The organism is Burkholderia seminalis, from assembly GCF_001718535.1.
GTDB classification, from domain to species: Bacteria; Pseudomonadota; Gammaproteobacteria; order Burkholderiales; family Burkholderiaceae; genus Burkholderia; species Burkholderia seminalis.
On record NZ_CP013399.1, the window covers coordinates 630,189 to 687,859 of the forward strand.

Annotated in this window: 42 protein-coding genes, 2 tRNA genes, 3 rRNA genes and 2 pseudogenes (2 of these 49 cut by a window edge); 17 read left to right on the forward strand and 32 right to left on the reverse strand. The window is 66.0% G+C overall.

The annotated features are described in order from the left end of the window. The 7 genes from deoA to WJ12_RS18680 all read right to left on the reverse strand — a co-directional run. Positions 1-948: the 5' portion of a thymidine phosphorylase gene (gene deoA / locus WJ12_RS18650; RefSeq protein WP_059557982.1), read on the reverse strand. The gene continues 369 nt to the left of window position 1, outside the view; 948 of the gene's 1,317 nt are visible here — the first part of the coding sequence; it begins with the start codon at positions 946-948; its stop codon lies beyond the left edge, outside the window. Between the two features lie 39 nt (positions 949-987). Next, the gene (locus WJ12_RS18655) at positions 988-2,262 is read right to left on the reverse strand and encodes a NupC/NupG family nucleoside CNT transporter (protein ID WP_034190666.1); all 1,275 of its coding nucleotides are present in this window, start codon (positions 2,260-2,262) and stop codon (positions 988-990) included. A gap of 255 nt (positions 2,263-2,517) precedes the next feature. Further along, complete coding sequence (gene hydA, locus WJ12_RS18660; RefSeq protein ID WP_034190667.1) at positions 2,518-3,975, reverse strand: dihydropyrimidinase; 1,458 nt, start codon at positions 3,973-3,975, stop codon at positions 2,518-2,520. 52 nt (positions 3,976-4,027) lie between these two features. After that, positions 4,028-5,536 (reverse strand): NCS1 family nucleobase:cation symporter-1, encoded by a 1,509-nt coding sequence (locus WJ12_RS18665; RefSeq protein ID WP_059557984.1) that lies wholly within the window; start codon positions 5,534-5,536, stop codon positions 4,028-4,030. Positions 5,537-5,637: 101 nt separating this feature from the next. Next, on the reverse strand, positions 5,638-6,948 hold the full coding sequence (preA, locus tag WJ12_RS18670) for an NAD-dependent dihydropyrimidine dehydrogenase subunit PreA (RefSeq protein WP_034190669.1): 1,311 nt from the start codon (positions 6,946-6,948) through the stop codon (positions 5,638-5,640). 54 nt (positions 6,949-7,002) lie between these two features. Next, the gene (locus WJ12_RS18675; RefSeq protein WP_034190670.1) at positions 7,003-8,340 is read right to left on the reverse strand and encodes an NAD(P)-dependent oxidoreductase; all 1,338 of its coding nucleotides are present in this window, start codon (positions 8,338-8,340) and stop codon (positions 7,003-7,005) included. Positions 8,341-8,467: 127 nt separating this feature from the next. Next, positions 8,468-9,748 carry a Zn-dependent hydrolase gene (locus tag WJ12_RS18680; protein WP_059557986.1) on the reverse strand — a complete coding sequence of 427 codons (1,281 nt, stop codon included), beginning with the start codon at positions 9,746-9,748 and terminating at the stop codon, positions 8,468-8,470. A 319-nt stretch (positions 9,749-10,067) separates the two neighbouring features. Here WJ12_RS18680 and WJ12_RS18685 point away from each other — a divergent pair, with 319 nt between their 5' ends. Further along, positions 10,068-10,766, forward strand: a complete 699-nt coding sequence (locus WJ12_RS18685) for a TetR/AcrR family transcriptional regulator (protein ID WP_034190672.1) — start codon at positions 10,068-10,070, stop codon at positions 10,764-10,766. An 81-nt stretch (positions 10,767-10,847) separates the two neighbouring features. Here the strand turns inward: WJ12_RS18685 and WJ12_RS18690 are convergent, their stop codons facing one another. Genes WJ12_RS18690 through WJ12_RS18700 form a run of 3 tightly spaced genes read right to left on the reverse strand, consistent with a single transcriptional unit; the run spans position 10,848 to position 14,505 of the window. Further along, positions 10,848-12,038: an acetyl-CoA C-acyltransferase gene (locus tag WJ12_RS18690; protein ID WP_059557987.1), complete on the reverse strand. Its 1,191-nt coding sequence runs from the start codon at positions 12,036-12,038 to the stop codon at positions 10,848-10,850. 18 nt (positions 12,039-12,056) lie between these two features. Next, positions 12,057-12,824 carry a 3-hydroxyacyl-CoA dehydrogenase gene (locus WJ12_RS18695; RefSeq protein WP_034190674.1) on the reverse strand — a complete coding sequence of 256 codons (768 nt, stop codon included), beginning with the start codon at positions 12,822-12,824 and terminating at the stop codon, positions 12,057-12,059. A gap of 13 nt (positions 12,825-12,837) precedes the next feature. After that, positions 12,838-14,505, reverse strand: a complete 1,668-nt coding sequence (locus tag WJ12_RS18700; protein WP_059558020.1) for an acyl-CoA synthetase — start codon at positions 14,503-14,505, stop codon at positions 12,838-12,840. 145 nt (positions 14,506-14,650) lie between these two features. Here WJ12_RS18700 and WJ12_RS18705 point away from each other — a divergent pair, with 145 nt between their 5' ends. Further along, positions 14,651-15,655 carry an AraC family transcriptional regulator gene (locus tag WJ12_RS18705; protein ID WP_049029564.1) on the forward strand — a complete coding sequence of 335 codons (1,005 nt, stop codon included), beginning with the start codon at positions 14,651-14,653 and terminating at the stop codon, positions 15,653-15,655. 107 nt (positions 15,656-15,762) lie between these two features. Here WJ12_RS18705 and WJ12_RS18710 read toward each other — a convergent pair whose 3' ends face one another. Both WJ12_RS18710 and WJ12_RS18715 read right to left on the reverse strand, forming a co-directional pair. Then, a complete protein-coding gene (locus tag WJ12_RS18710) occupies positions 15,763-17,154 on the reverse strand; it encodes an aspartate aminotransferase family protein (RefSeq protein ID WP_059557989.1) in 1,392 nt (463 codons plus the stop codon). Between the two features lie 80 nt (positions 17,155-17,234). Further along, positions 17,235-18,740, reverse strand: coding sequence for an aldehyde dehydrogenase (locus WJ12_RS18715; RefSeq protein WP_059557991.1), 1,506 nt, complete (start codon positions 18,738-18,740; stop codon positions 17,235-17,237). 387 nt (positions 18,741-19,127) lie between these two features. Here WJ12_RS18715 and WJ12_RS18720 point away from each other — a divergent pair, with 387 nt between their 5' ends. Both WJ12_RS18720 and WJ12_RS18725 read left to right on the forward strand, forming a co-directional pair. After that, entirely contained in the window at positions 19,128-19,727 is a 600-nt protein-coding gene (locus WJ12_RS18720; RefSeq protein WP_059557993.1) for a hypothetical protein, read from the forward strand. 56 nt (positions 19,728-19,783) lie between these two features. Continuing rightward, on the forward strand, positions 19,784-20,155 hold the full coding sequence (locus WJ12_RS18725; protein WP_059557995.1) for a nuclear transport factor 2 family protein: 372 nt from the start codon (positions 19,784-19,786) through the stop codon (positions 20,153-20,155). Between the two features lie 94 nt (positions 20,156-20,249). Here WJ12_RS18725 and WJ12_RS18730 read toward each other — a convergent pair whose 3' ends face one another. Then, complete coding sequence (locus WJ12_RS18730) at positions 20,250-22,079, reverse strand: methyl-accepting chemotaxis protein (protein ID WP_059557998.1); 1,830 nt, start codon at positions 22,077-22,079, stop codon at positions 20,250-20,252. A gap of 274 nt (positions 22,080-22,353) precedes the next feature. Here WJ12_RS18730 and WJ12_RS18735 point away from each other — a divergent pair, with 274 nt between their 5' ends. From WJ12_RS18735 to WJ12_RS18745, 4 genes and pseudogenes are all read left to right on the forward strand, one after another. Continuing rightward, entirely contained in the window at positions 22,354-22,935 is a 582-nt protein-coding gene (locus tag WJ12_RS18735; RefSeq protein ID WP_080287930.1) for an RNA polymerase sigma factor, read from the forward strand. A gap of 12 nt (positions 22,936-22,947) precedes the next feature. Next, the gene (locus tag WJ12_RS18740; protein ID WP_034190681.1) at positions 22,948-23,256 is read left to right on the forward strand and encodes a hypothetical protein; all 309 of its coding nucleotides are present in this window, start codon (positions 22,948-22,950) and stop codon (positions 23,254-23,256) included. Positions 23,257-23,258: 2 nt separating this feature from the next. Then, positions 23,259-23,546 (forward strand): annotated as a pseudogene (locus WJ12_RS34975) (4Fe-4S dicluster domain-containing protein); the annotation flags it as partial. 112 nt (positions 23,547-23,658) lie between these two features. Then, positions 23,659-24,375 carry an O-methyltransferase gene (locus tag WJ12_RS18745; protein WP_059558022.1) on the forward strand — a complete coding sequence of 239 codons (717 nt, stop codon included), beginning with the start codon at positions 23,659-23,661 and terminating at the stop codon, positions 24,373-24,375. Positions 24,376-24,492: 117 nt separating this feature from the next. On the opposite strand, the gene rrf is transcribed toward WJ12_RS18745, so the two are convergent. From rrf to WJ12_RS18770, 5 genes are all read right to left on the reverse strand, one after another. Continuing rightward, positions 24,493-24,605: ribosomal RNA gene (gene rrf / locus WJ12_RS18750) — 5S ribosomal RNA — on the reverse strand. A 121-nt stretch (positions 24,606-24,726) separates the two neighbouring features. Next, positions 24,727-27,608 (reverse strand): 23S ribosomal RNA (locus tag WJ12_RS18755). A gap of 289 nt (positions 27,609-27,897) precedes the next feature. Further along, positions 27,898-27,973, reverse strand: a tRNA-Ala gene (locus WJ12_RS18760). Positions 27,974-28,012: 39 nt separating this feature from the next. After that, positions 28,013-28,089 (reverse strand) — tRNA-Ile (locus WJ12_RS18765). Positions 28,090-28,152: 63 nt separating this feature from the next. Then, positions 28,153-29,685: ribosomal RNA gene (locus WJ12_RS18770) — 16S ribosomal RNA — on the reverse strand. The 16S, 23S and 5S rRNA genes sit together here with 2 tRNA genes alongside, the layout of an rRNA operon. A gap of 608 nt (positions 29,686-30,293) precedes the next feature. Between WJ12_RS18770 and WJ12_RS18775 the strand changes: the two genes are divergently transcribed. Next, the gene (locus WJ12_RS18775) at positions 30,294-30,764 is read left to right on the forward strand and encodes a hypothetical protein (protein WP_059557392.1); all 471 of its coding nucleotides are present in this window, start codon (positions 30,294-30,296) and stop codon (positions 30,762-30,764) included. Positions 30,765-30,937: 173 nt separating this feature from the next. On the opposite strand, the gene WJ12_RS18780 is transcribed toward WJ12_RS18775, so the two are convergent. From WJ12_RS18780 to WJ12_RS18805, 6 genes are all read right to left on the reverse strand, one after another. After that, a complete protein-coding gene (locus WJ12_RS18780; protein ID WP_059557390.1) occupies positions 30,938-31,624 on the reverse strand; it encodes a DUF429 domain-containing protein in 687 nt (228 codons plus the stop codon). 9 nt (positions 31,625-31,633) lie between these two features. Beyond that, complete coding sequence (locus WJ12_RS18785; RefSeq protein WP_034191123.1) at positions 31,634-32,158, reverse strand: HD domain-containing protein; 525 nt, start codon at positions 32,156-32,158, stop codon at positions 31,634-31,636. A 122-nt stretch (positions 32,159-32,280) separates the two neighbouring features. Beyond that, positions 32,281-35,751: an ATP-binding protein gene (locus tag WJ12_RS18790; protein WP_059557388.1), complete on the reverse strand. Its 3,471-nt coding sequence runs from the start codon at positions 35,749-35,751 to the stop codon at positions 32,281-32,283. A gap of 3 nt (positions 35,752-35,754) precedes the next feature. Continuing rightward, positions 35,755-37,005, reverse strand: a complete 1,251-nt coding sequence (locus tag WJ12_RS18795; protein ID WP_059557386.1) for a metallophosphoesterase family protein — start codon at positions 37,003-37,005, stop codon at positions 35,755-35,757. A 445-nt stretch (positions 37,006-37,450) separates the two neighbouring features. Beyond that, positions 37,451-38,221, reverse strand: a complete 771-nt coding sequence (locus WJ12_RS18800; RefSeq protein WP_059557384.1) for a hypothetical protein — start codon at positions 38,219-38,221, stop codon at positions 37,451-37,453. 250 nt (positions 38,222-38,471) lie between these two features. Then, complete coding sequence (locus WJ12_RS18805) at positions 38,472-39,014, reverse strand: hypothetical protein (protein WP_034191119.1); 543 nt, start codon at positions 39,012-39,014, stop codon at positions 38,472-38,474. Between the two features lie 196 nt (positions 39,015-39,210). Here WJ12_RS18805 and WJ12_RS35975 point away from each other — a divergent pair, with 196 nt between their 5' ends. Beyond that, a complete protein-coding gene (locus WJ12_RS35975) occupies positions 39,211-39,369 on the forward strand; it encodes a hypothetical protein (RefSeq protein WP_156444763.1) in 159 nt (52 codons plus the stop codon). A 52-nt stretch (positions 39,370-39,421) separates the two neighbouring features. Here the strand turns inward: WJ12_RS35975 and WJ12_RS18810 are convergent, their stop codons facing one another. After that, the gene (locus WJ12_RS18810; RefSeq protein ID WP_059557382.1) at positions 39,422-41,407 is read right to left on the reverse strand and encodes a gamma-glutamyltransferase family protein; all 1,986 of its coding nucleotides are present in this window, start codon (positions 41,405-41,407) and stop codon (positions 39,422-39,424) included. A gap of 205 nt (positions 41,408-41,612) precedes the next feature. Beyond that, on the reverse strand, positions 41,613-42,569 hold the full coding sequence (locus tag WJ12_RS18815) for a LysR family transcriptional regulator (protein WP_059557380.1): 957 nt from the start codon (positions 42,567-42,569) through the stop codon (positions 41,613-41,615). Positions 42,570-42,671: 102 nt separating this feature from the next. Between WJ12_RS18815 and WJ12_RS18820 the strand changes: the two genes are divergently transcribed. The 4 genes and pseudogenes from WJ12_RS18820 (at position 42,672) to WJ12_RS18830 (ending at position 46,645) form a co-directional block, all read left to right on the forward strand. Beyond that, positions 42,672-43,796 (forward strand): aryl-sulfate sulfotransferase, encoded by a 1,125-nt coding sequence (locus tag WJ12_RS18820; RefSeq protein WP_069245767.1) that lies wholly within the window; start codon positions 42,672-42,674, stop codon positions 43,794-43,796. A 58-nt stretch (positions 43,797-43,854) separates the two neighbouring features. Further along, a complete protein-coding gene (locus WJ12_RS18825; RefSeq protein WP_069245768.1) occupies positions 43,855-45,210 on the forward strand; it encodes a uracil-xanthine permease family protein in 1,356 nt (451 codons plus the stop codon). Positions 45,211-45,331: 121 nt separating this feature from the next. Further along, a pseudogene (locus WJ12_RS34980) lies at positions 45,332-45,647 on the forward strand (DUF2165 family protein); the annotation flags it as partial. 59 nt (positions 45,648-45,706) lie between these two features. Next, on the forward strand, positions 45,707-46,645 hold the full coding sequence (locus WJ12_RS18830) for a tyrosine-type recombinase/integrase (RefSeq protein ID WP_069245805.1): 939 nt from the start codon (positions 45,707-45,709) through the stop codon (positions 46,643-46,645). Positions 46,646-46,682: 37 nt separating this feature from the next. Here the strand turns inward: WJ12_RS18830 and WJ12_RS18835 are convergent, their stop codons facing one another. From WJ12_RS18835 to WJ12_RS18845, 3 genes are all read right to left on the reverse strand, one after another. Next, complete coding sequence (locus WJ12_RS18835; RefSeq protein WP_069245769.1) at positions 46,683-47,162, reverse strand: RES family NAD+ phosphorylase; 480 nt, start codon at positions 47,160-47,162, stop codon at positions 46,683-46,685. Beyond that, positions 47,159-47,614 (reverse strand): type II RES/Xre toxin-antitoxin system antitoxin, encoded by a 456-nt coding sequence (parS, locus tag WJ12_RS18840; protein WP_031403156.1) that lies wholly within the window; start codon positions 47,612-47,614, stop codon positions 47,159-47,161. Before parS ends, WJ12_RS18835 begins: the two co-directional genes overlap by 4 nt. A 640-nt stretch (positions 47,615-48,254) precedes the next feature. Beyond that, positions 48,255-48,896: an HD domain-containing protein gene (locus tag WJ12_RS18845; protein ID WP_069245770.1), complete on the reverse strand. Its 642-nt coding sequence runs from the start codon at positions 48,894-48,896 to the stop codon at positions 48,255-48,257. A 218-nt stretch (positions 48,897-49,114) separates the two neighbouring features. Here WJ12_RS18845 and WJ12_RS18850 point away from each other — a divergent pair, with 218 nt between their 5' ends. From WJ12_RS18850 to WJ12_RS18860, 3 genes are all read left to right on the forward strand, one after another. Next, complete coding sequence (locus tag WJ12_RS18850; protein ID WP_034191111.1) at positions 49,115-50,080, forward strand: GlxA family transcriptional regulator; 966 nt, start codon at positions 49,115-49,117, stop codon at positions 50,078-50,080. A gap of 316 nt (positions 50,081-50,396) precedes the next feature. Further along, on the forward strand, positions 50,397-50,708 hold the full coding sequence (locus WJ12_RS18855) for a DUF4148 domain-containing protein (protein ID WP_034191126.1): 312 nt from the start codon (positions 50,397-50,399) through the stop codon (positions 50,706-50,708). 288 nt (positions 50,709-50,996) lie between these two features. Beyond that, positions 50,997-51,710, forward strand: a complete 714-nt coding sequence (locus WJ12_RS18860; RefSeq protein WP_034191110.1) for a dienelactone hydrolase family protein — start codon at positions 50,997-50,999, stop codon at positions 51,708-51,710. A 133-nt stretch (positions 51,711-51,843) separates the two neighbouring features. On the opposite strand, the gene WJ12_RS18865 is transcribed toward WJ12_RS18860, so the two are convergent. The 3 genes in view from WJ12_RS18865 to WJ12_RS18875 are tightly spaced (at most 15 nt apart) and all read right to left on the reverse strand, a layout consistent with a single transcriptional unit that may run on beyond the window. After that, positions 51,844-53,352 (reverse strand): efflux transporter outer membrane subunit, encoded by a 1,509-nt coding sequence (locus WJ12_RS18865; RefSeq protein ID WP_069245771.1) that lies wholly within the window; start codon positions 53,350-53,352, stop codon positions 51,844-51,846. A 2-nt stretch (positions 53,353-53,354) separates the two neighbouring features. Continuing rightward, complete coding sequence (locus tag WJ12_RS18870) at positions 53,355-56,546, reverse strand: efflux RND transporter permease subunit (protein WP_034191224.1); 3,192 nt, start codon at positions 56,544-56,546, stop codon at positions 53,355-53,357. 15 nt (positions 56,547-56,561) lie between these two features. Then, positions 56,562-57,671: the 3' portion of an efflux RND transporter periplasmic adaptor subunit gene (locus WJ12_RS18875; RefSeq protein WP_069245772.1), read on the reverse strand. Its footprint extends 129 nt past the window's final position; only the last 1,110 of its 1,239 coding nucleotides appear in the window; its start codon lies off the right edge, out of view — the gene reads right to left on this strand; it ends in the stop codon at positions 56,562-56,564.

Genomic DNA, 57,671 nt, shown 5'->3' on the forward strand with positions numbered 1-57,671 from the left:
CATTCTCGCGAAGCGTTCGGTCGCCGCACCCGAATCGAGCGCCTCCTGCAGCTTCGCGCGCGCCGCCGCGACGTCGCGCGCCAGCCCGCCCGTGACGAGCAGCTCCGCCGACAGCGCCATCGTGACGTCATGCAGGCGCGCCGGGCGCGACTTGCCCGTCAGGTAGTCGATCGCGCAGGCGACTTCGAGCGCATTGCCCGCGCACGGCGCGAGCGACTGGTTCATGTCGGTGAGGATCGCGGTCGTCTTCATGCCGGCGCCGTTGCCGACGTCGACGATGCTGCGCGCCAGTTCCGCCGATTTCTCCGCGGTCGGCATGAAGGCGCCGGAGCCGACCTTCACGTCCATCACGAGCCCGTCGAGCCCCGCCGCGAGTTTCTTCGACAGGATCGACGCGGTGATCATCGCGACCGACTCGACGGTCGCCGTCACGTCGCGAATCGCATAGATGCGCTTGTCGGCCGGCGCGAGCCGGGCGGTCTGCCCGATGATCGCGACGCCGACCTCGCGCACCGTGCGACGAAACGCATCCGTCGCGGGCATCACGTCGTAGCCGGGAATCGCGCTGAGCTTGTCGAGCGTGCCGCCCGTATGGCCGAGCCCGCGCCCGGAGATCATCGGCACGTAGCCGCCGCACGCGGCCACCATCGGCCCGAGCATCAGCGACACCACATCGCCGACGCCGCCGGTCGAATGCTTGTCGATCACCGGCCCGTCGAGATCGAGCGCGCGCCAGTCGAGCACGTCGCCCGAGTCGCGCTGCGCGAGCGTCAGCGCAACGCGCTCCTCGGTGCTCAGGTCGTTGAAATACACGGCCATCGCGAACGCGGCCACCTGGCCCTCGGTCACGCTGCCGTCGGTCACGCCGCGCACGAACGCGGCAATCCCGTCGCGATCGAGCGGTTGCCCGTCGCGCTTCCTGCGAATGAATTCCTGCGGTAGAAACATCGTTGCCTCTCTTCGAACGGTCGGAGTCTACTGCACGATTCAATGCAGCGAAAAGAACAGCCCGGCAATCGCGGCGCTCATCAGGTTCGACAGCGTGGCCGCCGTCAGCGCGCGCAGGCCGTACCGCGCGACTTCCGAGCGGCGCTCCGGCGCGACCGCGCTGAAGCCGCCCGCGAGAATCGCGATCGACGAGAAGTTCGCGAAGCCGCACAGCGCGAACGACACGATCGCGAGCGTCTTCGGGTCGAGCACCTGCAGGCCGGCCGCCGCGACGTGCTCGCCGCCCTTCAGGTAGGGCGACAGGTCGCCGTACGCGACGAACTCGTTGAAGATCAGCTTCTCGCCGATGAAGTTGCCGGCGAGCGTCGCATCGTGCCACGGCACGCCGATGATCCACGCCAGCGGCGCGAACAGGTGGCCGATGATGCCCACCAGCGTGACCTGCGGAAAGCCCGCGAACGCGGCCGCGCCGCCGACGATCAGGTTCATCAGCGCGATCAGCCCGACGAACGCGATCAGCATCGCGCCGACGTTGATCGCGATGCGCAGCCCGACCGACGCGCCGGATGCCGCGGCCTCGATCACGTTCGCGGCGCGCTTGTCGTCGAAATCGAGACCGTCGACCACGACGCGGCTCGGTTCGACGGTCGGAAACAGCAGCTTGCCGAACAGCAGGCCGCCGGGCACGGCCATGAACGACGCGGCGAGCAGGTATTCCATCTTCACGCCGAGGCCGGCATAGCCGACCAGCACCGAGCCCGCGACCGACGCCATGCCGCTCGCCATCACCGTGAAGATCTCGGCGCTCGTCATGTTCCGCACGAACGGCTTCACGAGCGCGGGCATCTCGCTCTGCCCGAGGAAGATCGTCGCGACGGCCGAACATGCCTCGATGCGGCTCACGCCGAGCACTTTCGCGAGCCCCGCGCCGAGGATCGCGACGATCCACTTCATCACGCCGATGTAGTACAGCACCGAGATCAGCGCGGTGACGAAGATGATCATCGGCAGCACGCGCAAGCCGAACACGAATCCGCCGTCGCCGAACAGCTGGAACATCCGCGCGTCGACCAGCCCGCCGAACACGAACGCGATGCCGTGATTGCCCATGTCGAGCACGCGATTGACGCCGTTCGCGGCCCCGGCCAGCGCCGCGCGGCCCGACGGCACGAACAGCACCAGCGCGCCGATCGCGAACTGCGTGAGCAGCGCGGCGATCATCGTCCGGCCGCTCACCGCCCGACGATTGTTCGACAGCAGATAGGCAACCAGCAACAGGAACAGCATACCGAGGAGACTGCGCAGAATATCCACCTTGTGCTCCTTTCTCACTATTTGAACTGTCCGGCGAGCGGCCCTGGCTCGCGGCCCCTGCATGGGGTGGGTGGATGTTACTCGCTCGATACGCGCGCCTGCAACGCCGACAAAATCACCGTGACCAGCCGCATCGATCGTTTCCCGTTTCGCATCTATCCGACTTGATCAGTTGTTCTATCTACCTGGCGGAAAACGCACGCGGGGCATGCCGCTCTCCGCTCGAACGGACATGCCCCGCATGACACGCGTCGTTCAACCCGCGCGCTCGACCGGATGCGGTTCGCGCAACCGGTTCGCGATCCGCGCGGCCTCGTAGTAGCCGGCCGCCGGCGGACGCTCCAGGTAGCGGCCCGCGCCGCGCACCGCGCGCAGCTCGCCGTCGGCCCACGCGAGCGCGCCGCGCGTGAGCGTGTGCGTCGCGACGCCCTGCACCGTCATCCCCTCGAACACGTTGAAGTCGACCTGCTGGTGATGGGTCTTCACCGAGATCGTCTTCGTCGCGGCCGGATCCCACACGACGAGGTCGGCATCGGCGCCGACCTGCACCGCGCCCTTGCGCGGATACAGGTTGAAGATCTGCGCGGCGTTCGTCGACGTGATCCGCACGAACTCGTTCGGCGTGATGCGGCCATGATTCACGCCGTGATGCCACAGCACCGACATGCGATCCTCGACACCGCCGCAACCGTTCGGGATCTTCGTGAAATCGTTGCGGCCCATCGCCTTCTGCGATGCGCAGAACACGCAGTGATCGGTCGCCGTCGTATGCAGCTGCCCCGACTGCAGCCCGCGCCACAGCGCCTCGCGATGCTCGGCCGAGCGGAACGGCGGGCTCATCACGTGCGCGGCCGCACGCGTCCAGTCCGGGTCGCGATAGACGGCCTCGTCGATCACCAGGTGGCCCGGCAGCACTTCGCCGAACACGCGCAGCCCTTCGCCGCGCGCGCGCGTGATCACGTCGACCGCGTCCTTGGCCGACACATGCACGATGTACACGGGCACGCCGAGCACCTGCGCGATGCGGATCGCGCGGTTCGCGGCCTCGCCTTCGACCTCCGGCGGCCGCGACAGCGGATGCGCCTCCGGCCCCGTCATGCCGCGCGCGAGCAGCGCCTGCTGCAGCCGGAACACGAGCTCGCCGTTCTCCGCGTGCACGGTCGGCAGCGCGCCGAGTTCGAGCGAACGCGTGAAGCTGTTCACGAGAATCTCGTCGTCGGCCATGATCGCGTTCTTGTACGCCATGAAGTGCTTGAAACTCGACACGCCATGCTCGCGCACGAGCGTGCCCATGTCGCGGTGCACGCTCTCGTCCCACCACGTCACGGCCACGTGGAAACCGTAGTCGGCCGCCGATTTCTCGGCCCAGCCGCGCCACTCGCGGAACGCGTCCATCAGCGGCTGCTTCGGGCTCGGGATCACGAAGTCGATGATGCTCGTCGTGCCGCCCGACAGCCCGGCGGCCGTGCCCGAGTAGAAATCGTCGCTCGCGGTCGTGCCCATGAACGGCAGTTCCATGTGCGTATGCGGATCGATGCCGCCCGGCATCACGTACTGGTCGTGCGCGTCGACGACGCTCGCGCCGGCCGGCGCGTCGATCTGCTCGGCGATCTGCAGGATCGTGCCGCCGTCCTGCGGATCCGCGCAAAGCACGTCCGCGCGATAGGAGCGGTCCGCATCGACCACGGTGCCGCCGCGAATCAGGATTGCCATGTGGTTGCCTCCTCGTTGACTGTCGGGTGCCGCTCGACACGCATGTCGCGCGTCATGCGCTCGCGATCTGCGCGTGCTGTCCGGCGCGCCACTTCATCCAGGTGCCGTACACGCCGGACGCCAGCACGAGGCCGACGAACCACGCGTACGTGTAGAGCGTGTTAAAGAACGCCGGCACGTTCGGGAACGACGCCGGAAAGGCGGTATGCAGGAAGCCGGGCAGGTTCGGCAGCACGCCGACCGTGAGCGCGGCGAGCGCGGCCGGGTTCCAGCCGCGCGCGTAGCTAAAGCCGCCGCGTTCGTCGAACAGCGCGCGCGTATCCAGCTGCGTGCCGCGGATCAGGAAGTAGTCGACCATCATGATGCCGGCGACCGGCCCGAGCAGCGCCGAGTACCCGACGAGCCAGGTGAAGATGTAGCCGTCCGTCGTCGCGAGGATCTTCCACGGCATCATCACGATCGCGATCGTCGCGGTGATCATCCCGCCGGTACGGTACGAGATCGCCTTCGGCCACAGGCTCGAGAAGTCGTACGCCGGGCCGACGAGATTCGCGGCGAGGTTGCAGCACATCGTGTCGAGCGTGAGGATCACGAGCGCGATGCCGACGCCGATGCCCGTCATGCGGCTCGTCAGGTCGATCGGATCCCAGATCGCGTTGCCGTAGATCACGACGGTCGCCGACGTCACGACGACCGACACCACCGACAGCAGCGCCATCGGCAGCGGCAGCCCGATCGACTGCCCGATCATCTGGTCGCGCTGCGACTGCGCGAAGCGCGTGAAATCGGGGATATTCAGCGCGAGCGTCGCCCAGAAGCCGACCATCGCCGTCAGGCCCGGCCAGAACGTCGCCCAGAACAGCCCGGCCTTCTTGCCGCCGGCCGCGAACTGCGACGGCGCCGACAGCATCGAGCCGAACCCGCCGGCCTTCGACGTCGCCCACCACACGAGCGCCACGCACATCACGACCTTGATCGGCGCGGACCAGCTCTCGAGCCAGCGGATCGAATCGGTCCCGTGCCAGATGAAGTACAGCTGCAGCACCCAGAACACGAGGAAGCACGCGAGCTGCCCGAACGAGATGCCGACGAGCGGCAGCGCCGCGCCGTGCAGTGCGTTGCCGGTCAGGATGTTCAGCAGCGTGTAGATCGCGCTGCCGCCGAGCCAGGTCTGAATGCCGTACCAGCCGCACGCGACGATCGCGCGCAACAGCGCCGGCAGCTTCGCGCCCTGCGTGCCGAACGACGCGCGCACGAGCACCGCGTACGGAATGCCGTGCTTCGCGCCCGCATGGCCGATCAGGAGCATCGGCGCGAGCACGATCAGGTTGCCGAGCAGCACCGTCATCACCGCCTGCCACGGCGACATCCCTTCCTGGATCAGCCCGGCCGCGAGCATGTACGACGCGATGTTCATCACCATCCCGACCCACAGCGCCGCGAAGTGATACCACTTCCACGTGCGCTGCGCCGGCGTCGTCGGCGCGAGGTCGTCGTTGTACAGGCTGCCGCCCCGCGCCGCGGCGCTGTCGGGATCGGCGGGATTCGCTGCGGATGTCATCGATCGCACTCCACGAAAAACGTCAGCGCCGGCATCGTGCGATGCCGGCCCAGGGGTCACGAAAAGCGGCGGCGCGGACATTGCGCGCCGCCGGACGCCGGTCAGGCCGCCTTCGCATGCTTCTCGGGTGGCGCCGCGGTGCCCGCACCGGCTTCGGCACTCGCCGGATTGTTCGGATGCGTGGTCCAGTTCGCGTAGTCGCCCGAATCGACACGCTCCATCGTGATACATTGCTCGACCGGACACACGTGCATGCAAAGATTGCACCCGACGCACTCCGAGTCGACCACTTCGAAGTGCCGCACGCCGTCCTTCGTCGCCGTGATCGCCTGGTGCGACGTGTCCTCGCACGCGATATGGCACAGCCCGCACTGGATGCAGCGGTCCTGGTCGATGCGTGCCTTGATGTCGTACTTCAGGTTCAGGTATTTCCAGTCGGTCACGTTCGGCACCGCGCGGCCGCGAATATCGTCGAGCGTCGCGTAGCCCTTCTCGTCCATCCAGTTCGACAGCCCGTCGGCGAGATCCGACACGATCCGGAATCCGTAATGCATCGCCGCGGTGCACACCTGCACGCTGCCGGCGCCGAGCACCATGAACTCGGCCGCGTCGCGCCATGACGAGATGCCGCCGATGCCCGAGATCGGCAGGTTCGGCGTTTCGGGGTCGCGTGCGATCTCGGCCACCATGTTCAGTGCGATCGGCTTCACGGCCGGCCCGCAATAGCCGCCATGCGTGCCCTTGCCGTCGACCGTCGGCATCGGCGCCATCTGATCGAGGTCGACCGCGACGATCGAGTTGATCGTGTTGATCAGCGACACGCCGTCCGCGCCGCCCTTGTACGCGGCGCGCGACCCCATCCGGATATCGCTGATGTTCGGCGTGAGCTTCACGAGGCACGGCAGCTTCGTGCCTTCCTTCACCCAGCGCGTGACCATCTCGACGTATTCGGGCACCTGCCCGACGGCCGCGCCCATGCCGCGCTCGCTCATCCCGTGCGGACAGCCGAAGTTGAGCTCGACCGCATCGGCCCCGGTATCCTCGACGAGCGGCAGGATCCATTTCCAGTCGCGTTCGTTGCACGGCACCATCAGCGACACGATCAGCGCGCGGTCCGGCCAGTCGCGCTTCACCTGCGCGATCTCTCTCAGGTTCACGTCGAGCGGACGGTCGGTGATCAGCTCGATGTTGTTCAGCCCCGCGATGCGCTGGCCGTTCCACTGCACGGCGCCGTAGCGCGAACTGACGTTGACGACGTGCGGATCGAGCCCGAGCGTCTTCCAGACGACGCCGCCCCAGCCCGCCTCGAAGGCGCGGTTGACGTTGTAGGCCTTGTCGGTCGGCGGCGCGGACGCCAGCCAGAACGGATTCGGCGAAGTGATGCCTGCGATGGTGCAGCGAAGGTCGGCCATGGTCGGCTCCAGAAGAATGGTGTCGTGATCGGTATGCCTGGATACGTCCCGCGTTCAGGCCGCCTTCGCGTCGCGCGCCGCCAGCGCCGCATCGATCGAGGCGGCCGCGCGCTTGCCGTCCTGCACCGCCTGCACCGTGAGGTCGATGCCGTCCGTCGCCGCGCAGTCGCCGCCGGCCCATACGTCGGGCAGCGCCGTACGCCCGTCGGCCTCCACCGCGATGCGCGTGCCGTCGGCCGTCAGCAACGCGGCCGCGATTCCGTCCGGCACCAGCGTCTGCCCGATCGCCTTCAGCACCATGTCCGCCTCGACGGTGAAGCGCTCGCCCGACGCCGCCTCGAATTCGACGCCGCTCACCTGCCCGTTCGCGCCCGCGATGCGCACGGGCTTCGCGTGCGTGACGAGCGTGACGCCGCTCTTCTGCGCAAATTCGCGCTCGGCCCACGTCGCGCTCATCGCGTCGACGCCGCGCCGATACACCATCGTCACGCGCTCGGCGCCGAGCTTGCGGCTCTGCACCGCCGCATCGATCGCCGTATTGCCGCCGCCGATCACGACCACGCGCCGCCCGACCGGCACGTTCTCGAGCCCGTCGGCCTGCCGCACCTGCTCGATGAAGTCGACCGCGTTCATCACGCCGCCCAGTTGCTCGCCGTCGATCGCGAGGGCCCGCACGCCGCCCAGACCCATCGCAAGGAACACCGCATCGTGCTGCTCGCGCAGCGCGTCGAGCGTCACGTCGCGGCCGAGCGCGACGCCCGTTGCCAGCGTGATGCCGCCGACCGACAGCAGCCACTCGACTTCGCGCTGCGCGAAATCGTCGACGGTCTTGTACGCGGCGATTCCGTATTCGTTGAGGCCGCCGGCCTTCGGGCGCGCGTCGAACAACGTGACGCGATGCCCGGCGAGCGCAAGCCGGTGCGCGCACGCGAGCCCGGCCGGCCCCGCGCCGACCACCGCGACATGGCGGCCCGTGTCGGGCGCGCGCCGGAACTGCACCGCGCCGGTCGCCATCGCCCAGTCGGTTGCGTGCCGCTGCAGCGCGCCGATCGCAACCGGCTGCGCATCCTGGTGATTCCGCACGCACGCGCCTTCGCACAGGATCTCGGTCGGGCAAACGCGCGCGCACATCCCGCCAAGCGGATTCGCGGACAGGATGTCGGTCGCGGCGCCCTTCAGGTTGCCGTTGCCGATCTTGCGGATGAAGCTCGGGATGTCGATCTGCGTCGGGCAGGCCTGCACGCACGGCGCGTCATAGCAGTAGTGGCAGCGGCTCGCGGCGGCCGCCGCGGCAGTCGGATCGAGCAGCGGCGCGATATCGGCGAATTCGCACGAGAGTTGCGTGGACGACAGGCGATGCGCGGCGATATCGCCGGTTGGCTTGGTGGTCATACGCGTTCCTTCGACTGAGTGGAGACAAAGCCGTCCCCGCCGGCTGCGAACGCACAGTCGGGGCGGTCATGCTGAGGCATCCTGCAATCAGGCGATACGCAGCCTGCCGACTGCTACGGTCGATGCGTCATGAAACCGGCTCGCAGGCGCGCGACAGCATCGCGTGCAGCAGCACGTTCGCGCCGGCCTCGATCCATGCGGGCGTCGCGTCCTCGATCTCGTTGTGGCTGATGCCGTCGACACACGGCACGAACACCATCGAGGTCGGCGCGACCTGCGCCAGATAACATGCGTCGTGTCCGGCACCCGATACGATGTCGCGATGCGAGTAGCCGAAGCGATCGGCCGCGCCGCGCACGGCCTCGACGCAGGCGGCATCGAACGCAACCGGCTTGTAATAGAAAATCTGCTCGAGCGCCGTGTCGAGCCCGATGTCGGCCGCGATGCGCGCGACACCGTCGCGCAGCGCCGCATCCATTTTTGCGAGCACCGCGTCGTCCGGATGCCGGAAGTCGACGGTGAAGAACACGCGGCCCGGAATCACGTTGCGCGAGTTCGGGTGGACCTGCATCATGCCGACCGTCGCGCAGCCGAACGGCGCGTGATCGAGGCCGATCCGGTTGACGAGATCGACGACGCGCGACGCACCGAGCAGCGCATCGCGGCGGCGCGGCATCGGCGTGGGCCCCGCGTGCGCTTCCTGGCCGGTGAACGTGATCTCGTACCAGCGCTGCCCCTGCGCATCGGTCACGACGCCGATCGTCTTGCATTCCGCTTCGAGAATCGGTCCCTGTTCGATATGCAGTTCGAACGCCGCGTGCAGCTTGCGCCCGCCGCACGGCACGTCGCCCGCGTAGCCGATGCGCGCCAGTTCCTCGCCGATCGTCTTGCCGTCCACGTCCTTGCGCGACAGCCCGTACTCGAGCGAAAAAACGCCCGCGAACACGCCGGACGCGACCATCGCGGGCGCGAAACGCGAGCCTTCCTCGTTGGTCCAGATCACGACCTCGACCGGATGCTCGGTCTCGATCCCGTGATCGTTGAGACTGCGAATCACCTCGAGGCCGCCGAGCACGCCGTAGATGCCGTCGAAGCGGCCGCCGGTCGGCTGCGAATCCGCGTGCGAGCCCGTGACGACCGGCGCCGCGTCGGCCACGCGGCCCGCGCGGCGCATGAACACGTTGCCCATCGTATCGACCGTCACCGTGCAGCCGGCGGCCTTCGCCCAGCCGACGATCAGGTCGCGGCCGGCCTTGTCGAGATCGGTCAGCGCGAGGCGGCACACGCCGCCTTTCGGCGTCGCGCCGATCTTCGCGACCTCCATCAGGCTCTCCCACAACCGCTTCCCGTCGACCTTGATCGACGTGTCGAGCGCTGCCCGCTTCACTGTTTCCGATACCGCATTCATTCGTATCGCTCCTGTGGGGTCGGTGATGTCGTCAGCCCGGTCTGTGCCGGTGCGCGTCATGCCGGTTTCGGGGCATGCGCGCCCATCGGCGGTGCATGCTTGTGTCGTGTGCGAAACCCGTCAAATCCTGTCCGATTGGACAGGTTTTAGACGATCAAAATCACCAAAGCAATCTCTTTCTTGCGGGAATGGACAGAGCGAGAAACGTGCCATCGCAACGCAGCATCGCGGTGGACGCGCTGTCCGCATGCGTGCGTTCGACGCGGATCAGCGGCTAGAATGAAGCCCAACGCGGCACGCCCGCCGCGCGAGGGTAACGATGAGACATGACGAGGCCGCAGCCGAAGCCACCGACAGCGACGAGACGTCCGCGCCTTTGCGGCGACGCAAGGCACACATCCGCGAATCCAACGAAGCGCATCTGCTCGCCTGTGCGGAGGCCGTGTTCGCCGAACGCGGGTTCGACGGCGCGAGCACCGCGACGATCGCGGAACGCGCCGGCTTGCCGAAAGCGAACCTGCATTACTACTTCCCGACGAAGCTCGCGCTGTACCGCCGCGTGCTCGACGACCTGTTCGAGGAATGGCATCGCGCGGCCGGTTCGTTCGAGGCCAGCGACGATCCGGTGGAAGCGATCGGCGGCTACGTGCGCGCGAAGATGGCGCTGTCGCGGCGGCGCCCGCTCGGCTCGAAGGTGTGGGCCAACGAGATCATCCAAGGCGCGGAGCACATGCAGGACATCCTGTCGGAACGCGTGAAGCCGTGGTTCGACACCCGCGTGAACGTGATCGACGGCTGGATCGCGCGCGGGTTGCTCGCGCCGATCGACCCGCACGCGCTGATGTACCTGATCTGGGCGACCACCCAGCACTACGCGGATTTCGACGCGCAGATCCGCGCGCTGAGCGGCAAGCGCGCGTTCACGCAGAAGGCGTTCGACGAGAAGACCGAGCAGGTCGTGCAGCTCGTGATTCGTGCGTGCGGCGCGGTGTCGCCGAAGGCAAGTTCTCCCGAATGAAAATCGGGCGACGGGTCACGCGCAGGTTCACCCCGCGCCAGACCCGTCGCCCGCGTTGCAGCGTGCGTATTCCGCGATGCGTTACGCGACCCGTTCGATCGCGATCGCCGTCGCCTCGCCCCCGCCGATGCACAGCGATGCGACGCCGCGCTTGAGCCCATACGTGTCGAGCGCGGCCAGCAGCGTCACCATCACGCGCGCACCCGATGCGCCGATCGGATGCCCGAGCGCGCACGCGCCGCCATGCACGTTGACCTTCTCGTGCGGCAGGTCGAGGTCGCGCATCGCGGCCATCGGCACCACCGCGAACGCTTCGTTGATCTCGAACAGGTCGACGTCGCGCAGGTTCCAGCCGGTTTTCTCCGACAGCCTGCGCAGCGCGCCGATCGGCGCGGTCGCGAACAGGCCGGGCTTGTCCGCAAACGTCGAATGCCCGACGATCACGGCCTTCGGCGTGAGGCCGAGACGTTCGGCTTCCGAGCGGCGCATCATCACGAGCGCGGCCGCACCGTCCGAGATCGACGACGCGTTCGCGGCCGTCACCGTGCCGCCTTCGCGGAACGCGGGCTTCAGCCTCGGGATCTTGTCGAGCTTTGCCTTGCCCGGCTGCTCGTCGATCGACACGACGCTTTCCGTCTTGCCGGCCTTCACGGTCACCGGTGCGATCTCCGATACGAAACGCCCCTCCGCGATCGCGCGCTGCGCACGCGTGAGCGACGCGATCGCGAACGCATCCTGCGCCTCCCGCGTGAACTGGTACGCCTGCGCGCAATCCTCGGCGAACGTGCCCATCAGGCGACCCTTCTCGTACGCGTCCTCGAGCCCGTCGAGGAACATGTGATCGAGCACCTGACCGTGGCCCATGCGCATCCCGGCGCGCGCCTTCGGCAGCAGGTACGGCGCATTCGTCATGCTCTCCATCCCGCCCGCGACGGCCACCGCCGCCGAACCGGCCAGCAGCAGATCATGCGCGAACATCGCGGCCTTCATCCCCGAACCGCACATCTTGTTGACCGTGGTCGCGCCTGCGCCGAGCGGTAGCCCGGCCTTCAGCGCGGCCTGTCGTGCCGGCGCCTGGCCCTGGCCGGCCGGCAGCACGCAGCCGAACACGATTTCGTCGATGCGTTCGGCCGGCACGTTCGCGCGCTCGAGCGCCGCGCGAATCGCGACCGCGCCGAGGTCGCTCGCACTGGCCCCCGCCAGGTCGCCCTGAAAACCACCCATCGGCGTACGCGCCGTGCCAACGATTACGATCGGATCCTGAGTCGTCATGATTCGCTTCCTCCAGTGTCAGCGCGGTGCCATGCGCAACGCGCCATCGAGACGGATGACTTCGCCGTTCAGCATCGTGTTCTCGGCGATGTGGCGCACCAGCGCCGCAAATTCTTCCGGGCGGCCGAGCCGCGGCGGGAACGGCACGCTCTTGCCGAGCGCGTCCTGCACGTCCTGCGGCATGCCGGCCATCATCGGCGTCGCGAAGATGCCCGGCGCGACCGTCACGACGCGGATGCCGAAGCGCGCGAGTTCACGCGCGATCGGCAGCGTCATGCCCACCACGCCGCTTTTCGATGCAGCATACGCCGCCTGCCCGATCTGCCCGTCGAACGCCGCGACCGATGCGGTGTTGACGATCACGCCACGCTCGCCTTCCGCATCGGCGTCCTGCTTCGACATCGCTTCGGCGGCCAGCCGGATCATGTTGAACGTGCCGACCAGATTGATCGACACCGCACGGACGAAACGGTCGAGCGAGTGCGGACCGTCGCGGCCGACGACCTTCTCGCCCGGCGCGACGCCCGCGCAGTTGACCAGCGCGTCGATGCGGCCGAACGCGTCGCGCGCGGCGGCGACGGCCGCCTGGCCGTCGGCTTCGTTCGTCACGTCGGTCTTCACGAAGCGGGCGGCCGCCCCGAGTTCGTGCGCGAGGTTCGTCCCGGCATCGTCATTGACGTCCAGCAGCACGGCCTTGCCGCCGGCCCCGACGACCATGCGCGCCACCGCGGCGCCCAGGCCCGAGCCGGCGCCCGTAATCAGAAAAACGCGATCCTTGATATTCATTCGCAGTCCGTATTCATGGTTGAGCGGCCTTCTCGGCTTCCATCTTGCGCAGCACGAAGCGCTGGATCTTGCCGCTCGGGGTTTTCGGCAGCGCGCCGACGAAGTCGATCGCGCGCGGATACGCGTGAGCGGACAGCCGCCGCTTCACGTGCAGGCTCAATTCCTCGGCCAGTTCCGGCGTGCCGTCGAAGCCCTTCGACAACACGACGAACGCCTTCACGATCTCCGTACGCTCCGGATCGGGCACGCCGATCACCGCGGCTTCGCTGACGGCCTTATGCTCGATCAGCGCGCTTTCCACGTCGAACGGGCCGATCCGGTAGCCGGACGACGTGATCACGTCGTCCGCGCGGCCGATGAAGCTCACGGTGCCGTCCGGCTCCAGCTCGACGTTGTCGCCGGTCCGGTAATAGCCGCCCGCGATCGCCGGCGTGTCCTGCCGCCAATAGCCGCGGAACCACAGCAGCGGCGAGCGCGCGATGTCGATCGCGAGGTTGCCCGGTTCGCCGGGGCCCAGCTCGCGGCCCGCTTCGTCGAGTACCGCGACACGGTAGCCCGGCATCGCCAGGCCGGCGGAACCGACATGCACCACGTGCGCGAGACCGTGATGGTTGTTCACGACCATCCCGAGCTCGGTCTGGCCGTAGTGATCGTAAATCGGCGCGCCGAGCGCCGCGTCGAACCAGCGCACGACCTCCGGATTCAGCGGCTCGCCCGCGCTGCTGACCACGCGCAGCTTGCCTTTCACGCGCGCCGCCGCTTCCGGCCCGGCGGCCATCAGCATCCGGTACGCGGTCGGAGAGCCGGCCAGGCTCGTGATGCCGAGCCGTTCGATCACGTCGTACGTGCTCTCGACCGTGAAGCTGCCTTCGTAGAGCGTCGTCGCATGGCCGAGCACGAGCGGGCCCGTGATCGCGTAATAGAGGCCGTACGCCCAGCCCGGATCGGCGATGTTCCAGAATCGGTCGCCTGCGCGCAGATCAACCGCTTCGCGCATGTAGGCGCCGAACGCGAGCAACGCGTACAGCGGCACTGGCACGCCCTTCGGCAAGCCCGTCGTCCCCGACGTCGACATCATCATGAACAGGTCCGTGCCCTTGCGCGGCACGGGTTCGAACGTATCGGGCTGCGCATCGAGCGCCGCGCGGAAATCGATGTCGCGCTCGGGCAGCGTGTCGCCCGGTTCGCGCACCGTCGCGACCGGCGGGCAATCGTCGATCTCGTCGAGCTTCGCGCGATTCGCGACGTTGGTCACGACGACGCGTGCATCGCTCATGCGCAGCCGGTGTTCGATCGCCTTCGGGCCGAATGCGGTGAACAGCGGCTGATAGACGGCCCCCGCGCGCCACGTGCCGAGGATCGTCGCGACGAGCTCGGGCGTGCGCGGCAGCAGGCCGGCCACCACGTCGCCCGGCTTCACGCCCTGCGCGACGAGCAGGTTCGCGACCCGCGCCGACCACGCCTGCATCTGCGCGAACATGAAGCGGTGGTGCCGCCCGCCGATGTCGATCCAGTCGAGTGCGACCGCGTCCGCCGTCGCGTGCCGGTCGCAGCACTCGACGCACGCGTTCATGCCGCGCTCCAGATCGCCGCGCAGCTGCGCGGCGGCGGTCTCGATTCTGAACCGGGCCACGGCGTCGGCGTAGGCCGGCACCGCCCGGGCGGTCGCTCCATCAGGCATGCGTGTCTCCTGTACGTTATGGCCGCCGTCGAGCCAGGAGCGCGACGGGGCATACATCGATAGTAGACAGCCCGCACATTGCATTCAATGACAAACAGAATCTAGAATCGTGATCGCTTTTGCCATGTCGGGAGGACGCAGAAAAATGGGGCCGCAGATGATTTCGCCGGATTTCGTCGACGATGCGCTCGCGTGCCTGCGCCGGCAAGGCCTGCCGACAGAACCGGTACTGCACGCCGCCGGCCTCCCCGCCGCCGTGCGCGAGCCCGTCACGCCGCAACAGTACGGCCGGCTGTGGCTGGCGATCGCCGGCACGCTCGACGACGAATTCTTCGGCCTCGCCGCGCGCCCGATGCGACGAGGCAGCTTCACGCTGCTGTGCCACGCGGTGCTGCACGCCGGCACGCTCGAGCAGGCGCTGCGCCGCGCGCTGCAGTTCCTTCGCGTGGTGCTCGACGAACCGCACGGCGAACTCGTCGTGGCCGGCGGGCAGGCGCAAATCGTGCTGACGCAGACGGGCGCACCCTATCCTGCGTTCGCCTACCGCACGTTCTGGCTGATCCTGCTCGGCGTCGCGTGCTGGCTGACCGGCCGGCGCATTCCGCTGCAACGGATCGATTTCGCGTGCCCAAGCCCCGACCAGCGCAGCGACTATCACCAGTTCTTCGGCGTCCCCGTGCATTTCGACCGGCCCGACAGCCGGCTCGCGTTCAACGCCGCGTATCTCGCGCTGCCGACGATCCGTTCCGAGCAGGCACTGAAAACCTTCCTGCGCGGCGCGCCCGGCAACCTGCTGGTTCGCTACCGGCACGACACCGGCTGGGTCGCGAAAACGCGCGCGCACCTGAAAGCGCTGCCGGCCGCCGAGTGGCCCGACTTCGACGCGCTGGCCGTGCGCCTCGGCACGACGCCGGCGACGCTGCGGCGGCGCCTGCGCAGCGAAGGGCAGAGCTTCGCGGCGATCAAGGACGAGCTGCGCGGCGCGCTGGCCCAGTCGCTGCTGCGCGCTCACGCGCTCAGCGTCGCGGAGATCGCGGCCGAGCTCGGCTTCACCGAGCCGAGCGCGTTCCATCGCGCGTTCCGCAAGTGGACGGGCACGAGCCCCGGCGCGTTTCGCCGCGACGTGCATGCGGCAAAAGCGGAGCCTTGACGCGCGAAGCGCACGCGGTGCGCTTCGAACATTCGGGTTGTCACCTCACGCTGGCACCGGCGCCGCGGAGCAGTCAGTCGCCGGACGAAAGCGCGCCGCTCGACCGGTCAGCAGTCGATCCCGAGCACTTCGCGTGCGGTCGCATCGACCGCCTTGCGCATCGTGCCGACCAGTTCGTCGATCTGCGCATGATCGATCACCAGCGGCGGTGCGACGATCAGGCGACCGTTGGTCGATCGCACGATCGCACCGAGTTCGAAACCGACCGTCCGGCTGTGCCAGGTCAGGTCGGCCTCGTTCTCGAAGCGCTCGCGCGTCGCCTTGTCCTTCGCGAACTGGATCGCACCGACCGCGCCCACGCCCTGAATCTCGCCGACGAGCGGGTGACCGTCGAATGCGTCGCGCAGCGCCTTCTGCAGGTACGGGCCCGTATCCGTCCTCGTCCGCTCGACGAGGCCCTCGCGCTCGAGCACGTCGAGGTTCGCCAGCGCGACGGCGGCCGCGACCGGGTGCCCCGAATACGTCAAGCCGTGCGCATAGACGCCGCCCTTGTCAACCAGCGCATCGCCGACGCGCCGGCTCATGATCAGGCCGCCCATCGGCACATAACCCGACGTCAACCCCTTGGCCATGCAGATCAGGTCGGGTTCGAAGCCGAAGTGACGATGCGCGAACCACTCGCCGGTACGGCCGAAGCCGCCGATCACTTCATCCGCGCAAAGCAGCACGTCATACTGGCGGCAGATGCGTTCGATCTCCTGCCAGTAGCCGTCCGGCGGGAAAATCATCCCGCCCGCCCCCTGGAACGGCTCCGCGACGAAGGCGGCGACGCGGTCCGCACCGATCTCGAGGATCTTGCGCTCGAGCGACAGCGCCGCCTGCCTGCCGAATGCCTCGGGGCTCAGGTCGCCGCCGTTCGCGTACCAGTACGGTTCGTCGACGTGCGTGACGTTCGGAATCGGCAGGTCGCCCATTTCATGCATGAACGCCATGCCGCCCAGCGACGCGCTGCCGACCGTCGACCCGTGATAGCCGTTCACGCGGCCGATCAGCACCTTCTTCGCCGGCTGGCCCATCACGTCCCAGAAGCGCCGTACCGTGCGGATCAGTACCTCATTCGATTCGGAACCCGAATTGGTATACACCACATGGCTGAAGCGATTGCCGAGCAGCGCGAACAGCCGCTCCGACAGTTCGATCACCGACGGGTGCGTCGTATGAAAGAACATGTTGTAGTACGACAGCGCCTTCATCTGCCGCTCGGCGGCGTCGACCAGCTCCGGCCGGCCATAACCGACGTTGGTGCACCACAGCCCGGACATGCCGTCCAGATAGCGGTTGCCGTCGTTGTCCCATAGATATACACCTTCGCCGCGCACCATCACGCGCGCGCCCTCCTCGTTCAGCGCCTTCTGGTCGACGAATGCATGCAGGTGATGCGCGGCGTCGCTGCGTTGATAGTCCTGGGTCGTACGATGCGGAAAGTGGGGGGCATTCATGGGCAAGTCTCCGGTGCGTTGTAGGGATAAAAGCGCGGTCGTGCCGCCCGGCGCGGCCATTGGCGGCCCGCCGGGCCGAATCAGTAGCTGATCCAGGTCGTCTTCAGGCCCATGTACTTGTCGATCGCGTGCAGCGACAGATCGCGGCCGAAGCCCGACTGGCGAAACCCGCCGAACGGCGTCTGCGCGCTCAGCGCATCGACCGTGTTGACGGACACCGTGCCGGCCCGCAGCCGGCCCGATACGCGATGCGCGCGCGACAGGCTGCCGGTCCACACCGACGCGGCGAGCCCATAGATCGAATCGTTCGCGAGCCGCACGGCCTCGTCCTCGGTGTCGAACGCCATCACCGACAGCACCGGTCCGAAGATTTCCTCGCGCGCGATCGCGTCGTCCGGCTGCACGTCGATGAAGATCGTCGGTTCGATGAAGTAGCCCTTGCCGTCGACACGCGGTGCGCCGCCGCCGATCGCGAGCGTCGCGCTGTCGCGGCCGCGCGCGATCCATTCACGCACGCGCCGATGCTGCTGCTCGTCGACGATCGCGCCCATCCCGCTCGACGGATCGAGCGGATCGCCCGGCATGAATGCAGCGGCATGCGCAATCAGCCGGTCGACGAACGCATCGTGGATCGAGCGCTGGACCAGCAGCCGCGAGTTCGCGGAACACACTTCGCCCTGGTTGAAGAAGATGCCGAAGCACGCCTTGCGTGCGGCGAGATCGAGATCGTCCGCATCGTCGAAGACGAGGTTCGGGCTCTTGCCGCCGCATTCGAGCCACACCTGCTTCATGTTCGACTGCGCGGCGTACTCGAGGAATTTCTTGCCGACGGCCGTCGATCCCGTGAACGCGAGTACGTCGACGTCGGGATGCAGTCCGAGCGCGCGCCCCGCGGTCTCGCCGTCACCCGGCACGACGTTCAGCACGCCGGGCGGCAGGCCGGCCTCGAGCGCCAGCTCCGCGACACGCAGCGCGGACAGCGGCGACTGTTCCGCCGGCTTCAGCACGACGCTGTTGCCGGCGGCAAGCGCCGGCGCCACCTTCCACGCGACCATGTCGAGCGGAAAATTCCACGGCACGACCACGCCGACCACGCCCAGCGGTTCGCGCGTGACGACCGCGAGGTTACCGGGATCGGCCGACGCGACTTCGCCTTGCAGCTTGTCGACAGCTTCGCCATACCAACTGAACAGGCCGCCCGCGGCCGGCACGTCGATGCCGAACGCGTCCGCGACGCGCTTGCCCATGTTGAGCGAATCGAGCAGCGCGAGCTCTTCGCCATGCGCGGCGATGAGCTCGCCGAGCCGGCACAGCACGCGCTTGCGCTCGGCCGGCGCGCAGCGCGACCAGACGCCGGATTCGAACGCGTGGCGCGCGGCGCGCACCGCATCGTCGACGTCCGGCGCGTCGCACGACGCGACTTCCGCGATGACGGCCTCGGTCGCCGGATTGATTGCGGCGAACGTCCGCCCGCTGCGGGCCGGCACGCTGCGCCCGCCGATATGCGCGAGCGTTCTCGGGACGACCTGCCCCGCGAGACGTCTCCAGTCCGCGTGCTGACGGCTTTCTGTTGAAGTTGGGTTCATTCAAGGCTCCGTTGTGACGACCCGGCGCTTGTGTGGGGTGCTCCGCCCGGCTTCGACCCGACGACGGACGTTGGCGGCCACGACCTCGGCCCATGACCGCCGTGCATCGCGGCAGTCGTCCGGTCGGCCAACTGTCGGTGATCAAAAGGAGATTTGAAAGAACAGTTTTTCTTCTCACTGACGAGGTTATTTCTATCCATTCGATCGTCGTGCAGCGGGGTTTTCCTGCCGCGTCACGATCGCGGCGCCGTTCGTTTTGGAGGTGGTTGCTTCGGCATTCCGGTGCGAGCCTGCGTGAAAACGCGACGCAACATTGCGTCGGCACGACGTTGCGCCCCGCGCCGTCCGACCACATACTGGTCGGCCAGTCCGCACGAGGTTGCGTCGATGGGGAGTATCGATCAGGGTGCCGCTTCGGTCTTTGGCGTGATCGGCACGGCCGTGTCCCTGCTGGCGGCGGTTCCGTACGCGCTCGCGATCTACCGGCGCACCGTTCGCCCGCATCTGTTCACGTGGCTCGTCTGGTCGGTCGTCACCGCGATCGCGGCGGCCGGCCAGCTCGCTGCAGGCGCGGGGCCGTCCGCATGGTGCACGGCGGCGATTGCCGTCACGTGCCTTCTGACGCTGGTGGCGAGCATCTTTCGCGGCGATCGCGGCTGGACCGGCCTCGACTGGGTTTTTCTGGGCGCGGCGCTGTCGGCCGTGCCGTTGTGGATGCTGACCGACGACCCGACGATCTCGATCTGCCTGGTCACGCTGATCGAGCTTGCCGGCCTCGGCCCGACCGTGCGCAAGACGATCCGCGATCCGTGGAGCGAAAGCCTCGCCTATTTCGCGCTGTGCGTGCTCAAGTACGCGCTGGCGTTGCTGGCACTGAACACGTGGCGTGTCGCGGTCGCGTTCTATCCGGTCGTCAACGTCATCGCGTCGATCGGCATCTGCGTGGTGATGCTGGTCCGGCGTCAATCGCTGTCGAATGCGCGGTAGGTTTTATCCGCCGCCGCTGCGTGTGCAACCCTTCGGGGATGAAGCGAGGATCCGACATGGATGCAATCCGTACTGTCATCGAACCGTTTGAAACCGCGCTGCGTGCGGCGATGCTGGTCAACGACGTCGACGCGCTCGATACGCTGCTGGACGACGATCTGGTGTTCACCGTCCCGACCGGCCAGATCCTTTCCAAGGAAGACGACCTGTCGGCGCATCGTGCGAAGCTGCTGCGCCTAGAGAAACTCGACGTCCACGAAATGCGCGCCTGCGCGATCGACGCGATGATCCTGACCACGACGAAAGCGACACTCGCCGGCCATTTCGACGGCATCGCGTTCGACGGCACGTTTGCCTATACGCGCCTCTGGCGCCGCTCGGGCACAGGCTGGCGCATCGTCGCCGGGCACGCTTCGCAGGTCATGTAGGCTGCGCCCGGTTCCGGCTGCCGGACATTCGCGCACAGGTGAAGGTGTCGCACCCGTCCATGCCGCGAATGTCGGGTAGCCGATACGCGCGTCGTCAAGCGGGCTGCAACGCCGACGCACGATTGTCCGCGAGCTTGAACTCGCCGACCGTCTGCGCGAGCCTGGCAGCCTGCTCGCGCAACAACGTCGCCGCGGCCGCCGACTGCTCGACGAGCGCCGCATTCTGCTGCGTCGCGTCGTCGAGATGCGACACGGCCTGATTCACCTGCTCGAGCCCCGTGCTCTGCTCCTTCGCCGCCACGGTCATTTCGGCGATCACGCCCGTGATGCCGCGCACGCCCTCGACGATCTCGTCCATCGTCGCCCCGGCCGTCTGGACGAGTCCGGAGCCGCCCTCGATCTTCTCGACCGACGAGTGAATCAGCTGCTTGATCTCCTTGGCGGCTTGCGCGCTGCGCTGTGCGAGTGCACGCACCTCGCCCGCGACGACCGCAAAGCCGCGGCCGTGCTCGTTCGCACGTGCTGCCTCGACGGCGGCGTTCAACGCGAGGATGTTGGTCTGGAACGCAATGCCGTCGATCACGCCGACGATGTTGGCGATTTCGCCGGACGCTTGCGTGATGTCGTTCATCGTCGACACGACCTCGCTCACGACCGAGCCGCCGCGCAACGCGACAGTCGACGCGGATTCCGCCAGACGGCTCACCTGGCTGGCGGCATCGGCCGAGTTGCGGGCCGTGCCGGCGATTTCCTCGAGCGCGGCGGCCGTCTCCTGCAAGCTCGACGCCGCATGTTCGGTCCGGCTCGACAGATCCTGGTTGCCCTGTGCGATCTCGGCGCTCGCGAGGTTGACGGATTCGCTGAATTCGCGAATCTGCAGCAGGATCGTGCTGATCTTTTCGGCGAACAGGTTGAACGCATGCGCGATCTGCGCGGCTTCGTCCGCGCCGTCGGCGGGCAGGCGTTTCGTCAGGTCGCCGCTGCCGCTCGAGACGTCCATGAGCGCATCGCGAACCAGCAGGATGCGCTTGAAGGCCGCGTTCGTCATCGCGCCGACGAGCGCCGCCGCGATGACCGCGACGATCAGGATGGCAGCCAGCGTCGTGGTCGCGACCGCACGCATGCCGGCCGTCACGTCGGCCTTGTCGAGCGCGAGGACCAGCGACCAGTCGGTGCCTGCGATCGGCTGTGCGCGCACCAGCTTGGTGGCCCCGTCGATGTCGACCGCGACGGGCGCGGACGCCGTTTGCAGCGCGCCGAGGTGATCGGAGTCGAGCGCAGGCGAAAGGCCGGTCGCAGGTTTCATGATCAGGTCGGTCTTCGCCGACGCGATCACGCGCCCGCTCTTGTCCACCAGGAACGCGAAACTCGCCGGTGTCGGGTGAACGGAGGTGACGATCGCGCTCACGCTCTCCATGAACAGGCTGGCGGCCAGCACGCCCTTCACGGCGCCGTCGCGCACCACGGGCACCGCGAACGCGACGGCCGGCTTGCCGGTCGTCGCATCACGGTAGAGCGCCGTCACGACCAGCTGGCCCGCGCTGACGGCTTGCTTGTACCAGGGCCGTGCGGTCGGATCGTAGCCGGGCGCGAGCGGGACGTTCGAGAACGCAGTCTTGTCCGGCAAGCCAAGCGTCAGCACCTCGAAGCCACCCGACTTGCCGAGCAGTTTCAATGCCGGCAGCGGGTCGCCTTCGCCGATCGCGATCGTGTCGGCGAGTGCCTGGGTCGCCCGCGCCCTGCTGGCCACCCATTCGTTGATCGCGAGTGCGTGGCCGGCGAGGATCGACTTGTGGTTCTGGTCGATGGCCTCGTCGTTGTGGTTCTTGACGACGTAATAGACCAGTCCGCCCGTCACGGCCAGCGCCGTGACCACGATGGCGACGCAGGTCGCAAGTATCCGAGCACGAATCGAGGACAGCATGATGACTTCGATCTCCGTTACCGCGTTATTTGAATGGGGTTGCCGAAGGCCGGCAACGTCCTGTTTAACGACAGCGGTGGCGGGAACTTAAGGCCTGACTGGCCTGACCAGTTCAGACGAGAGGTCGGCAGGGCTGCGAAGTCGGAAAAGACGGAGTCGATTCGGCGAGATCGGACTATCGTGCCGACTGTCCGTGGTGCGTCGAGGGAAAGCGTTCAGCAGCGGATTTTCACCGGCGCCACAATATCCGGGCGCCTGAAACGTCTTCACAGGCATGGAATCGCCACCCACTTCGCACATGATGACCGACCCAGACCGCGACATCACGGCGACGGTGATGCGTGAACGATCGAGGCTAGTGAGCTTCATCCGGCGCCGGATACGCGACCCGGACGATGCCGAGGACATCCTGCAGGATGTGTTTTACGAATTCGTGCAGGCGTATCGGCTGCCTGCCCCGATCGAGCAGGCGAGCGCGTGGCTGTTCCGTACCGCGCGCAACCGCATCATCGATCGTTTTCGCAAGAAGAAGGAGCAGCCGCTGACCGATCTGCTCGAAGCCGAAGACGAACCGGACGGCGAGTATCGGCTGGACCTCGCGCTACCGGCGCACGACGCCGGCCCCGAAGCGCTCTACGCCCGCACGCTGGTGCTCAAGGCGTTGCAGGATGCGCTCGACGAGTTGCCCGCCAATCAGCGTGAGGTTTTCATCGCGCATGAACTGGAAGGGCAGTCCTTCAAGGAGATAGCCGCGCAAAGCGGTATCGCGCTCAATACCCTGCTCGCGCGCAAACGCTATGCGGTCCTGCATCTGCGCGCCCGGCTGCAGCCCATTTATGACGAACTGGACAACTAACGGAGTCGACGGATGAATTTTCGAATCAGATGTGCCGGCAAGGCACTGCTCGTGGTGATCGCCATAGGCGTGCTCGGATGGGTCGTCATGATGCTGTGGAACTGGGTGATGCCGGCGTTATTCGTCGGCGCCCGGACGATCGACTTCGCCCATGCGCTGGGCCTGCTCGTGTTGAGCCGCATTCTGTTCGGCGGATTCCGCGGACACCGTGGCTGGCACGGCCGACGCCACTGGCGCAAGTGGGAATCGATGACACCGGAAGAGCGCGAGCGTTTTCGGGCCGCGTGGCGATCGGGCAGCAACCCGCGCACGGGAGAGTGAACATGCGCGAACGATCCACGGGCAGCTGCAAACAGAAGCCGGGGGTGATTGCGCCGGTCGTCGACCTGAAACGTTGCGAAGGCAAGGGGGATTGCGTCACCGTTTGCCCGGAAAACGTATTCGAGATCCGGCGCATCGATCAGTCCGACTACGTCGGCCTCGGCATGATGCATCGCCTGAAGTTGCGCGTGCATGGAATGAAAGTCGCCTACACGCCAAATGCGCATGCGTGCCGGTCATGCGGGCTTTGCGTGACAGCGTGTCCGGAACGCGCCATCACGCTCGCCCGAAGCACGTCGCATCGCCGGTTGGTCGGCGGCCGAACCTCAGCGCGGGAAACCCGGCGGAGGGAGCCGTCGCTGGATGCGTCGTCGGCCTCATCAATCTCTCCAGGGAATGCACATGACTCAACCCACCATCGCTCTTCTGCAAAGGCTTCATGAGGAGAGCCGAGCCGAAATCATCGCGCGCGCACGCGCGCAGTTCCAGGGATCGAACGAAGCGTTCCTGACGCTCGGCGACGAATACGAGGCGCTTGCTCCCCGGCTGCGGGGACGATTTCTCGAAATGCTCGGGTTGTCCAGCGAAGACTTCGAGTCCTCGGAAGGCAGCCCGCTATCGTTGGCCGTGTCGGCGGAAACGGGAAGATTCCTGCGCAACATGGTGCTTTCGCAACGGCCGGCCCGAATCCTCGAACTCGGCAGTTCCCGCGGCGTGTCCACGCTGTATTTCGCGGAGGCGCTGCGCATGTTGGGCCGCGGCGTGGTCGTCGCGACCGAGCGCGACACGCTCAAGTGCGCACATCTGCGCGCGCACGCGAAAACGGCAGGCCTGGACGCTTATGTCGATTTGCGGGAGGGCGACATATTCGAGACCGTTGCCGAATTGGACGGGGCCTTCGACCTGGTATTCATCGACGTTTGGGCCGACGCTTATCTGAGACTGTTCAAGCAGATCGAGCACCTGCTGCGCCCGGGATCGGTCGTGCTTGCCGACAACATGTACACAGCCGAGGATGCCGTTCGACCCTACAAGCAATACCTGGACAACGATCCGCGGTTTTCGACCACGACGCTGGACTTTGAATCGGGGGTCGAATTTACGGTCGTCGTATCTTGAGTCGGGATGTCGTCGAATGGATGCGATGAATCGAGCACCTTTCTGCGTCGACGCGCATTTTCGCCGCCGAAATGCAAAAACCCCCGCCTGGTCGGGCGGGGGTTCTTGGCTTAGGGAGCCTGACGATTACCTACTTTCACACGGGAATCCGCACTATCATCGGCGTAGAGTCGTTTCACGGTCCTGTTCGGGATGGGAAGGGGTGGGACCGACTCGCTATGGTCATCAGGCAAAGGGGGTTGTCACGTTGCTTCGCAACGCGACCAATCTGGGAAGAAGCAGTAATTTTGGGGTTGTGCGTATCAGCACATCGCGGTCATTCAACCGCTGTCTGTAAAACAGACTTGTTATAGGATCAAGCCTTACGGGCAATTAGTATCAGTTAGCTGAACGCATTACTGCGCTTACACACCTGACCTATCAACGTCCTGGTCTCGAACGACCCTTCAAGGGGATCTAGTCCCCAGGGATATCTCATCTTAAGGCGAGTTTCCCGCTTAGATGCTTTCAGCGGTTATCTCTTCCGAACATAGCTACCCGGCGATGCCACTGGCGTGACAACCGGTACACCAGAGGTTCGTCCACTCCGGTCCTCTCGTACTAGGAGCAGCCCCCTTCAAATATCCAACGCCCACGGCAGATAGGGACCAAACTGTCTCACGACGTTTTAAACCCAGCTCACGTACCTCTTTAAATGGCGAACAGCCATACCCTTGGGACCGGCTACAGCCCCAGGATGAGATGAGCCGACATCGAGGTGCCAAACACCGCCGTCGATATGAACTCTTGGGCGGTATCAGCCTGTTATCCCCAGAGTACCTTTTATCCGTTGAGCGATGGCCCTTCCATACAGAACCACCGGATCACTATGACCTGCTTTCGCACCTGCTCGACTTGTCGGTCTCGCAGTTAAGCACGCTTATGCCATTGCACTATCAGCACGATTTCCGACCGTACCTAGCGTACCTTCGTACTCCTCCGTTACGCTTTGGGAGGAGACCGCCCCAGTCAAACTGCCTACCATGCACTGTCCCCGACCCGGATCACGGGCCAAGGTTAGAACCTCAAACAAACCAGGGTGGTATTTCAAGGACGGCTCCACCGAAACTAGCGTTCCGGTTTCATAGCCTCCCACCTATCCTACACAGATCGGTTCAAAGTCCAATGCAAAGCTACAGTAAAGGTTCATGGGGTCTTTCCGTCTAGCCGCGGGTAGATTGCATCATCACAAACACTTCAACTTCGCTGAGTCTCGGGAGGAGACAGTGTGGCCATCGTTACGCCATTCGTGCAGGTCGGAACTTACCCGACAAGGAATTTCGCTACCTTAGGACCGTTATAGTTACGGCCGCCGTTTACCGGGACTTCAATCAAGAGCTTGCACCCCATCATTTAATCTTCCGGCACCGGGCAGGCGTCACACCCTATACGTCCACTTTCGTGTTTGCAGAGTGCTGTGTTTTTATTAAACAGTCGCAGCCACCAGTTTATTGCAACCCCTTCACCCTCCTGGCGCAGGCCAGTCAAGCTACAAGGGCGTACCTTATCCCGAAGTTACGGTACCAATTTGCCGAGTTCCTTCTCCCGAGTTCTCTCAAGCGCCTTAGAATACTCATCTCGCCCACCTGTGTCGGTTTGCGGTACGGTCATCGTTAGACTGAAGCTTAGAGGCTTTTCTTGGAACCACTTCCAATTGCTTCGCTCCCTAAGGAGCTCGCGCCACACCCTTGAATTGCGCACCCGGATTTGCCTAAGTGCCTTCTCCAATGCAGCGACCGGGACTTCCAACACCCGGACAACCTTCCGCGATCCGTCCCCCCATCGCATCTAACAATGGTGCAGGAATATTGACCTGCTTCCCATCAGCTACGCATTTCTGCCTCGCCTTAGGGGCCGACTCACCCTACGCCGATGAACGTTGCGTAGGAAACCTTGGGCTTACGGCGAGGGGGCCTTTCACCCCCTTTATCGCTACTCATGTCAGCATTCGCACTTCCGATACCTCCAGCACGCTTTTCAACGCACCTTCGCAGGCTTACGGAACGCTCTCCTACCATGCGTGCAAAGCACGCATCCGCAGCTTCGGTATATAGCTTAGCCCCGTTACATCTTCCGCGCAGGACGACTCGATCAGTGAGCTATTACGCTTTCTTTAAAGGGTGGCTGCTTCTAAGCCAACCTCCTGACTGTTTTAGCCTTCCCACTTCGTTTCCCACTTAGCTATATTTGGGGACCTTAGCTGGCGGTCTGGGTTGTTTCCCTCTTGACACCGGACGTTAGCACCCGATGTCTGTCTCCCGTGATTGCACTCTTCGGTATTCGGAGTTTGCTATGGCGGGGTAATCTGCAATAGACCCCCCAACCATGACAGTGCTCTACCCCCGAAGGTGAGACACGAGGCACTACCTAAATAGTTTTCGGAGAGAACCAGCTATTTCCAGGTTTGTTTAGCCTTTCACCCCTATCCACAGCTCATCCCCTAACTTTTCAACGTTAGTGGGTTCGGACCTCCAGTACGTGTTACCGCACCTTCATCCTGGCCATGGATAGATCACCTGGTTTCGGGTCTACGCCCAGCAACTGAACGCCCTATTCGGACTCGCTTTCGCTACGCCTGCCCTATACGGTTAAGCTTGCTACTGAACGTAAGTCGCTGACCCATTATACAAAAGGTACGCCGTCACCCCTTACGAGGCTCCGACTGTTTGTATGCATGCGGTTTCAGGATCTATTTCACTCCCCTCCCGGGGTTCTTTTCGCCTTTCCCTCACGGTACTGGTTCACTATCGGTCGATCACGAGTATTTAGCCTTGGAGGATGGTCCCCCCATCTTCAGACAGGATTTCACGTGTCCCGCCCTACTTGTCGCACACCTAGTTCTTTCATACTGTTTTCGCCTACGGGGCTATCACCCGCTATGGCCGCACTTTCCAGAGCGTTCGGCTAACAATACAAATAAAGAGTGCAAGGCTCATCCCATTTCGCTCGCCACTACTTTGGGAATCTCGGTTGATTTCTTTTCCTGCGGTTACTTAGATGTTTCAGTTCACCGCGTTCGCTTCGCATGGCCTATGTATTCAGCCATGGATACTCCAAAAGGAGTGGGTTTCCCCATTCGGACATCTACGGATCAAAGCTCGTTTGCCAGCTCCCCGTAGCTTTTCGCAGGCTACCGCGTCCTTCATCGCCTGTGATCGCCAAGGCATCCACCACATGCACTTGTTCGCTTGACCCTATAACGAGTCTGTCTCATCGACAGCCGCTACAGGTTGAGTTCTCGCGTTGTGCCGTATTCCAAATTGAGTCGAACATAGAGTTCGAATCATCTTGAGATACATCGATACAATCACAACCCGGATAGTTTTCACGTCCATCTCAAGACGCTTCCGCTATCCAAATTACTTACTTCTTCCAGATTGTTAAAGAACGACAGCCGATATCTGTTGATATCCTCTGACTGGCTCAATCGCCAATGCAAAATTCTCGGTTCAGCGTGTGAACCAAGCACTTAGCGTTGGTGATTGGTGGAGGCAGACGGGATCGAACCGACGACCCCCTGCTTGCAAAGCAGGTGCTCTCCCAGCTGAGCTATGCCCCCATTGAGTACAGATGCCTCAGGTGTGTTACCGCCAGACAATGGTGGGTCTGGTTGGATTCGAACCAACGACCCCCGCCTTATCAAGACGGTGCTCTAACCGACTGAGCTACAGACCCCTGAGTCTGTCTTTAAATTACAGCCGATAAGCGTGAGCGCTCAACTTGTGCGAGAAGCTCTGGAAAGGAGGTGATCCAGCCGCACCTTCCGATACGGCTACCTTGTTACGACTTCACCCCAGTCATGAATCCTACCGTGGTGACCGTCCTCCTTGCGGTTAGACTAGCCACTTCTGGTAAAACCCACTCCCATGGTGTGACGGGCGGTGTGTACAAGACCCGGGAACGTATTCACCGCGGCATGCTGATCCGCGATTACTAGCGATTCCAGCTTCATGCACTCGAGTTGCAGAGTGCAATCCGGACTACGATCGGTTTTCTGGGATTAGCTCCCCCTCGCGGGTTGGCAACCCTCTGTTCCGACCATTGTATGACGTGTGAAGCCCTACCCATAAGGGCCATGAGGACTTGACGTCATCCCCACCTTCCTCCGGTTTGTCACCGGCAGTCTCCTTAGAGTGCTCTTGCGTAGCAACTAAGGACAAGGGTTGCGCTCGTTGCGGGACTTAACCCAACATCTCACGACACGAGCTGACGACAGCCATGCAGCACCTGTGCGCCGGTTCTCTTTCGAGCACTCCCGCCTCTCAGCAGGATTCCGACCATGTCAAGGGTAGGTAAGGTTTTTCGCGTTGCATCGAATTAATCCACATCATCCACCGCTTGTGCGGGTCCCCGTCAATTCCTTTGAGTTTTAATCTTGCGACCGTACTCCCCAGGCGGTCAACTTCACGCGTTAGCTACGTTACTAAGGAAATGAATCCCCAACAACTAGTTGACATCGTTTAGGGCGTGGACTACCAGGGTATCTAATCCTGTTTGCTCCCCACGCTTTCGTGCATGAGCGTCAGTATTGGCCCAGGGGGCTGCCTTCGCCATCGGTATTCCTCCACATCTCTACGCATTTCACTGCTACACGTGGAATTCTACCCCCCTCTGCCATACTCTAGCCTGCCAGTCACCAATGCAGTTCCCAGGTTGAGCCCGGGGATTTCACATCGGTCTTAGCAAACCGCCTGCGCACGCTTTACGCCCAGTAATTCCGATTAACGCTTGCACCCTACGTATTACCGCGGCTGCTGGCACGTAGTTAGCCGGTGCTTATTCTTCCGGTACCGTCATCCCCCGACTGTATTAGAGCCAAGGATTTCTTTCCGGACAAAAGTGCTTTACAACCCGAAGGCCTTCTTCACACACGCGGCATTGCTGGATCAGGCTTTCGCCCATTGTCCAAAATTCCCCACTGCTGCCTCCCGTAGGAGTCTGGGCCGTGTCTCAGTCCCAGTGTGGCTGGTCGTCCTCTCAGACCAGCTACTGATCGTCGCCTTGGTAGGCCTTTACCCCACCAACTAGCTAATCAGCCATCGGCCAACCCTATAGCGCGAGGCCCGAAGGTCCCCCGCTTTCATCCATGGATCGTATGCGGTATTAATCCGGCTTTCGCCGGGCTATCCCCCACTACAGGACATGTTCCGATGTATTACTCACCCGTTCGCCACTCGCCACCAGGTGCAAGCACCCGTGCTGCCGTTCGACTTGCATGTGTAAGGCATGCCGCCAGCGTTCAATCTGAGCCAGGATCAAACTCTTCAGTTTAAACCTGTTACTGTTTTCGGTTCGGTTAAGAACCGGTCGCTCACTCAAAGCTGACAGGAATATGAATCACTTCATAAACCTGACTTACTTTAGTGTGAGACTCTTGATACTTTCGCTATCTGATCCGAGGATCAGCTCGCTGCCATCAAGCGCCCACACTTATCGGCTGTTAATTTTTAAAGAGCAATCTGCGAGGAACATCGCGTTTCCCGGCAGCGCTGCGTTTTCAGCAGCAGAGAAGCGAGATTATGAACCGTGTTTCGCAGTTCGTCAACAACTTTTTGCACTACGTCGTTGCGACCGCGGGGCTCAACTTCCGTACCGCCGAGGCCGCTCCTGCCAAGCCTCAACCGCACTGCTTCCCTTCCTTCCGCGCCGCGTTTCCGTGAGCGCGAAAGAGGCGTGATTCTATGCACCTCGCGCCGCCCGCGCAAGCCCTTTGTGAAAAAAGTTTGAAAAAGCCCCCGTGCGCTGCCGCGCACGGGGGCTGGGGGTTCGACGGGCCTGAATCGCAACGCGAGCGGTTCGCTATAGCTATGACGTATGCCCGTCTTTCCACCTATATGGAAGCAGCGGAACGGACAAGGAACCTGACGCTGTCGAGTATCATGCCGCGACCGAACCACGCACCCCTATCGACGATGGACAGCACAACTCAATCCGGCGACGCCGATCTTCGCGACGAATATGCGGCGCTGCGCGAACGCGCCATCCTGCTGGAAGAACAAACGCCGGCGCTTCTCCAACGCATCTCGGATGTATTGCCTCGGATCAGCGGCGAATCCGAACTGGCGGACGAGCATCGCGAGCGGCTCGTCGGCGCGCGTAACGCGGCGATGGTCTCGATCGAGAACTATCAGCAGGCGATTCCTTTCCTGCAGACAGCCGATTCGATCATCGAACAACTGGACAAGACGCCAGCGCGCGATGAAGACATCGAGTGGCGCGAATCGCTCCTGCAACGGCTCGACGAGCTGATCGACGTCGCGGTCCTGATGATCAACGACGCCGAAGACTATTTCGATCAGGCGCAAGCCTGCGACCTGTCCAGCGTGCCGAAGTCCATCCTCGAGGACTGAATGGTGCCGCCGGGGATCGCGCGGCGCACCGGCTTCATGCCGTGCGCGCCGGCCATCCCGATGTTGGTCGGTCGACACGCAATGCCTACGGCATCGGCGCCGGGAAGACCGCCCCTCTCCCGCAAAAGCTCACCTTGTCGTGGCAACCGCCCCACAGTCGCCACGTGCCGCCGCTATAGCGAGTCGAGCACGACCGCCTCGCTCACGATGGGCACGCGGATGTAACCGCCCTCCGTGTCACCATACGCATATGCGTTCCCGTCGATCACGTATTGCGCGGTCAACGCGCAAAGGGTTGCGTCTCGCGCATCGACGGAGCGCAGCATCGACACGTCGATCCCCAGCCGCTCCAGCAATTGCAGGCGCTGGGTACGTTTCTGCTTCGCCGACGCCACCGCCTTGCCCAGCATCGCGCAGGTAATCGCATACGGATAGGTCTCGAAACTCGCACGACCACCCGCATAGTGCACACCGGTCAGCAATGGATAGGTATCCGCCAGCGCGCGGTACACGCGTTCCCCGATGAACATCCAGTCGAAGAAGCCCGACGTGCTTGAAAGGGCCTGCTCCCGCGACGGTGTCGGAAAACACGAGATCCGCTCGCAGGCGAGCGCCTGTTCGGCCGCCCGGCGGCCGACGCCTGGCCACCACACGCTCGGCGCGTCGACGCCGACGGCCACGACGTCATGGGCAACACACAGCGCGGGTATCGCCTCGGGGGCAATCCGCGCTTCGCGGCAGACGACCGTCGACCCGCGCAGGATCACAAGATCGCACAACTTCTTGTCGCCCCCAACGTCGACACCCGCCACGGAGGGCACCTGTCGCGCGGCGGATGCGACGGATCGAGCCGATACCATGCCGGAACTTCAGTCCGCCGGCCGCGCGCCGTACGCGGTGTCGAAGATCGCCTCGAGACCGGGATGCACGCCGCGCATCGGGTCGACGACCGACTTCGCCCAGTCGAAATACGCCTGCTTGCGCTCGAGCGGCCAGTCCGCGGGCGGATGCCGCGCGATGTCGCGCAGGTTGCAGATCTTGTCGGCGAGCTTCACGAGCTTCGCTCGCCGGCTGATGGTCGACGCGTGCTCGATCTGCAGGCGCTTGCGCTCCTCCTTCGGCAACGACTTGTCGTCGGTGACCTCCATCACGATGTCCGCCACGTCCTTGCCGAACAGCCGCAGCAGTTCCTGCTCGGTCGTCTCCGTGTCCTCGACCGTGTCGTGCAGCACGGCCGCGACGATCACGCGCTCGTCCTCGATACCGGCTTCGTTGGCCAGCACGTCGGCAAGTGCGATCGGATGATTGATGTACGGTGACGCCTCTTCGTCCTTGCGACGCTGATTGCGATGCTTGTCCGCCGCGAACGCGATGGCGGCTACCAGCTTTTTCATATTTTCCCCTCGTGTGGCCAGACCCGCGACCGGTTGTCCCGGTCCCGTGCGTTTCGGAACCGCTCATACTACCTGCACGCGATGCCCCTTCCCGTGTACCGGCATCGCGGCACGCCCGCGCATCACGCGCCGGCCGGCGCGCGCTGCAACTCGACCACATTGACCCGCGCGCCGAAGACGTCCCGCACGAGCGGCAACAAGTGGTCGTGGTGCGTCAGGAACAGCACCTGGGTTCGCGTCGACAGATCGCGCAGCGCATCGAGTCCGGCCTTCGCGCGCGCATCGTCGAAATTGATGAACAGATCGTCGGCGACGAACGGCAGCGCGATGCGGCTGCCGAGCTGCAGCTCCAGCGCCGCAATCCGCAGCGCGAGGAACAACTGGTCGCGCGTGCCTTCGCTCAGCCCGGCGACCTCGACCGACGCGCCCTTCGTACGCCGCGCATACAGCGCAGGCGGCGTCCGTTCGGTGTCGACGGTCAGCTTCGCGAATTCACCGAGCGTGAGCCCCGCGAAGATCTCGCCCGCGCGCCTGAGCATCGGCCCCTGCTTCTGGTCGCGATAACGATCCGTCGCCCACTTCAGCAAGCGGCTCGCGGTGGCCGCCTCCAGATACTGTTCGGCCGCATCGCCCATCGCCGCCAGCGCTTCCTGCCGTTTCGACTCGGCGACGGCCGCATTCGCCTGGCCGTCGATCGCGCCGAACGCCTGGTCGGCCACGACCTGCTGCTGCGACAGCTCGTTCAGCCGCTTGCCGACATCGCCGAGCGACTGCTTCACCGCTTCGAGATGCGCCGGTACGTCGGCGATGTCCTGCTCCGCGACCTCGGCTTCGACGGCGGACCGGGAAAGACCGTCGCCATCGCGCACCAATGCCTCGTGCGCGGCCTCGACCGCCTGCCGAAGCTGACGCTGACGATCCGAGCGCTCGGCCAGCGGCAGCGCCGCGTCGATCGACGCGACGCCGGCCAGTTGAAGCAACGGCTGGATTCGTGCATCCGCACCGGCCACCGCGGCGGCCGCGTCCGCGACCTTGCCGTCGGCGTGCCGCACGGCTTCGTCGGCACGGTCGATCGCACGCGCGATTTCCCGGGCGGCCGCGAGGCGCATCGTCAGCCGGCGCGCCACGTCCGGCCAGTCGCCGCTCGCCAGCCATTCCGGCGCGAGCGCTTCCGCAAGCCGCCGCGCGCCGGCCTCGAGCGCGGCCAGCTCCGCGCGGATCGCGGCGATCCGGTTGCGCGGCGCGTCGGCATCGGCCAGTTCGGCCGTCACCGTATTCGCGAGCGTAAGCGCCCCTTCCGCCGCGGCCAGCGTCGTCGCGCTCGCGGACAGTTTCGCGTCGGCCAGCGCGTCGCGCCACTGCGCTTGCCACGCGTCGTAAGCCGTTTGCGCGTGGCCGGCCCGCGATTGCGCGGTCGCGCATCCGCGTTCGGCTTCCCGCGCACGGTCTTCCAGGCTATCCTGCTGCGCGATCGCTTTCTCGGCCGACTGTACGAAGGCCTCGGCAATCGCGACGAGCGCCGCCAGGCCGTCCGGCTCGCCACCTCGCGATACCGTGCGCAACGCCGCGCGCAGCGCGGCTTCCGCACCGTCCCGGGCCGCACGCAGCGCGTCGAATTCGCGGCGCTGGCGGTCGAGATCCGCCTGCGCGGCGAACACCGTTTCGCGCTTCGCGAGCCAGTCGCCCATCGCCGCCAGCGACATGCCGGGCACCGCGGCTCTCGCCGCGAGTGCGGCCCACGCGTCGCGATGCGCGGCCAGCTCGCGCTCGCGTTCGTCCAGCGCGGCCTGCCTGCGTGCCGCGCCCGCACGCGCGGACTCGACCTGCTGACGCAGCGATTGCAACGTCGCCGCGGCCTGCGTCGCGCCGAGCTGTGCATCGACGAGTTCGTCGGCGAGGCGAATCGCGCCGTCGACCGCCGGTGCGCCCGCGGCGAGATCGACCGTGCCATTGCGGATGTCGCCCCACACACCATCGCGCCGCGCGCGCGCCGCCAGCACGTCGGCGGTCGTGACGACCTTGTGGTTCTCCGCGAAATGCTTCTCCTGCAGTTCGAGCCGCTCGAGCTCCTCAAGCGCGCTGTCCCGCGCATCACGTGCCGCGGCGGCCGCGCTCGCGTACTCGCCGTCTTCCTTCAGCAGCGCGCCGAGCCGCGCCGCCGACGGCACGTCGAGCGCGCGCAGCGTGTCGACCGGCATGCGCCACCGGCCAAGCGCATCGAGCGCACCCGACAGCGTGCGTTCGGCGGCCGCGATCTCGTGCGCCAGCGCCTGCTCGCGCTGACCGCTGTTGCGAAAGGCTTGCGCGTCGGCCAGCGCCGCGCGCAGCGCCTCCGGCACGTCGACGGTCGACAGTCGCGCCTGTTGTTCCCGCACCTGCGCAAGCTCGCGCGTGCGTTCGTCGAGCGACTCGCGCGCGCCGGCGAGCGCCTGGTGCAGCGCGCCGTGCTCTCGCAGCAGGTTCGTCACCGTCTTCAGCGACAGCGCCGTCGGCAGCGACGCACGCAGCGACGCTTCGTTCGTCGGCCAGTCGAGCTGGGCCGCCGCCGCGCACGCGGCGGACACATGCCGCTCGACATCCGCGCCGAGCAACAGCAAATCCTGCGCGTGATTCATGCACGTGCCGCGCAACCGATCGAGCGCTTCGATATCGGCTTCGAGCGCCAGCGTGTCGGCGTCCGCATCGATCGCCTCGCGCGCCTGCCGTTTCGCGAGCAGGTCGGCGCGACGTTCTTCGAGCACCTTCTGCTCGGCCGCGAGATCGCCCTGCGCCTTCAGCAGATCGGCATACGCAGTCGGCGGCAACTCGACGACCGCACCCAGTTCGGCCAGCGCCGCATCCTTGACCGTCAGCTCCTTCAGGTATGGCGCAAGCCGACGGACGCGTTCAAGCTTCGAGCGCAGCGTTTCGAGCCGGCGCTGTTCCGCGCGCGCCTGCTCGATCTGCTGCTCGACCGCTTCGCGCGCGTCCTTGCGATCGACCCAGTCGCGCGTGCGGACCTGGACCGTCTTCAGTTCGGTCACGGCTTCGTTGAACGACGTCTCGGCCAACGCAAACGCGCTGCCGCTCCGGCGCGGCGCCCACAGCTCGAGCGCGCGCGCGTCGAGCTCCTCGCGCACCGGCCCGAGACTGCCGACACCGGCAGCCGATTCGAACAACACCTGGCCGAGCTTGTCGGAAGCATCGAGAATGCTCCGGCCTCCATCGACCAGCCGTCCGTGATCGAGCCCGAACATCTGCTCGAAGAACTCACGCGTCGCGCCGTCGAGGATCGCCGCCAGATAGTCGTCGGGCAGCTTGTCGTCGCCGGGCGTGCGCAGCGAACTGCGCCCGCGCGCACGGTGGAACACGAGTTCGCTCGTACCGCTCTCCAGCACGCCGCCGATCCGCAGCTCGGGCGTGCTGTGCAGGAAATCGAGCGGCGTCTGCAGCTTCATCCCGAACAGCAGCTCGGATACGGCCGTGCGGATCGTCGACTTGCCGGCCTCGTTCGGCCCGACGATCACGTGAAAATCCTCGCGGGCCGGCGGGAACCGCAGCGTCTCGTCGGTGAACTTGCCGTACTTGATCAGATCGAGCTGGCTGATGCGCATCGCTTACTCCCCCCTCGCCAGCCGCGCGAGCAACGCGGGCCCGACCTGCTCGACCAGCGCCGTCAGTTCACCGGCGCGCGCCATCGTCAGCAACGGCACCTCCTCCTTCACGTCGCTGCGTACCTTGCCGACGAACGGCTTCAGGTCGCGTTCGAGCAGCGCGAGGAAATCCGGATCGTGCGCGGCATCGGCGAGGATCTGCTTCAGATCCTCCAGCGCTTCGAGCTGCTCGCTTTCGCCAGGCTGGTGATCGGCGGCGGACGTCGCGAGCCGGACCTTCTCGAGCCACAGCCGCTCGTTGCCGATGACGCCGATCTGGTTGAGCACCTCCGCGCGCAACTGCGGCGCGCGGCCGAAAAAGAGGCCGTGCGCGGGCGTGCGCCCCGTGACCGTCACGCGCACCGCGCGCGGCACGTGGCCGTCGACGGTCAGCAGCGCCTCCAGCGACTGGCCGATCTTTCTCGACAAATCGGCGACCGACAGGCAATCGGACGCGTCGACCGACACGGCTTCCCAGCGCAGCACGTCCAGATACAGGCGCTCGACCTGCGTGCGGCCTTGCTCAACCGTCACGAGCACCGCGCCGCGCCGGCCCGTCTCGCGGATGTGGCGCCCCTGGAGGTTGCCGGGAAACACGACGGTGGACGGCCCCGTCCATTGCTGGAACTCGTGCACGTGGCCGAGCGCCCAGTAGTCGTAGCCCTTCGCGTGCAGTTCGGCCAGCGTGCACGGCGCGTAGTTCGCGTGCGCGGCATACCCTTCCAGCGCCGTGTGCAACACGCCGATGTTGTAGTAGCCGGGTACCGGATCCGGATAGCCGAGCGCGAGATTGTCGACGACGGCCTTGTCCTTGAAGCTCTGCCCGTGCAGCGCGACGTCGAATTCGGGCAGCTTGACGGTTTCCGGCTTGCGGTGGCCGAACACGGTGACGTTGTCGGGCAGCGTCAGCTTCTTCGTCATCTCGCTTTCGGCATCGTGGTTGCCGCCGAGCACGAACGCGCGGATGCCGGCCTTGCGCAGGCGCCCCATCTGCTGGCCGAAGAAGATGCCCGTGTTGTGATCCTTCCAGTCGCCGTCGTACAGGTCGCCCGCGATCACGAGGAACGCGACGTCCTCTTCGATCGCACGATCCACGAGTTGCCGCAGCGCCTCGCGCGACGCGTTGCGCAACTGCGCGGCCGGCGCGTCGGGGTACGCGCTCAGGCCGTGCAACGGGCTGTCAAGGTGAATGTCTGCCGCGTGGATGAACTTCACGAAGGTTCCTCTGTTTCATGGCGAAGGGCGACGCCGCTCGCACGGGCCCGTGCCGTCAATCGTCGTCCCGCCAGCCGCCGGGCCTGCCGCGTGACGTAAGGCGCGTGCCGGACCGGATCATGCGGCCCGTTGCAAGCGGGTCGGGATGGTACCTGAAAGCGGGTAACGACAAGACGTTATCCGTCGGTCCGGATGGCCGGGAAGCACGCGATACCGGTGCGAACCGACATTGTGCCGCAGCACGAGCGAGCGACGGCGAAACCGCGCCGCCGCAGAACGGCCCGCTCACGAAACGATGGCCGCGCAATCGTCCGATAGGGGCGATTGCGCCTTGGATCGTGTTTCGGGAGATACGAAACGGCAACGGCGTTGAACGGGCAGCGGGAAAACGCGCTGGATCGCCCCGCGTGCGTCGCGACGCATGCGGGCGCCCGACTACATGCCGTTACTCGCCGCGCGGAACGGGCGGCGGCGCATAGCGGTTGTCGTTGCCGGGGAACGGATTCGCGTTGCGGCGCAGCGCTTCCTCGTCGTCGTCTTTCTGCGCGAACAGCGCAACGCCGATCACGCCGACGTTCGCGGCATCGCCGTACTTCGAGTTCGCGACGTAGCTGTCGGGCACGGCGGCAAAGCGGAACGCGGCGACTTCGTCGCGGCTCTTGCGAAAACCCTCGATCGTCAGCGTGCGGCCCGGATACAGCACGTAGCCGCCGTTCGTATAGCTGCCCGGCCGGCCCGACAGCACGTCGAGGCCGTCGACCGTCGACACGACTTCGAACGTGCGGCGCCCCTGGTTGCGCAGCACGATGATGTAGCGCGAACCCTCGACGCCCGCCATGTGCCAGCGGCCGTTGTTGCGCGCGAGCCGCAGCGGCGCGCCCTTTTCGTCGATGAACGACAGCGCGATGTCGCCATTGGCGAGCGCGACGCGGGTCGGCAGCCGGCGAACCTGCGAGGCCGGCGGATGGCCGGGCAGCGCATCGTTGTAGTAGACCGACGCGAGATCCGTCGGCTTGGCCGGATCCGCGCGTTCGAATTCGACCTGGCGGGTTTCGGATCGCACCGACTCGCCCCACGCGGTGCCGAGCCCGCGGCGTTCGCCGGCGTCCGGTGCGGCGGGGGACGCGGCGGCGCTGGCGGACGGCGGGGGCGGCGCCGCGCAGGCGGCCAGCCAGAGCGCGCAGGCAAGCGCGAGAAGACGGAACAGGATGGTCATGACGTGATGCCTCGGAATGTTATCGGACCGCGCCGGGCTGGCCGACGCGGCGCTTTGGTGTCGTCTGTCGTCACGATGTCGATCGGACATGCTTGCCCTGGTCGACCGGCATCGCCGTCGCGGCGGCCCAGCGACCGGGAGCCTCGCTATTTAAGCATGGCGGGCCGGCAATGGGCAGGGGCCGCGCGCGCCAATAAAAAAAGCCCGGCCCGCATCGAAGCGGGCCGGGCCTTGACGGAACGCGTGCTGCTTACAGCGCGCCGCCTTGCGCCGACGCCGAACCCTTCACGCCGACCGATGCGCCGCCTTGCACTGCGTTAGCCGTGCCTTCGAGCGCCTCGCCGGCCTTCGCCTTCGCGCCACCCGCGACGTCGCCTGCCGTCGACATCGCGCCTTGCGCATGGCTCTTCACCGAACCGGCGACGTGCTTCACGTGCGACTTCGTCGAGTGGACGGCCGATGCCGCCGCATCCTTCGCCGTACCGGCTGCGGAACCGACCGCCTGCGTCGCGCCGCCGACCGCATTGCCGGCTGCCGAGCCGACGCCGCCGACCGTCTTGCCGACGCCGTTCAGCGCGCCGCCAACCACGTTGCCTGCGCCCGAACCCGAGCCCGCCGCATTCGCGCCGGCGCCGGCCTGCACGCCCACGCCGCCGCCGAGCAGCGGCGTCTGGACCTGTGCGCCGACGCCAGCAGAACCCTGTGCGCCGGTTTGGGCCGTCTGTGCAAATGCAGCCGACGTCGCCATCGCCGTCAGAGCGGCACCCAGCAGGATCGTACGAATCTTGTTCATGGTCATTCTCCCCAAAGACGTTGTTGCTGCGGGCCGCCTTCGTGCGGCTTGTCGCATGCCTCACCGCGAAGTGCGGCAGGTGGGGCTAATGTAGCGGCGCCGGCGTGCAAAACGATTGAATTGCGGGGACTGTTACTTCGGTTGCAAATGCTGACGATTGACTCACACTGTTTGACAATCGAGGGCTCGCAGCGGGATGGACACCCTATTCGTCGGCGAACGTGAGCGGCGCTCCGCCTGGGTGATTCGCCCGATCGCCACGCATCGGCCCACCCGGCTGGTGAAGCGGCCAGCCTATTTCATCAGCATTCCGAACGATGTGCATTGCCCGGCCGTCCATGCGGCCTCGCCATGAAAAACGGCCCCGACCGCCCGTCGGCGGACCGGGGCCGTACGCACTCACCCAGTTACGGCCGGAACGTATCGCCGAGCACGACGCCTTCGCGACGCGGATCGGTACCGCCCTGCAACGCCGGCGACTGGCCGACCGTCACGCGCATCACCGTATTGACGCCGCTCGCCTGCGCCGACGTCGACACCTTGTGCCCGAGCGCGAGCAACCCCGTGATCAGCGGATCGTTCGCACCGTTGTTCGCCGTGTTGACGTTCGGATGCTCGCCGCCGATCGTGGTCGTCGGGCTGTTGCTCGCGCCGAAATCGACGAGCCCCGCGGACTGCTGCGCGTCGAGCCCCCAGTCGAGCGCGCCGACGAGCGTCTTGACCACGTATTGCGGAATCGTGCCGCCGCCCGGCGAACCGGTCGCCATCACGAAATCGCCGCGCGAGCCGTCGGCGGCCTGCCCGAACACGATCGTCGGCGCCATCGAGCTGCGCGGCCGCTTGCCCGGCTGCAGCCGGTTGGCCACCGGATTGCCGGACGTGTCGACCGGGTTCGCGGAGAAGTCGGTCAGCTGGTTGTTCAGCAGGAAGCCGTTGGTCATGTGGAACGAGCCCATGCTCGACTCGACCGTCGTCGTCGCGCTCAGCACGTTGCCGTCGCCGTCGACGATCGTGAACTGGTTCGTGCCGTGCTCGATCAGCGTCGTGTCGACACCGAGCGGCACCGCACCGAGATTGCCCGGCTGGGCGGTCCCCATGCTCTTGGTCGTGTCGATCAGCGCCGCGCGCGACTTCAGATACGGCTTGTTCAGCAACGTGTCCCACGTGCCGCCGGGCAGCGGCACGAAATCCGTATCGGCCACGTACTTGTCGCGGTCGGCATACGCGAGCCGCTCGGCCTCGGTGACGAGATGCACGCCCGCGACGGTCGGCTTGCCGCCTTCGAGATCGATCGCGGTCGGCTTCAGCGACTTCAGGTCGAAGTTCTCGAGAATGCCGAGCGCCGACGCGACCGCGATGCCGCCCGACGACGGCGGCGGCATCCCGCACACCCAGTAGCTGCGATAGGTCGTGCACACCGGTACGCGACGCTTCGCCTGATAGGCGGCCAGATCCGCGACGGTCGTCTTGCCCGGCGTGAGCGTCGAGCCGTCCGCACCCTTCGTCACCGCGATCTTCGCGACGATGTCCTGTGCGATCTGCCCGGTGTACAGCGCATTCGCACCCGACTGCGCCATCAGCGCCAGCGTGCGCGCGTACGCGGGGTTCTTCAGGACCGTGCCGAGCGTCTTCGGCGAACCGTCGGCGTTCAGGAAGTACGCGGCGGCCTCGGGATCGCGCTTCAGGTTCGTGGCGTTCGCCGCGATCGCGTCGGCGAGCCGGCCGCCGATCGGAAAGCCGTTGGTCGCGAGCGTGATCGCATCGCCGAACAGGTTCTGCCACGGCAGGCGGCCGTGATCCTGTTGCAGCGCCTCGATGAGCCGCGGCACGCCGATCGTGCCGATCGAGCGGCCGCTCGCGCGCGCGTTCGGCTGCGGCGCGGAATGGTCGGTCGCGTCGTCGACGTAACGCAGGTAGTTTTCCGTCGCGCCCGCTGGCGCGGTTTCGCGGCCGTCGTAGGCCTGCAGCGTCTTGCCGCGGGCATCGTAGTAGAGCAGCACGCCGCCCGATCCAAGGCCCGTCGCCTCGGGCACCGTCAGGCCGAGCACGGCCTGCACGGCGACCGCCGCATCGGCGGCCGTGCCGCCCTTCTTCAGCACCGCGCAGCCGGCCGCGCTCGCGTACGCGTTCGACGTGGCCACGAGGTAGGTCTTCGCGTAGACCGGTTTCATCCCGGTGCGATAACCCGACGACGCTTCCGGCAGCGACGGATCGCCCGGCTGGTTCGACCCGACCACGACCGTCGCACCGCTGTTGTCGACCGCGAGGCAGCTGGTGTCGGCTGAAGGTGTCGTCGCGTGACCCGCGTCGTTCTCGACATCGCCGCCGCATGCGGTCAGCAGCGCGGCCGCGAGCAATACAGAGGCATACGGAAAAATCGCTGTTCTGTTCATTGTTCGTCGATGTTCTTTTAGAGCGTTGCGATGGGCATCACGCTGCCTGCGACCCCCTCGGTGCGCGGGCAACGCATTCGATAGTCCCATGAACAATTTTCTTTCCGCAACAAGGAAATGACGCAATGCGGCCTATCGTTGCACGTACAACGCCACCGAACCGGTTTGCCGGCCATTTGCTGCACTGCGTCGCGACGCGGCTTCGTTACGTTGCCGTCCGGCGACGCTTGCCGGCCACGCGGCCATCACGCGCGAAACCGTGCTCCATCGCTTCGATCGCTTCCGAGAAAAACTCGAGAAACATCGTCATCGCGACAGTCGCGCTCATGTCCGCGCGCTGGTAGATGCAGCTGAACGAACGCGCGCCCGCATCGGCGAGCGGCGTCCACGCGAGCCGGCCGGCGGCGACGTCGTCCGCGACGTTCTCCGCGATCAGGAAGCCGATGCCGGCCCCTTCGGCCGCGAGTCGCCGCACCATCGACACCGAACCCGTCTCGACCAGCGGCCGCGCGTTGCGCGGCTGTCGCGCATCGATCTGGTCGAACATCGCGCGCAGCTCCGTGTCGGGTGTCATCAGGAGCAGCGGATGGGCGAAGCAGTCGCGCATCCGCACCTTGCCGCCGGACAACGCCAGCGGATGGCCAGGTGCCGTGACGACACCCAGCGGCTGCGCGAACGCGCGCACCTCGACGACGCTCGCCGCCGTGCGCCGGCGCAGCGCATAGCCGATGTCGGCCTCGCCCGTCTCGACCCAGCGCACGATGCTCTCGCCGTTTCCCGAGCGCACGCTGTACGTGACGCCGGGATAGCGCTGCATCGCGGCCAGGATCGCGTCGGGCACGAGCTTCTCGGCCGTCGATGCGGGCACGGCCAGGTTCACGTGCCCGCGCCGCAGTGCGCGCAAATCCTCGACCTGCGTCAGCGCGTTGTCGAAGTCGCGCTGGCCGCGCCGTACGGCGGCGATCACGATCTCGCCGGCGAGCGTCAGCTGCATGCCGCGCGGCAGCCGGTCGAACAGCGGCACGCCGACCTGCTCCTCGAGATTGCGGATCTGCTGGTGCACGGCCGCGGCGGTCAGGTGCAGCGCGTCGGCTGCCTTGCGAATCGAGCCGCGCCGGGCGACCTCGTCGAAACAGCGGAATGTCTGCGATATCGAACGCATGAATGAACCGTTAGATTTTTCCGAACATACCGTCAAGAATAATCCAGTTTCACTGACTCTCCGGATCGTCTAGATTGCGCTGCATTCCCGTGTTCGATTCGAATGGAGACCGCAGTGACGACCGTCGACCAGATTACCCAGCGCCGCCGCGGCGTCGGCCTCATCGCCCACGATCCCGCCCTGTCCGCGGGCGGCTACACGCTCATCGCGCCGCAAACGGCGGACGGCAACGTCTATCTCGTCGGCATCGACGGCGAGGTCGCCCATCAGTGGAAAATGCCCGTGCGCCCCGGCCGTCACGCGGTCATCCTCGCGAACGGCAACCTCGGCTACAACGGCAATCACCCGCAATCCGAATCCCGCTACGCGCCGTGGTCGATGTGGCATGGCGGCGACTTCTACGAGGTCACGCCGCAAGGCGAAACGGTGTGGCGCTACGAGGATCCCGCGCATCACCACGATGCGCAGTGGCTGCCGAACGGCAACCTGCTCTACGCCGCGTGCGAACCGGTCGACGCCGCGTTCGCGCGGCGCGTGCCGGGCGGTACGCCGCACGGCGACGACGACGTGATGTACGCGGACGTGATCCGCGAAGTGAACCGGGCCGGACAGATCGTGTGGGAATGGCACGCGCGCAAGCACCTGCGACCCGAGGATTTTCCGATCGCGGCCGGGTTCGGCCGCTATCACTGGCCGCTCGTCAACGGTCTCGCGGTCGACACGAACGGGCGCGTGCTGATGAGCCTGCGCACGACGTCGGGGATCATCGGCGTAAACCGCGCAACCGGTCGCGTCGACCTGCACGTCGGGCCGGACGTCGTGTCGCACCAGCATGCGCCCGTGCCGCTCGCGAACGGCAACATCCTCGCGTTCGACAACGGCAATTTCCGCCACGGCGCGCACGTCGTGTTCTCGCGCGTCGTCGAGATCGATCCCGCGACGCAACGCGTCGTCTGGTCGTACGCGGACGACGTCGTGAACCTGTTCTACACGCCGTTCATGGGCAACGCGCAGCGCTTGCCGAACGGCAACACGCACATCACCGAATCGTCGACGGGCCGGCTGTTCGAAGTGACGCCGGCCGGCGAAGTCGTGTGGGAATACGTGATCCCGTGGTTCGCCGAATACCCGGACGAGGCCGCGCGCAAGACCGGCCCCGGCCAGCTGAACAGCGTGTTCCAGACGTTCCGCTACAGCGCTGCGCAACTGCCCTGGCTGCGGACCTGACGCGTCGTTCGCCGTTGCATTCCTGCCATCGTCGCCGTTCGCTTCCGAGGGGCCTGCCGTGTCGCACGATCCGATCTCACCGCCCGTCGATGCACGGTTGCCCGCGTGGCAGCTCGCGCTGTTCGGGCTGCAGCACGTGCTGTCGATGGCCGCGTCGCCGATCACGGCCGTCTTCCTCATCGCGAAAGTCCTGGCGCTGCCGGCCGACCTGACGGTCCAGCTGATCGGCGCGACGTTCTTCGCGTGCGGCGTCGGCACGCTGGTGCAATCGCTCGGCGCCGGCCCGATCGGCGCACGCATGCCGTTCGTGATGGTGCCCGGCGGCGCACCGACGATGCTGTTCGCGGGCATCGCCGCGCAGTCGGGCCTGCCGACCGCCGCTGGCGCGGCGCTGCTCGCCAGCGCGTTCTACTGGGTGCTGCTGCCCGTGTTCACGCGCTGCCTGCGGCTCTTTCCACGCGTCGTCGTCGGCGCGATGCTGTTGCTCGTGTCGATCAACCTGATCCGGATCTACGCGGCGATCGTCGTCGGCCAGCCCGGCTCGGCCGACTTCGCGCAACCGCGCGCGCTCGGTCTCGCGCTTGCGACGATCGTCGCCACCGTCGTCGCCGCCGGTGCGTTTCGCGGCACGCTCGGGCGCCTCGCGGTACTGATCGGGTTGATGGCCGGCGCGACGCTCGGCTGGGCGCTCGACGCGATGCCGGCGCTCGCCGGCGTATGGCACGGCCCGTGGTTCACGCATCCGGTGTGGCTGCCGTTCGGGATGCCGCGCTTCGACGTGCTGGCCGCGCTGCCGCTGCTGATCTTCACCGCGATCTCGATGGCCGAGGCCACCGCGCAGACCGTTGCCGTCGGCGAGACGTGCGGCAAGGCGGTCTCGATGACGCGCGACGTGCCGAAGACGATACGCGGCGATGCACTGGCGTCGCTGGCCGGCGCCCTGTTCGGCACGCCGCTGATCGTGACCAGTGCCGAGAACATCGGCGTCGTACAGACGACCGGCGTGCGCTCGCGCTACGTGACGGCCGCCGCCGGCGCAATCCTGATCGTCATTGCGCTGTTCGCCCCGCTCGCGCGGCTCGCGTATGCGATTCCGGCCGCCGTCGTCGGCGGCACCGCGCTGGTCGTGTTCGCGATGATCGGCGTGATGGGCATCCGGCTGCTCGCCAGCGTCGACCTGCACGCGCGCGCCAACCAGTACACGCTCGCGGCCGCGCTGGTGGTCGGTCTCACGCCGATCCTGGTGCCGAACCTGTATCGTCAATTCGGCGCACCCGTCCAGATCGTGCTCGGCAACGGCATGGCGGCCGGCACGCTCGCGGCCATCGCAACGCAACTGGCATTCGCCGCGCTCGCGCGGTTGAGCGGACAGACGCAGGCAAGCGTGCCACCGGCACCTTCGCGCGAAGCGTAACGGCGATAACGGGCAGCGCGGCGCACGCTGCGCTCCGCTTGACGACTTCCTCCGTTCGACCGGCAAGCGCCGCTCTCTCCTGGCTCCGGCACGCGCGTCTCCTCGGCGCCGCGCCGGCTTCGGGTATATCGGCATCATCATCGCGATGGAAACGGCGACGGCCTTGCCGTGCCGGATCGGCGCGGTCCGGTTGCTGCGCGCGCCGCGCCGGCGAAGCGGCGTTCCGCACGGCCAAGGCACACGCGATCGCCGGCCTGACGCTCGGCCTCCTCACGTGACAGGTTGCGTTCATGTCGGTCGGCGGCGAGTGGTTCGGGATGGGGATGTCGAGGCAATGGAACGGCGTACCGGACGCGTTCCGCTTCTTCATCACGCTGCCGCTCGTGCTTGTCTACCTGACGATGAACACCGACGGAATCGACGAGACGCGTGTCGCGCCGAACGGATGGACATCGGGACGATTGCCGGCGTCACCGCGTCCGGCTATAAATCGTGGATGGACACGAATCGCTGGATTCACGACCCCGTCGGCGCGTTTCGCGCATGGCAGGAAACCGCCGCGACGGGCGCCGGCCGCCGGCCGTTCGCGCCGCGTTCGGTCGTGCAGCACGTCGCGATGTTCGAGCGGTTCCTGCGCCATCTGATCGCACAGCGCGTGTCGCTGGTCACGTTCGGCCCCGACCACGTCGCGGCGTTCCTGGCGGAACTCGACCGTACCTGCGTACCCGGCACGTCGACGCGCGTGCGCTATGCGAAGCTGATCGACCGGCTGGGGCGGCATCTGGTCGACACCGGTGTGCGGACGATCCACCCGGCAGGACGGACGACGCGCGATCTCGCCTGGCCGGCCGGCGAGCCGGAGCCGTGCTACCTGCCGCCCGACGCCGACGCGGCGCTGCAGCGCCGCGTCCAGCCTCGGCCGGACGACTCGCCCACCGACTGCCGGAATCGCGCGATCGTCGCGCTGCTGCTTGCCAGCGGCATCACCTCGGCCGAGATTCGTGCGATGCCCCGCGCCGCGCCCGATCTCGATGCGCAGCCACCGGCGTTGTCCGTGCCGCGCGATCGTGCGCGGCCGGCGCGCCGGGTCGAACTGGCCGAATTCGCGCTGGCGCCGCTCGCCGCGTGGCACGCGTATTCGACGGATACGCCGGCACCGGCGCTGCTGTTCCCCGCACCGCGCGGCGGTGGCGCGATGAACGACATGTTCCTGCTGCTCGTGGTGCGCGAAGCGCTCACCGCGATCGGCTTCCACGCGGCGGACATGAGCCCGCGCGTGCTGCGCAACACGTATGCGCGCCGGCAGTTGCTCGCGGGCCACACGCATGCCGAGGTCAGTGCGATGCTCGGCCTCGTCAGCACGCGAACGGTCACGCGCATCCGGCAGACGCTGCCGCCGGACGCAGCCGCGGATCGCGCTGCGCACGAACGCTGAACGCGTGCGCGGAACGCACCCTTTTCCTTCCCGTTCGTTATGCGCCCGACTTCGACTGGATCAGGCGCAGGATTCGCGTGTCGTACGGCGATTGCATGACTTCCGCGATGCGAATCTCGGATGCGGCCGGATGCAGCGGATTCAACAGGAAGTTGTGCGCGTGCGGCACGACGACGCTCGGCACGCGCAGCAGCGCGCTCGGCTGCGTATGCAGCCATTCGGTGCCGGCGCTGCGGGTCCAGTCGACGTTCGTTTGCCAGTCGTCCGATGCGTCGCCTTCCGCGATTTCGGCGACATCCACCGAATCGGGCACGTCGATCCGCAGCAGCTGGTATCCGCTCGGCAATTGGGCAACGGTGGCGATTTCGAAATGAACGAGCGTCTCGAGCAGCGCGAGCGCCGGGTGTTCGGCGAGATAGACGACGGGCTGCCCGGCAAAATGCCAGCGCCCGCCGGCCCGCAACCCGCCGATGCCCTTCAGATCGGCGTAATTGCTGATCCGCCACAACGTCGTCAAGCGAAATACCCCTCGTCGATTTGCGTGAGAACTTCCTCGACGAGGCGAGCACCGTGCTCGGTGCTCGCCATGTCGAGCGACGTGCGGCCGCCGAAGCGCTGCAACCCGTTGCGCAACCACGCCATCGCCTTGTCCTGGTCGCCGAACGTGGCCGTCGCCTGCGCGACGATGCGCGCGAGGCGGATCGCCTTGTCGGATTCCTCCGGCGACAGACGTTCGTGCGCCTGGCGGCGATGGCTCAGCGTGCGGCGCGGAATGATGAAGGCCAGTTCGTCCGATTTCAGCCCGCGCTCGGACAGCCGGTCGATCACCGATACGTCGACACGCGCGCTCGCGAGCTCGGCCAGATCCGCGCCCGAACGGACACGGATCGCCAGCAGCTGCTCGAGAATCGTGAATTCGGCCTGGCGCGGATGCGCGACGCCTGAAGGATGAAAAGCGATGGTGCTCATGACCTCTCTCCGGCAATTTGCCCAATCATTATAGGCGTTTTGCCGGAAACTTGCGGGAGGACGAGCCAAAGCTGCTGTCGTCGGCCGGTCGACGGGCTCGGCCAAGGATCCCCCTCCTGCCCCTGGCAGCAGCGTCTGAGGATGCGAATCGAAGATTCGCTTCGATGAGGCGGAACCATTATTCAGTATATAAAGTCCGCTGAGATGTCTTACGGTTGTCACGTAACAACCCTTTTATTGAATTAAATCGCGCCGCTGAACCGGCATCTGCCATCCCGCAATGTACATTTGTCGACCGGAGCGACCGGCCCGGTTACTCGCCGACCACCATGACGAAACACGTACCGCGGCCCCCTCGCTCCGGATTCGCGCCCCGATCCCGCACTTCTCGCCATCGCTCATGAACATCCGGTTCGAGATCTCATCGCCGTACGGCCCCACTTGAAGCTGTCGTCGAACCATGTCGAGCCCATGCCGACGCAGCGGGTGTCGGATACGTCCTGAGTATGGACGCCATCAGAACGCCGGTCCCGGTCGAACATCCGGCAGGGCAACGCCCCTACTCCCACAGGCAGCTACCCTGCCACCGGCACGCACGGTTCCGCCCGGTGCAGCGGAACGTGCGCGATACCCGATGCAATCAGCCGGTCCACGCCGACGACCGGATCACGCTGCAGAAATTGCCGGCGCGGAAATGCGGATCCTTGTCCGCGATCACATCGGCCTTCACGTTGCCGAACGTCGTGCCGGGCTTATGCTTGATCCCGTCGTAGAACGCCTGAATGATGTCTTCCTTGAAGTGCGGCGTACGCGGATGCGCGCGAACGACGGCCTCGCGCTCGACATCGCTGTATTCCGGATACGTGAGGCCCAGCACGTCCATCTCGACGCCCGCGGTGACGAGCGCGATCACCGGATGCATGTGCTGCGGAATACCGGGCGTGGTGTGCAGCGCGATCGAGGTCCACACAACGTCGATATCCTGCTGCGAGATGCCCTTGCCCTTCAGGAAATCGCGGGCGGCATTGGCGCCGTCCACTTCGAAGCGCTCGCATGCGCTGCTGTGCTTGTGAGTGAGCCCCATGTCATGAAACATGCAGCCGCAGTAGAGCAGCTCGGGATCGTACTCGAGCCCGCGGCGCCGGCCCGCCAGCGCCGCGAAATAGTAAACGCGGCTCGAATGATGGAACAGCAGCGGCGACGCGGTATCGCGAACGAGTTCGGTGATCTCGCGCGTCAATTGGCTATCGGGGATGGCGATGCCTGCAACGTTCTCAGTCATGATTGACCTCCATTGAAAACACTCCCGATTTTCCAAAGCCCGATAGCTGTCTTCAATAGGCGTATTACGTCAAATCCTGCCATTTCGCGCGATGGACGGACGTGATGCCCGCGTGACCGAAAAAACACCGAAAAAGGGCTCCGCCGCCTCGCTCGATGCGCCACCGGCCCCTCTATACTGCTGCGCATCACCTTAGATACCGCACGCATCCGATCACCATGCCGAAGGTCGTGGGAATTTTCGCCGTCCCGGGCGTTCAACTGCTCGATGTCTCCGCACCGCTCGACGTGTTCGCACAGGCGAATGCCGAATGCGGGAGGCCGTTCTATGCATTGCGGATCATCGCGAGCGAATCCGGTCCGATCCGCAGTTCGTCCGGTGCGCAACTGCTGCCCGACTGGATCGTTCCCGACATCCCAGAGCGTATCGACACGCTGCTGGTCGCGGGCGCGCCGAGCGCGGGCCGCGTCACGCTGCGCACCGATGTCCTCGCGTGGCTGCGATCGGCGGCCGTGCAGAGCAAGCGCTACGGCTCGATCTGCACCGGCGCGTTCATCCTCGCCGCCACCGGCCTGCTGAAAGGCCGCCGCCTGACCACGCACTGGGCCGCCGCCGACGCGCTGACAGAAGCCTATCCGTCGCTCGCCGTCGATGCCGATGCGCTGTACGTGCGCGACGGCAAGCTGCGCACGGGCGCCGGCGTCACGGCCGGGCTCGATCTCGCGCTCGCGCTGGTCGAGGAAGATCTCGGCCGCGAGATCGCACGGCGCGTCGCCGCGCAACTGGTGATGTTCTTCAAGCGCCCTGGCGGGCAGCTCCAGTTCAGCCGCAAGGGCGAAGCGCGCCCCACCGGGCGCTCGGTGCTGCAGGAGGTACAACGCTGGATCGCGGCGAATCCGGAACTCGCGCATTCGGTAGCCGACCTGGCGAAGCATGCGGGCATGAGCCCCCGCCACTTCGCGCGGCTGTTTCGCGCCGAGGTGGGCATGACGCCGGCCGCGTGGGTCGAGGCAACCCGCATCTCGGCGGCCCGCCAGTTGCTCGAGAACGGCCACGACACGCCGAAGCAGGTCGCCGCGAAATGCGGCTTCGCGAATGTCGACACGCTCAGGCGGTCGTTCACCCGCCACGTCGGGATTACGCCGGCCGAGTATCGGAAACGGCAGGCGGTTCCTGTGGAGTGATAGGACAACGCATCGACGATGGTGACTGCGCCGGTCAACTATTTCGGAATGCGATGTAATTGAGCGTCACGCGGCAACGGGCGGTTTGACGGTATCGAGCCCTGTCGGGCCGAATCCGGAGCGCTCATCGGCGTATGCCCGCGGCCCGTCACGCCCGCAATCATCGGATGAAACCGCCACTCACGCCGATCGTTTACCCAGTTGCAATAATGAATCACTGGAACGCGTATTTCCGACCGGTAACGCGATCGCTACGATGCAATCAACCGCTGAACGCAACGAGCGAAGCGAGAAATCCATGAAACCGGAGGTCACCATGAAGTCGTTCATCACCGCTGTCGTCGCCGCAACCGCCCTGTCCGCCTCGTACGGCGCATTCGCACAATCGAACCCGTCGGGCCAGCTGACGCGCGCCCAGGTCCGTGCGGAACTCGTGCAGCTCGAACAGGCCGGCTACAAGCCCGAAGTCTCCGATCAGTATTACCCGCGCGCGCTGCAAACCGCCCAGGCGCGTGTGACGAACGCAGATGAAGCCGGTTACGGCGCCCAAGCCGCCGCCGGCGTGCGTGCCGGCCGCGCAATCGCGGTCAAGCAGGAAGGCCGCGACTCGGTCTATTTCGGCCAGTAAGCCGATCCCGCGCGCGTATCCCGGTACGCGCGCGGTACCCGCAACACCCCGCGCCCGTTCATCGGGGCGGGGTGTTTGCTTTTCGGCCACCCGCTCCGGACACCGATCACGTGCGGCACAGCACCGTTCACGCAGCCAGTGGATGTTTGCGCATAGAATGGCCGCGTGGTCGGCGCCGGCCGACTCGAACGCGAGCGGCACCACGACGCCCGGCATGCCCGATCGTCGCCGCGCCCGCTGGCCGGCCCGATGCCGCGCTCAACGCATTTTTCGAAAAGGAGCGGTTTCATGTCACAAACATCCGGTTCCATGATCACGTTTCGCCGCCCGGACGGCCAGGAACTGCAGGGCTATCTCGCGACGCCCGCAAAAACCGAAGGCGCGCCTGCCGTCGTCGTCATCCAGGAATGGTGGGGGCTGAACGACCAGATCCGCGGCGTCGCGGACCGCCTTGCGCGCTGCGGTTACTTCGCGCTGGTACCCGATCTGTATCGCGGCAAGTCGACGGTCGAGGAAGAAGAAGCGCACCACCTGATGACCGGCCTCGATTTCGGCGATGCCGCGTCGCAGGACATTCCCGGCGCCGTCACGTATCTGAAGACGCTGGCCTCGCGGGTCGCGATCACGGGCTACTGCATGGGCGGCGCCCTCACGCTGCTGTCGCTGCAACACGCCGATGCGGATGCGGGCGTGACGTGGTACGGCTTCCCGCCGCTCGACTACATCGATCCGGCGAAGCTCAAGGTGCCGCTGATGGGCCACTGGAGCACGCAGGACGCATTCTTCACAATCGACCAGGTCGACGCGCTGGAAAAGAAGCTGACCGATGCGAAGGTCGGCTTCGAGTTCCATCGCTATCTCGCGCACCACGGGTTCGCGAACGAAACGGCCGTGGGCCCGGGCCGCATCTCCAGCACGCAGTTCGATCCGGTGTGGTCGCAAATGGCCTGGGATCGCACGCTGACCTTCTTCGGCCGTACGCTTTGGACGACACAGGCGTAACGTAACGCGACGCCCTTCGCGGGCGGCCGTGCAAATGAAAACGCCACGGACGCAAATCCGTGGCGTTTTCGTTTCAGCATACCGCCGGTTCGAAACGACAGGCGCGGCTGCCCGCCCCTGCGCTTCGTTGCGCTTACCCGTTCGTCGCAGCCGCCTTGTCGTAATCGACCGGCGCATCCGGCGCGCGCGGCGTTTCGCCTGCGTGCTGGATCCAGCCGCCGCCCAACGCGCGGTACAGGTCGACCAGATTCGTCCAGCGCGCCAGACGTGCGCTGATCAGCGTCTGCTGGGCCGAGTACAGGTCCGTCTGCGCCGTCAGCACCGACAGGTAGCTGTCGACGCCGTTCTTGTAACGCAGGTCCGACAGGTCGAAACGACGCTGCTGCGCATGCTCGTTGCGCTCCAGCGCCGCGATCTGCTGGTCGTACGTGCCGCGTGCGGCGAGACCATCCGCCACTTCGCGGAATGCCGACTGGATCGCCTTCTCGTAGTTCGCGATCTCGATGCGCTTCTGCACGTTCGCCAGGTTCAGGTTCGCGATGTTCTGCCCGCCTTCGAAGATCGGCATCGTGATCTGCGGCGCGAACGACCACGCCGCCGTGCCGGCCTTGAACAGGCCGCCGAGCGTCGGGCTGCCGGTGCCGAATGCGCCCGTCAGCGAGATGCGCGGGAAGAACGCCGCACGTGCCGCGCCGATGTTCGCGTTCGCGGCCAGCAGCGTCTGCTCGGCCTGCATCACGTCCGGACGACGCGTCAGCAGATCCGACGGCAGCCCGGCCGGCACGTCCGTCAGCAGGTTCTGCGCGTCCAGCGGCATGCCCGCCGGCAGGTCGTCCGGCAGCGGTTCGCCGATCAGCAGCACCAGTGCGTTCAGCGCCTGCGCACGCGCACGCGCCTGCGCCTGCTGGTTCGCGAGCGCCGTCTCGACCACCGTCTGCGCCTGACGCAGCTCGAGCTCCGAGCCCGTGCCGTTGTCGAACTGCAGCTTCGTCAGGTCGTACTGCGCCTGGGCGGACTTCAGCGTGTTCTCCGTGACCTTCAGCAGGTCATCGGTCGACAGCAGCGTCAGGTATTGATCGGCCACCTGCGATACCAGCGAGATCTCCGACGCCTGCCGTGCGTACGACGTCGACAGGTACTGCGCGAGCGCCTGGTCCTTCAGGCTCTGCACGCGGCCGAACAGGTCGAGCTCCCACGACGCCGACAGCCCGACGTTGTAGGTCGTCGTGATGTTCCGGCCCGGCACCGCCGTCAGCGAATTCGGCAAACGCTGACGATTGCCGGTACCCGTACCGTCGAGCGTCGGGAACAGGCCCGCGCGCGTGATCTGGTACTGCGCGCGCGCCGCCTCGATGTTCAGCACCGACACGCGCAGGTCGCGGTTGTTTTTCAGCGCGATCTCGATCAGCCGCTGCAGGCGCGGATCGACGAAGAATTCGCGCCAGCCGATGGCCGTCGCCGCCTGGCCGTTCGCGCTGCGCGCGCCGGCCGCACCCGGCTGCGTCGCGTAGACGCCGCCGGCCGGGTACGCCTGCGCGACGGGCGCATCGGGCCGCTTGTAATGCGGCGCCATCGTGCAGCCCGTGGCGAACAGCGCGGCGGCCAGTGCCGCCATCGTTGCAGTCAAAGCATGTTTTTGCATCGTTACCGCCCCTTCGAATCGTGTGCGTCGTCGTGACCGCGCTGCAGGTCGCCCTGCACGAGACGCCATGCATCGTCGACGTTTTCCGTCTCGCCGCTGAAGATCGCGCGAACCCGCACGAAGAACATCGGGATCATGAAGATCGCGAGGAACGTCGCCGTGATCATCCCGCCGATCACGCCCGTACCGATCGCATGCTGGCTGGCCGAGCCTGCGCCGTTGCTGATCGCGAGCGGCAGCACGCCGAGCATGAAGGCGAGCGACGTCATCAGGATCGGGCGCAGTCGCAGGCGCGCCGCCTCGATCGCCGCCCGCACCGGCCCCATGTTTCCGGTCGCCTGCAACTCACGCGCGAACTCGACGATCAGGATCGCGTTCTTCGCGGACAAGCCCACGGTGGTCAGCAGGCCGACCTGGAAGAACACGTCGTTCTCGAGGCCGCGCAGCATCGTCGCGAGCAGCGCGCCGACCACGCCGAGCGGCACCACCATGATCACCGAGAACGGGATCGACCAGCTTTCATACAGTGCCGCGAGACACAGGAACACGACGAGGATCGAGATCGCGTACAGGATCGGCGCCTGCGAGCCGGACTGGATTTCCTGGAACGACAGGCCGGTCCACGAATAGCCGATGCCTTCCGGCAGCTTGCTCGCGAGCGCCTCCATCGCGGCCATCGCCTGGCCGGTCGACTTGCCCTCCGCAGCCTGCCCCTGGATCTCGATCGACGACACGCCGTTGTAGCGTTCGAGCTTCGGCGAACCGTAGATCCAGTGGCCGCTCGAGAACGCGCTGAACGGCACCATCCCGCCCGAACTGTTGCGCACGTACCAGATGTTCATGTCCTCCGGCGTCATCCGGAACGGCGCATCCGACTGCACGTAGACCTTCTTGATCCGGCCATCGGTATCGAGGAAGTTGTTCACGTACTGCGACGCCCACGCGATCGAGAACGTCTGGTCGATCGCAGCGGCCGTGACGCCGAGTGCATTCGCCTTCTCGCGGTCGATGTCGACCTTGTACTGCGGCGTGTCGTTCAGGCCGTTCGGGCGCACGAGCGCGAGCGCGGGATCCTTCGCGGCCATCCCGAGCAACTGGCCGCGCGCGGCCATCAGCGCTTCGTGGCCGAGACCGGCGTTGTCCGTCAGCTCGAAGTCGAAGCCGGCGGCCGTGCCGAGTTCGGGAATCGACGGCGGGTTGAACGGAATCACCATCGCGTCCTTGTAGGTCGAATAGTGCGCAAAGGTGCGGCCGATCAGCGCCTGGACCTTCTGGTTCGAACGCTGGCGCTGCTCGTACGGTTTCAGCTTCACGAACACGAGGCCTGCGTTCTGGCCGCGGCCCGCGAAGCTGAAGCCGTTGACCGTGAACACCGAGTCGACCACGTCCTTCTCCGCGGTCGTCAGGTACGTATTGATGTTGTCGAGCGTCTTGCCGGTCGTCTCCTGCGTGGAGCCGGACGGCGTCTGCACGATCATGAACATGTAGCCCTGGTCTTCATCGGGCAGGAAGGATTTCGGCAGGCGCGTAAACATCACGCCGACCGCGATGAACACGGCCAGGTAGATCACGAGCCAGCGGCCCGAGCGCCGGATCACGTGATTCACGCCGCCCGTGTAGCGATCGCGGCTGCGATCGAAGGTCCGGTTGAACCAGCCGAAGAAGCCCTTCTTCTCTTCGTGATGCCCTTGCGGAACCGGCTTCAGGATCGTCGCGCACAGTGCCGGCGTCAGGATCAGCGCGACGAGCACCGACAGCACCATCGCCGACACGATCGTCAGCGAGAACTGGCGATAGATCGCACCGACCGAGCCGCCCGAGAACGCCACCGGCACGAACACCGCCGACAGCACGAGCGCCACGCCGACCAGCGCGCCGGTGATCTGGCCCATCGCCTTGCGGGTCGCCTCCTTCGGCGACAAGCCCTCTTCCGCCATCACGCGCTCGACGTTCTCGACCACCACGATCGCATCGTCGACCAGCAGGCCGATGGCAAGCACCAGGCCGAACATCGACAGCGTGTTGATCGAGAAGCCGGCGACGCCCATGATCGCGAATGTGCCGAGCAGCACGACCGGCACCGCGATCGTCGGGATGATCGTCGCCCGCAGGTTCTGCAGGAACAGGTACATCACGAGGAACACGAGCACGATGCCCTCGATCAGCGTCTTGACCACTTCCTCGATCGACAGGCGCACGAACGGCGTCGTGTCGTACGGGTAGTGGACGACCAGACCGTGCGGGAAGTACTTCGACAGCTCGTCGATCTTGGCCCGCAACGCAGTCGCGGTCGCCAGCGCATTCGCACCGGTCGCGAGCTGGATGCCGAGACCGGCCGTCGGCTGCCCCATGTATTTCGTGTCGAACGTGTAGTTCTCCGAACCCAGCGCCGCGCGGCCGACGTCCTTCAGTCGAACCTGCGAGCCGTCCTGGTTGACCTTCAGCAGGATGTTGCCGAACTGCTCGGGCGTGCGCAGCAGCGTCGATTCGGTGATCGTCGCCTGCAGCACGGTGCCCGGCTTCGCCGGCGTGCCGCCGAGCTGACCGCCCGCGATCTGCACGTTCTGCTGCGTGATCGCCGTCGATACGTCGACCGGCGTGAGGCCATAGTTGGTCAGGCGGGTCGGGTCGAGCCAGATCCGCATCGAGAACTGCGAACCGAGCAGCAGTGTCTGGCCGACGCCGTTCACGCGGCTCAGCGGATCGAGCACGTGCGAGGCCACGTAGTTCGTCAGGTCCTCCTTCGACATCCTGCCGTCCTCGGAGTTGAACGCGAACCACATCAGCCAGTTGCTGCTCGACTTCGTGACCTGCATGCCGAGCTGCTGCACGACTTGCGGCAGGTTCGGCGTCGCGAGCGACAGCTTGTTCTGCACCTGCACCTGCGCGACGTCCGGATTCGTGCCCGGCGAGAAGGTCAGCGTGATCGTCGCATTGCCCGAGTCGTCGCTCGTCGACGACATGTACAGGAAGTTGTCGAGACCGCTCATCTGCTGCTCGATCACCTGCGTCACCGTGTCTTCCACCGTCTTCGCGGATGCGCCCGGGTAGTTCGCCTGGATCTGGATCGTCGGCGGTGCGATCGTCGGATACTGCGCGATCGGCATCTTGAAGATCGATGCGACGCCGGCCAGCATCAGCACGATCGCGATCACCCACGCGAAGATCGGGCGATCGATAAAGAACTTGGCCATGAAACGGACTCCCTGTTATTGCGCGGCCGACGCGGCGGCCGAACTCGCAGCAGCATTGGCGGCGGTACTCGCCGGCGTGGCACCCGCCGCTACGGCGGACGCCGCATCCGGCGCCGGCGCGAGCTGCGCCTCGACGGTCTTCACGGTCGCACCCGGGCGCACCTTTTCGCCGCCCTGCACGATCACGTGATCGCCCGCCTGCAGACCGCCTTCGACGATCCAGTTCTGACCCTGCATGCCGGTCGTCTTCAGCGGACGCGGCTCGACCTTGTTGCTGGCGTTCACCACCAGCGCGATCGCCTGCCCCTTCTGGTCGTGCGTGACGCCGATCTGCGGCACCAGGAACGCGTTCTCGTTCACGCCTTCCTCGATCCGCGCGCGCACGAACATCCCCGGCAGCAGCACGCGGCCCGGGTTCGGAAACACCGCGCGGATCGTCACCGAGCCGGTGGTCTGGTCGACCGTCACGTCCGAGAACTGCAGCTTGCCCGCTTCCGAATAGGTCTTGCCGTCTTCCAGGATCAGCGACACCTTCGCCGCGCCCGGGCCGCTCGTCTTCAGGCGCCCGCTCTGCACGTCCTGGCGCAGCTTCAGCCCTTCGAGGCTCGACTGCGTGAGGTCCACGTACACCGGATCGAGCTGCTGCACGGTCGACATCAGCGTCGCCTGGCTCGCCTGCACGTACGCACCCGGCGTCACTTGCGAGATGCCGACGCGGCCCGTGATCGGCGACACGACATCCGTATAGCCGAGGTTGATCTGTGCGGTATCGACCGCCGCCTTGCCGGCCGCGACGTCCGCCGCGGCCTGGCCCTGCGTGGCCACCGCGTTGTCGTAGTCCTGCTTGCTGACCGCGTTCGCGGCCACCAGCACCTTGTAGCGCGCGACCAGCGCGTTCTGCGTGACGAGGTTCGCCTGCGCCCGCGCGAGCGTCGCCTTCGCGCTGTTCAGCGCGGCGACGTACGGCGCCGGGTCGATCTTGTACAGACGCTGACCGGCCTTGACGTCGCTGCCTTCGGTGAATTCACGGCGCAGCACGATGCCGTCGACCCGCGCGCGCACCTGCGCGACGAGGAACGCGCTGGTGCGGCCCGGCAGGTCGGTGAAGACCGGTACGGCCTGCGG

Coding starts and splice junctions, on each gene's coding strand:
- WJ12_RS18705 (WP_049029564.1), top strand. CDS start 14,651: ATGGGGCCGCAGATGATTTCGCCGGATTTCGTCGACGATGCGCTCGCG.
- preA (WP_034190669.1), bottom strand. CDS start 6,948: ATGGCCGACCTTCGCTGCACCATCGCAGGCATCACTTCGCCGAATCCG.
- WJ12_RS18780 (WP_059557390.1), bottom strand. CDS start 31,624: ATGGTATCGGCTCGATCCGTCGCATCCGCCGCGCGACAGGTGCCCTCC.
- WJ12_RS18790 (WP_059557388.1), bottom strand. CDS start 35,751: ATGCGCATCAGCCAGCTCGATCTGATCAAGTACGGCAAGTTCACCGAC.
- WJ12_RS18845 (WP_069245770.1), bottom strand. CDS start 48,896: ATGACTGAGAACGTTGCAGGCATCGCCATCCCCGATAGCCAATTGACG.
- WJ12_RS18685 (WP_034190672.1), top strand. CDS start 10,068: ATGAGACATGACGAGGCCGCAGCCGAAGCCACCGACAGCGACGAGACG.
- WJ12_RS18730 (WP_059557998.1), bottom strand. CDS start 22,079: ATGCTGTCCTCGATTCGTGCTCGGATACTTGCGACCTGCGTCGCCATC.
- WJ12_RS18810 (WP_059557382.1), bottom strand. CDS start 41,407: ATGAACAGAACAGCGATTTTTCCGTATGCCTCTGTATTGCTCGCGGCC.
- WJ12_RS18805 (WP_034191119.1), bottom strand. CDS start 39,014: ATGAACAAGATTCGTACGATCCTGCTGGGTGCCGCTCTGACGGCGATG.
- WJ12_RS18740 (WP_034190681.1), top strand. CDS start 22,948: ATGAATTTTCGAATCAGATGTGCCGGCAAGGCACTGCTCGTGGTGATC.
- WJ12_RS18680 (WP_059557986.1), bottom strand. CDS start 9,748: ATGAATGCGGTATCGGAAACAGTGAAGCGGGCAGCGCTCGACACGTCG.
- WJ12_RS18745 (WP_059558022.1), top strand. CDS start 23,659: ATGACTCAACCCACCATCGCTCTTCTGCAAAGGCTTCATGAGGAGAGC.
- WJ12_RS18695 (WP_034190674.1), bottom strand. CDS start 12,824: ATGAATATCAAGGATCGCGTTTTTCTGATTACGGGCGCCGGCTCGGGC.
- WJ12_RS18690 (WP_059557987.1), bottom strand. CDS start 12,038: ATGACGACTCAGGATCCGATCGTAATCGTTGGCACGGCGCGTACGCCG.
- WJ12_RS18665 (WP_059557984.1), bottom strand. CDS start 5,536: ATGACATCCGCAGCGAATCCCGCCGATCCCGACAGCGCCGCGGCGCGG.
- WJ12_RS18865 (WP_069245771.1), bottom strand. CDS start 53,352: ATGCAAAAACATGCTTTGACTGCAACGATGGCGGCACTGGCCGCCGCG.
- WJ12_RS18855 (WP_034191126.1), top strand. CDS start 50,397: ATGAAGTCGTTCATCACCGCTGTCGTCGCCGCAACCGCCCTGTCCGCC.
- WJ12_RS18720 (WP_059557993.1), top strand. CDS start 19,128: ATGGGGAGTATCGATCAGGGTGCCGCTTCGGTCTTTGGCGTGATCGGC.
- WJ12_RS18700 (WP_059558020.1), bottom strand. CDS start 14,505: ATGCCTGATGGAGCGACCGCCCGGGCGGTGCCGGCCTACGCCGACGCC.
- WJ12_RS18850 (WP_034191111.1), top strand. CDS start 49,115: ATGCCGAAGGTCGTGGGAATTTTCGCCGTCCCGGGCGTTCAACTGCTC.
- WJ12_RS18785 (WP_034191123.1), bottom strand. CDS start 32,158: ATGAAAAAGCTGGTAGCCGCCATCGCGTTCGCGGCGGACAAGCATCGC.
- hydA (WP_034190667.1), bottom strand. CDS start 3,975: ATGGCAATCCTGATTCGCGGCGGCACCGTGGTCGATGCGGACCGCTCC.
- WJ12_RS18830 (WP_069245805.1), top strand. CDS start 45,707: ATGGACACGAATCGCTGGATTCACGACCCCGTCGGCGCGTTTCGCGCA.
- WJ12_RS18820 (WP_069245767.1), top strand. CDS start 42,672: ATGGAGACCGCAGTGACGACCGTCGACCAGATTACCCAGCGCCGCCGC.
- WJ12_RS18815 (WP_059557380.1), bottom strand. CDS start 42,569: ATGCGTTCGATATCGCAGACATTCCGCTGTTTCGACGAGGTCGCCCGG.
- WJ12_RS18860 (WP_034191110.1), top strand. CDS start 50,997: ATGTCACAAACATCCGGTTCCATGATCACGTTTCGCCGCCCGGACGGC.
- WJ12_RS18710 (WP_059557989.1), bottom strand. CDS start 17,154: ATGAATGCCCCCCACTTTCCGCATCGTACGACCCAGGACTATCAACGC.
- WJ12_RS18775 (WP_059557392.1), top strand. CDS start 30,294: ATGCCGCGACCGAACCACGCACCCCTATCGACGATGGACAGCACAACT.
- WJ12_RS18870 (WP_034191224.1), bottom strand. CDS start 56,546: ATGGCCAAGTTCTTTATCGATCGCCCGATCTTCGCGTGGGTGATCGCG.
- WJ12_RS35975 (WP_156444763.1), top strand. CDS start 39,211: ATGGACACCCTATTCGTCGGCGAACGTGAGCGGCGCTCCGCCTGGGTG.
- WJ12_RS18715 (WP_059557991.1), bottom strand. CDS start 18,740: ATGAACCCAACTTCAACAGAAAGCCGTCAGCACGCGGACTGGAGACGT.
- WJ12_RS18675 (WP_034190670.1), bottom strand. CDS start 8,340: ATGACCACCAAGCCAACCGGCGATATCGCCGCGCATCGCCTGTCGTCC.
- WJ12_RS18735 (WP_080287930.1), top strand. CDS start 22,354: ATGGAATCGCCACCCACTTCGCACATGATGACCGACCCAGACCGCGAC.
- parS (WP_031403156.1), bottom strand. CDS start 47,614: ATGAGCACCATCGCTTTTCATCCTTCAGGCGTCGCGCATCCGCGCCAG.
- WJ12_RS18725 (WP_059557995.1), top strand. CDS start 19,784: ATGGATGCAATCCGTACTGTCATCGAACCGTTTGAAACCGCGCTGCGT.
- WJ12_RS18800 (WP_059557384.1), bottom strand. CDS start 38,221: ATGACCATCCTGTTCCGTCTTCTCGCGCTTGCCTGCGCGCTCTGGCTG.